The organism is Ensifer adhaerens (assembly GCF_002940685.1).
Taxonomy (GTDB): domain Bacteria; phylum Pseudomonadota; class Alphaproteobacteria; order Rhizobiales; family Rhizobiaceae; genus Ensifer; species Ensifer adhaerens_E.
Genome location: NZ_PNFP01000020.1, coordinates 57,672 through 115,342 on the forward strand (window position 1 = coordinate 57,672; position 57,671 = coordinate 115,342).

The 57,671-nt window shown below is 62.8% G+C and carries 49 protein-coding genes (2 of these 49 cut by a window edge); 23 read left to right on the forward strand and 26 right to left on the reverse strand.

Annotation, left to right across the window (positions count from 1 at the left end):
• The 4 genes from C1A35_RS30210 to C1A35_RS30225 all read right to left on the reverse strand — a co-directional run.
• Positions 1-481: the 5' end (the start) of a sugar ABC transporter ATP-binding protein gene (locus C1A35_RS30210; RefSeq protein WP_104667933.1), read on the reverse strand. It extends 1,073 nt beyond the left edge of the window; 481 of the gene's 1,554 nt are visible here — the first part of the coding sequence; it begins with the start codon at positions 479-481; the stop codon falls past the left edge of the window.
• Positions 482-577: 96 nt separating this feature from the next.
• The gene (locus tag C1A35_RS30215) at positions 578-1,567 is read right to left on the reverse strand and encodes an ABC transporter substrate-binding protein (RefSeq protein ID WP_104667934.1); all 990 of its coding nucleotides are present in this window, start codon (positions 1,565-1,567) and stop codon (positions 578-580) included.
• A 167-nt stretch (positions 1,568-1,734) separates the two neighbouring features.
• Complete coding sequence (locus C1A35_RS30220) at positions 1,735-2,754, reverse strand: aldo/keto reductase (RefSeq protein ID WP_104667935.1); 1,020 nt, start codon at positions 2,752-2,754, stop codon at positions 1,735-1,737.
• 39 nt (positions 2,755-2,793) lie between these two features.
• Positions 2,794-4,299: a UxaA family hydrolase gene (locus tag C1A35_RS30225; protein ID WP_104667936.1), complete on the reverse strand. Its 1,506-nt coding sequence runs from the start codon at positions 4,297-4,299 to the stop codon at positions 2,794-2,796.
• A gap of 227 nt (positions 4,300-4,526) precedes the next feature.
• Here C1A35_RS30225 and C1A35_RS30230 point away from each other — a divergent pair, with 227 nt between their 5' ends.
• Positions 4,527-5,405, forward strand: a complete 879-nt coding sequence (locus C1A35_RS30230; protein ID WP_104667937.1) for a GntR family transcriptional regulator — start codon at positions 4,527-4,529, stop codon at positions 5,403-5,405.
• Positions 5,406-5,425: 20 nt separating this feature from the next.
• Positions 5,426-6,514, forward strand: coding sequence for a D-mannonate oxidoreductase (locus C1A35_RS30235; RefSeq protein WP_104667938.1), 1,089 nt, complete (start codon positions 5,426-5,428; stop codon positions 6,512-6,514).
• On the opposite strand, the gene C1A35_RS30240 is transcribed toward C1A35_RS30235, so the two are convergent.
• Complete coding sequence (locus C1A35_RS30240; protein ID WP_104667939.1) at positions 6,508-7,314, reverse strand: aldolase/citrate lyase family protein; 807 nt, start codon at positions 7,312-7,314, stop codon at positions 6,508-6,510. The two genes, C1A35_RS30235 and C1A35_RS30240, sit on opposite strands and share 7 nt — an antisense overlap.
• Positions 7,315-7,444: 130 nt before the next feature.
• Positions 7,445-8,899 (reverse strand): NADP-dependent succinate-semialdehyde dehydrogenase, encoded by a 1,455-nt coding sequence (gene gabD / locus C1A35_RS30245; RefSeq protein ID WP_104667940.1) that lies wholly within the window; start codon positions 8,897-8,899, stop codon positions 7,445-7,447.
• A gap of 243 nt (positions 8,900-9,142) precedes the next feature.
• Here gabD and C1A35_RS30250 point away from each other — a divergent pair, with 243 nt between their 5' ends.
• Positions 9,143-9,739, forward strand: a complete 597-nt coding sequence (locus tag C1A35_RS30250; RefSeq protein WP_104667941.1) for a nitroreductase family protein — start codon at positions 9,143-9,145, stop codon at positions 9,737-9,739.
• Between the two features lie 78 nt (positions 9,740-9,817).
• Here C1A35_RS30250 and gyrB read toward each other — a convergent pair whose 3' ends face one another.
• The 5 genes from gyrB to C1A35_RS30275 form a co-directional block, all read right to left on the reverse strand.
• Positions 9,818-12,253, reverse strand: a complete 2,436-nt coding sequence (gyrB, locus tag C1A35_RS30255; protein WP_104667942.1) for a DNA topoisomerase (ATP-hydrolyzing) subunit B — start codon at positions 12,251-12,253, stop codon at positions 9,818-9,820.
• Between the two features lie 134 nt (positions 12,254-12,387).
• Positions 12,388-12,765, reverse strand: coding sequence for a helix-turn-helix domain-containing protein (locus C1A35_RS30260; protein WP_077968548.1), 378 nt, complete (start codon positions 12,763-12,765; stop codon positions 12,388-12,390).
• On the reverse strand, positions 12,762-13,331 hold the full coding sequence (locus tag C1A35_RS30265) for a Smr/MutS family protein (protein WP_104667943.1): 570 nt from the start codon (positions 13,329-13,331) through the stop codon (positions 12,762-12,764). The genes C1A35_RS30260 and C1A35_RS30265 overlap by 4 nt, the downstream gene beginning before the upstream one ends.
• Positions 13,324-14,430 (reverse strand): murein transglycosylase A, encoded by a 1,107-nt coding sequence (gene mltA / locus C1A35_RS30270; protein WP_104667944.1) that lies wholly within the window; start codon positions 14,428-14,430, stop codon positions 13,324-13,326. The genes C1A35_RS30265 and mltA overlap by 8 nt, the downstream gene beginning before the upstream one ends.
• A 15-nt stretch (positions 14,431-14,445) precedes the next feature.
• A complete protein-coding gene (locus C1A35_RS30275; protein WP_104667945.1) occupies positions 14,446-15,150 on the reverse strand; it encodes a Tim44/TimA family putative adaptor protein in 705 nt (234 codons plus the stop codon).
• Between the two features lie 130 nt (positions 15,151-15,280).
• Between C1A35_RS30275 and C1A35_RS30280 the strand changes: the two genes are divergently transcribed.
• Complete coding sequence (locus C1A35_RS30280) at positions 15,281-15,778, forward strand: FxsA family protein (RefSeq protein WP_104667946.1); 498 nt, start codon at positions 15,281-15,283, stop codon at positions 15,776-15,778.
• Positions 15,779-15,959: 181 nt separating this feature from the next.
• Complete coding sequence (secB, locus tag C1A35_RS30285; protein ID WP_060521526.1) at positions 15,960-16,457, forward strand: protein-export chaperone SecB; 498 nt, start codon at positions 15,960-15,962, stop codon at positions 16,455-16,457.
• Positions 16,458-16,519: 62 nt separating this feature from the next.
• On the opposite strand, the gene dnaQ is transcribed toward secB, so the two are convergent.
• The 5 genes from dnaQ to C1A35_RS30310 are packed head-to-tail and all read right to left on the reverse strand — an operon-like array spanning position 16,520 to position 20,120.
• The gene (gene dnaQ, locus C1A35_RS30290) at positions 16,520-17,224 is read right to left on the reverse strand and encodes a DNA polymerase III subunit epsilon (protein WP_104667947.1); all 705 of its coding nucleotides are present in this window, start codon (positions 17,222-17,224) and stop codon (positions 16,520-16,522) included.
• Positions 17,217-17,819: a dephospho-CoA kinase gene (coaE, locus tag C1A35_RS30295; protein WP_104667948.1), complete on the reverse strand. Its 603-nt coding sequence runs from the start codon at positions 17,817-17,819 to the stop codon at positions 17,217-17,219. Before coaE ends, dnaQ begins: the two co-directional genes overlap by 8 nt.
• The gene (locus C1A35_RS30300; protein ID WP_104667949.1) at positions 17,819-18,676 is read right to left on the reverse strand and encodes a shikimate dehydrogenase; all 858 of its coding nucleotides are present in this window, start codon (positions 18,674-18,676) and stop codon (positions 17,819-17,821) included. The genes coaE and C1A35_RS30300 overlap by 1 nt, the downstream gene beginning before the upstream one ends.
• Positions 18,669-19,268, reverse strand: a complete 600-nt coding sequence (locus tag C1A35_RS30305; RefSeq protein ID WP_104667950.1) for a Maf-like protein — start codon at positions 19,266-19,268, stop codon at positions 18,669-18,671. The genes C1A35_RS30300 and C1A35_RS30305 overlap by 8 nt, the downstream gene beginning before the upstream one ends.
• A 30-nt stretch (positions 19,269-19,298) precedes the next feature.
• On the reverse strand, positions 19,299-20,120 hold the full coding sequence (locus C1A35_RS30310; RefSeq protein ID WP_104667951.1) for a pyruvate, water dikinase regulatory protein: 822 nt from the start codon (positions 20,118-20,120) through the stop codon (positions 19,299-19,301).
• Between the two features lie 407 nt (positions 20,121-20,527).
• On the opposite strand from C1A35_RS30310, the gene hemE reads away from it, so the two are divergent.
• The 8 genes from hemE to C1A35_RS30350 all read left to right on the forward strand — a co-directional run bounded on the left by hemE (position 20,528) and on the right by C1A35_RS30350 (position 29,613).
• Positions 20,528-21,559 carry a uroporphyrinogen decarboxylase gene (gene hemE, locus C1A35_RS30315; RefSeq protein WP_104667952.1) on the forward strand — a complete coding sequence of 344 codons (1,032 nt, stop codon included), beginning with the start codon at positions 20,528-20,530 and terminating at the stop codon, positions 21,557-21,559.
• Positions 21,556-22,098, forward strand: a complete 543-nt coding sequence (hemJ, locus tag C1A35_RS30320; protein ID WP_199773072.1) for a protoporphyrinogen oxidase HemJ — start codon at positions 21,556-21,558, stop codon at positions 22,096-22,098. Before hemE ends, hemJ begins: the two co-directional genes overlap by 4 nt.
• Before the next feature lie 194 nt (positions 22,099-22,292).
• Positions 22,293-23,558 carry a transcription termination factor Rho gene (gene rho, locus C1A35_RS30325; protein ID WP_089044254.1) on the forward strand — a complete coding sequence of 422 codons (1,266 nt, stop codon included), beginning with the start codon at positions 22,293-22,295 and terminating at the stop codon, positions 23,556-23,558.
• Positions 23,559-23,934: 376 nt separating this feature from the next.
• Positions 23,935-25,263 carry a tRNA uridine-5-carboxymethylaminomethyl(34) synthesis GTPase MnmE gene (gene mnmE, locus C1A35_RS30330; RefSeq protein WP_104667954.1) on the forward strand — a complete coding sequence of 443 codons (1,329 nt, stop codon included), beginning with the start codon at positions 23,935-23,937 and terminating at the stop codon, positions 25,261-25,263.
• 92 nt (positions 25,264-25,355) lie between these two features.
• A complete protein-coding gene (gene mnmG, locus C1A35_RS30335) occupies positions 25,356-27,239 on the forward strand; it encodes a tRNA uridine-5-carboxymethylaminomethyl(34) synthesis enzyme MnmG (RefSeq protein WP_104667955.1) in 1,884 nt (627 codons plus the stop codon).
• Positions 27,236-27,874 carry a 16S rRNA (guanine(527)-N(7))-methyltransferase RsmG gene (gene rsmG, locus C1A35_RS30340; protein ID WP_104667956.1) on the forward strand — a complete coding sequence of 213 codons (639 nt, stop codon included), beginning with the start codon at positions 27,236-27,238 and terminating at the stop codon, positions 27,872-27,874. The genes mnmG and rsmG overlap by 4 nt, the downstream gene beginning before the upstream one ends.
• Positions 27,875-27,892: 18 nt before the next feature.
• Positions 27,893-28,687, forward strand: a complete 795-nt coding sequence (locus tag C1A35_RS30345) for a ParA family protein (RefSeq protein WP_104667957.1) — start codon at positions 27,893-27,895, stop codon at positions 28,685-28,687.
• 35 nt (positions 28,688-28,722) lie between these two features.
• The gene (locus tag C1A35_RS30350; RefSeq protein WP_104667958.1) at positions 28,723-29,613 is read left to right on the forward strand and encodes a ParB/RepB/Spo0J family partition protein; all 891 of its coding nucleotides are present in this window, start codon (positions 28,723-28,725) and stop codon (positions 29,611-29,613) included.
• Positions 29,614-29,829: 216 nt separating this feature from the next.
• Here C1A35_RS30350 and holA read toward each other — a convergent pair whose 3' ends face one another.
• Genes holA through leuS form a run of 3 tightly spaced genes read right to left on the reverse strand, consistent with a single transcriptional unit; the run spans position 29,830 to position 34,014 of the window.
• The gene (gene holA, locus C1A35_RS30355) at positions 29,830-30,864 is read right to left on the reverse strand and encodes a DNA polymerase III subunit delta (protein WP_104667959.1); all 1,035 of its coding nucleotides are present in this window, start codon (positions 30,862-30,864) and stop codon (positions 29,830-29,832) included.
• An 11-nt stretch (positions 30,865-30,875) separates the two neighbouring features.
• Positions 30,876-31,400 (reverse strand): LPS assembly lipoprotein LptE, encoded by a 525-nt coding sequence (locus tag C1A35_RS30360; RefSeq protein WP_104667960.1) that lies wholly within the window; start codon positions 31,398-31,400, stop codon positions 30,876-30,878.
• A complete protein-coding gene (gene leuS, locus C1A35_RS30365) occupies positions 31,387-34,014 on the reverse strand; it encodes a leucine--tRNA ligase (protein ID WP_104667961.1) in 2,628 nt (875 codons plus the stop codon). The genes C1A35_RS30360 and leuS overlap by 14 nt, the downstream gene beginning before the upstream one ends.
• A 225-nt stretch (positions 34,015-34,239) precedes the next feature.
• Here leuS and C1A35_RS30370 point away from each other — a divergent pair, with 225 nt between their 5' ends.
• Positions 34,240-34,899 carry a YggS family pyridoxal phosphate-dependent enzyme gene (locus C1A35_RS30370; protein ID WP_104667962.1) on the forward strand — a complete coding sequence of 220 codons (660 nt, stop codon included), beginning with the start codon at positions 34,240-34,242 and terminating at the stop codon, positions 34,897-34,899.
• A 112-nt stretch (positions 34,900-35,011) separates the two neighbouring features.
• On the forward strand, positions 35,012-36,919 hold the full coding sequence (locus C1A35_RS30375; RefSeq protein ID WP_104667963.1) for a propionyl-CoA synthetase: 1,908 nt from the start codon (positions 35,012-35,014) through the stop codon (positions 36,917-36,919).
• Positions 36,920-36,937: 18 nt separating this feature from the next.
• Here C1A35_RS30375 and C1A35_RS30380 read toward each other — a convergent pair whose 3' ends face one another.
• Positions 36,938-37,825 carry a LysR substrate-binding domain-containing protein gene (locus C1A35_RS30380; RefSeq protein ID WP_104667964.1) on the reverse strand — a complete coding sequence of 296 codons (888 nt, stop codon included), beginning with the start codon at positions 37,823-37,825 and terminating at the stop codon, positions 36,938-36,940.
• 138 nt (positions 37,826-37,963) lie between these two features.
• On the opposite strand from C1A35_RS30380, the gene C1A35_RS30385 reads away from it, so the two are divergent.
• On the forward strand, positions 37,964-38,350 hold the full coding sequence (locus tag C1A35_RS30385; protein WP_104667965.1) for an ectoine synthase: 387 nt from the start codon (positions 37,964-37,966) through the stop codon (positions 38,348-38,350).
• A 63-nt stretch (positions 38,351-38,413) separates the two neighbouring features.
• On the opposite strand, the gene C1A35_RS30390 is transcribed toward C1A35_RS30385, so the two are convergent.
• On the reverse strand, positions 38,414-39,115 hold the full coding sequence (locus C1A35_RS30390) for a DUF1013 domain-containing protein (protein WP_104667966.1): 702 nt from the start codon (positions 39,113-39,115) through the stop codon (positions 38,414-38,416).
• A gap of 227 nt (positions 39,116-39,342) precedes the next feature.
• Between C1A35_RS30390 and acs the strand changes: the two genes are divergently transcribed.
• Complete coding sequence (gene acs, locus C1A35_RS30395; RefSeq protein ID WP_104667967.1) at positions 39,343-41,292, forward strand: acetate--CoA ligase; 1,950 nt, start codon at positions 39,343-39,345, stop codon at positions 41,290-41,292.
• Between the two features lie 151 nt (positions 41,293-41,443).
• Here acs and C1A35_RS30400 read toward each other — a convergent pair whose 3' ends face one another.
• Complete coding sequence (locus C1A35_RS30400; protein ID WP_104667968.1) at positions 41,444-41,644, reverse strand: DUF1674 domain-containing protein; 201 nt, start codon at positions 41,642-41,644, stop codon at positions 41,444-41,446.
• Between the two features lie 126 nt (positions 41,645-41,770).
• On the opposite strand from C1A35_RS30400, the gene htpX reads away from it, so the two are divergent.
• From htpX to purH, 4 genes are all read left to right on the forward strand, one after another.
• Positions 41,771-42,730 (forward strand): zinc metalloprotease HtpX, encoded by a 960-nt coding sequence (gene htpX / locus C1A35_RS30405; RefSeq protein ID WP_104667969.1) that lies wholly within the window; start codon positions 41,771-41,773, stop codon positions 42,728-42,730.
• Entirely contained in the window at positions 42,730-44,142 is a 1,413-nt protein-coding gene (locus C1A35_RS30410) for an RsmB/NOP family class I SAM-dependent RNA methyltransferase (RefSeq protein WP_104667970.1), read from the forward strand. The genes htpX and C1A35_RS30410 overlap by 1 nt, the downstream gene beginning before the upstream one ends.
• 213 nt (positions 44,143-44,355) lie before the next feature.
• Positions 44,356-46,041 (forward strand): heparinase II/III family protein, encoded by a 1,686-nt coding sequence (locus tag C1A35_RS30415; RefSeq protein WP_104667971.1) that lies wholly within the window; start codon positions 44,356-44,358, stop codon positions 46,039-46,041.
• A gap of 203 nt (positions 46,042-46,244) precedes the next feature.
• Entirely contained in the window at positions 46,245-47,855 is a 1,611-nt protein-coding gene (gene purH / locus C1A35_RS30420) for a bifunctional phosphoribosylaminoimidazolecarboxamide formyltransferase/IMP cyclohydrolase (protein ID WP_104667972.1), read from the forward strand.
• A 39-nt stretch (positions 47,856-47,894) separates the two neighbouring features.
• Here the strand turns inward: purH and C1A35_RS30425 are convergent, their stop codons facing one another.
• Complete coding sequence (locus C1A35_RS30425) at positions 47,895-49,322, reverse strand: MFS transporter (RefSeq protein WP_104667973.1); 1,428 nt, start codon at positions 49,320-49,322, stop codon at positions 47,895-47,897.
• A 127-nt stretch (positions 49,323-49,449) separates the two neighbouring features.
• Entirely contained in the window at positions 49,450-54,243 is a 4,794-nt protein-coding gene (locus tag C1A35_RS30430; protein WP_104667974.1) for an NAD-glutamate dehydrogenase, read from the reverse strand.
• Positions 54,244-54,528: 285 nt separating this feature from the next.
• On the opposite strand from C1A35_RS30430, the gene pdxY reads away from it, so the two are divergent.
• Both pdxY and C1A35_RS30440 read left to right on the forward strand, forming a co-directional pair.
• Positions 54,529-55,410 (forward strand): pyridoxal kinase PdxY, encoded by an 882-nt coding sequence (pdxY, locus tag C1A35_RS30435; protein WP_104667980.1) that lies wholly within the window; start codon positions 54,529-54,531, stop codon positions 55,408-55,410.
• A 129-nt stretch (positions 55,411-55,539) separates the two neighbouring features.
• Complete coding sequence (locus C1A35_RS30440) at positions 55,540-56,193, forward strand: carbonic anhydrase (RefSeq protein WP_104667981.1); 654 nt, start codon at positions 55,540-55,542, stop codon at positions 56,191-56,193.
• Positions 56,194-56,278: 85 nt separating this feature from the next.
• Here C1A35_RS30440 and C1A35_RS30445 read toward each other — a convergent pair whose 3' ends face one another.
• Positions 56,279-57,100: a lytic murein transglycosylase gene (locus tag C1A35_RS30445; RefSeq protein ID WP_104667982.1), complete on the reverse strand. Its 822-nt coding sequence runs from the start codon at positions 57,098-57,100 to the stop codon at positions 56,279-56,281.
• Between the two features lie 194 nt (positions 57,101-57,294).
• Positions 57,295-57,671, reverse strand: the 3' end of a protein-coding gene (locus C1A35_RS30450) for an aspartate-semialdehyde dehydrogenase (protein ID WP_034800169.1). The gene runs 658 nt beyond the window's last position; the window shows 377 of its 1,035 coding nt (coding positions 659-1,035); its start codon lies beyond the right edge, outside the window; it ends in the stop codon at positions 57,295-57,297.

The following is a 57,671-nucleotide window of genomic DNA, read 5'->3' on the forward strand; positions in this document are numbered from 1 at the left end:
CGCCGGCCGGAAGATTGAAGCCGAGATCATCGAGCACGCGCTGCGCGGCATCGGTCATGGCCCGCTTGCGCATCAACCCGTTGCGATTGATCTCGTCGCCGAGGAACATGTTGGCTGCAACCGTCAGGTGGGCGCAGAGCACCACCTCCTGATGCACGGCGTTGATGCCGCGTTCGATGGCCTCCTGCGGCGTGCCGAGCTGGACAGGCTTGCCGCACCAGAAGATTTCGCCAGAGGTGCGCTTGATGACACCGGTCAAGAGCTTGATCAGCGTCGACTTGCCCGCGCCGTTCTCACCGACGATCGCGTGGATCTCACCGGAAAGAAAGGTCAGCGAAGCCGGTTTCAGGGCTTCCACCAGCCCGTACTTTTTCTGCAGGGCGCGCAGTTCCAGGATCGGCTCGCCCTTCGGCACCGGATGGCGCGTCGCCACCTGCAGCCCCTCGGTCCTCACGTCGCGATCCTCTTGCAACTCGGTCATCTGCGCATTCCTCCCATCGCAGAGATCGCCTGCGACCGGTCCTCGTTCCGGTCGCAGGCAGGCCGCGGCGAGCCGATGCGCCCGCCGCAGCCGTCGTTACTTGATCTTCGGGTTCAAGAGCGCGTCGATCTTCGGATCCGCCATATTGGCCTTGGTCACCAGATTGGCGCCGGTATCGACATTCGCCTCGACCTTCTCCCCCTTGGAGACGGCAAGCGCCGTCTTCACGCCATCATAGCCCATCCGGTAGGGATCCTGAACGACGAGAGCGGCCAGGACGCCTTCCTTGAGGAAGCCGACCGTCTTGTCGTCGCTGTCGAAGCCGATCACCTTGATCTTGTCGCCGAGCTTGTTTTCAGCGATCGCCTGGCCGACACCCTGCGCCATGATCAGATTGGATGCGAAGACGCCAACCAGATTGGGGTTGGCGGTGATCAGGTCGGTCATCATGTTGAGGCCGGTCGTTGCCTGGCCATCGGCGTACTTGTCGGCGACGACCTTGAAGCCCGGATACTTCGTCTTGATCTGATCGAGGAAGCCCTCGCGGCGCTGGTCGAGCGAGCCGACACCCGGGAGGTTGGTGATGATGGCGATTTCGCCCTCTTCCTTGCCGGTCATTTCCTTGACTGCGGCAGCAAGGCCATCGGCAGCGATGCGGCCGCCCTGGACGTTGTCGGTGGTCAGGAACGACGAGAATGCCTTGGAGTCGGCGGCGGAATCGATCCCGATGATCGGAACGGCCTTGGCGGCTTCATCGATCGGCTTGCCGAGCGCCTTAAACTCGGTCGGTGAAATGACGACGGCGGCCGGGGCACCGGCGACCGCATTTTCGAGAATGCTGATCTGGCCATTGATGTCGGATTCGGCCTGGGCGCCGAGTTCCGGCACGTTGACGCCGAGATCCTTGCCCGCGGCGCGCGCGCCGGCCAGCACGATCTGCCAATAGAAGGACGTGGTGTCCTTGACGATGATCGGGATCGTCACGTCCTGCGCGAAGGATGCGACCGGCGACAGGCCGGCGATCATCGCAGCGCCGGCCAAGGCGGTGAAGGTACGACGGGTAAGGCTGCTCTTCAGAATGCTCATCCCAGGTTTCTCCTCTCAGTGCACCCTGTTCCACTTCTTGGAGATCGATCGCAGGTGCTGGCTTACCGACCTTTTATCGATAAAAAACATATTGGAATGCTAATACGACAATTCCGGCTTGGCAAGCTGCCGGAAAGGCATTTCAAACGGCGCATCGATGCCGTCGGTCAAACCCGAACCGGCTCGTCCCCGAGCTCCGGCGCGACCAGCGTAAACGGCTCGAAGGCGGCAAAATCGGCGGCGGAAAACCGATGTTTCGTAAGGGCCATGTTGCGCGTCAGGCTCCCCGGCTTGGCCGTGCCGACGAGCACCGAGGCAACCAAAGGACTGGCCAATGGAAACTGCATGGCGGGTGCGGCAAGCGGCACGTTCATGCCGCGGGCGACCACGTCCATGGCACCGACCTTTTGCCGGATATCTTCCGTTGCCGGCATATAGTCGAAATGCGCGCCCTCGACCGGTCCGGTCGCCAGGATGCCCGAATTGAAAACACCGCCGACAACGAGGGATGTCTGCTTCTTCTCACAGAGTGGCAACAGCTCGGCCACGGCCGAGCGGTCGAGCAAGGTGTAGCGGCCGGCCAAAAGGATGCAGTCGATATCGGCCTCACGCATTACATCGAGGCAAACCGGAACCTCGTTCACGCCGAGGCCGAAAGCGGAAATCGCGCCTGATGACTTCAACTCATCCAGCGCCTTCAGACCGCCATCCAGCAATTGTCGGAGATAGACGGCATTGCGGGCGGCACCGTGGGTATAGACGCCGATATCGTGCACATAGAGGATGTCGATGCGGTTGAGCCCGAGCCGCGCGTAGCTGAACTCGACGGAGCGCATGATGCCATCGTAGCTGTAGTCGTAGGCAACGTCGAAATTGAGCGGCTTCACATAGGAATAGTCCGGCACCTTGCCTTCCGGCACCGGATAAAGGAGCCGTCCGACCTTGGTCGACAGCACGAACTGATCGCGCGGCTTGTCACGCAGGAAATCGCCGACCCGGCGCTCAGCAAGGCCCAGGCCATAGAACGGCGCCACGTCGAAGTAGCGCATGCCCGACTGCCAGGCGGCGTCCAGGGTCGCCATCGCCGCATCGCGGGTGCACTCGCGGTAGAGGCCGCCAAGCCCGGCGGCGCCGAAGCTGTACTCGGTCACCGACAGGTCGGTTCGACCGATCCGTCTCGTCTGCATTCCCCGTCTCCTCCTCCAAGGATGCCAGTCGCCGCGTATCTAGAGCGTTGCGCCCAGATGCCAGGGCACGAACTCGTTGTCGCCGTAGCCGAAAAGCTCGCTCTTGGTCTTGCGGCCTGAGGCAGTCTCGACGATCAGGTCGAAGATCTCGCGACCGAGCCCGGCAATCGTCGCGTCTCCCGAAGCGATCACGCCGCAATCGATGTCCATGTCCTCTTCCATCGCCCGATAGAGCGCCGTGTTGCTGGTGAGCTTGATCGACGGTGCCGGCCGACAGCCGAAACAGCTTCCGCGCCCGGTGGTAAAGGCAATCACGTTGGCGCCGCCGGCGACCTGCCCGGTGGCCGATACCGGATCGTAGCCGGGCGTATCCATGAAGACGAGCCCGTGTTCGGTTACGCGTTCGGCATAGCGATAGACAGCGTTCAGCGGCGAGCGCCCGCCCTTAGCGACGGCGCCGAGCGATTTTTCGAGAATGGTCGTCAGACCGCCGCGTTTGTTGCCCGGCGAAGGATTGTTGTCGAGCGAGGCGCCATGCATCGCCACGTATTCCTCCCACCAGGAGATCAGCCCGTCGAGTTTCACCGCCACCGCTTCATTCGCCGCGCGGCTGCGCAGCAGATGCTCGGCACCATAGATCTCCGAGGTCTCAGAGAGGATCGCGGTGCCGCCGGCGGCGGCAAGGATATCGACGGCAGCCCCCAGCGCCGGGTTGGCGGTGATGCCTGAAAGCCCGTCCGACCCGCCGCACTGCAGGCCGACGATGATCTCGCTGACCGGGATGGCGATACGGCGCGCCTTGCCGACCTCTGCCGCGATGTCCTCGAGAATGCCGAGCGCCCTTTCGACCGAACGGCGAGAACCGCCGGCCTCCTGAATGTTGAAATGGCGCTTCTCGGCGCCGGCGCCGCTCTGGCCGTAGAGCGTCAGCTGGTTGACCTCGCAGCCGAGGCCCACCATCAGCACGCCACCAAAATTGACGTGGCGGGCGTAGCCAGCGAGCGTGCGATGCAGATTGGCCATGCCGTCGCCGGTCGACGACATGCCGCAACCCTGATCGTGCACGATCGGCACGAAGCCATCGATGCCGTCGTACTTCGGCAGGATGCACCGGTTCGCCTCTTCGGCGATGGCACGACAGACCGTGGTGGAACAGTTCACGCTGGCGACGACACCGATGTAGTTTCGCGTCGCGGCACGACCATCGCCACGGCGATAGCCCATGAAGGTGCGCTCCCGGTCAGCGTCGCTTGCCGCCTGCGGCGTCCCTTGCGGGCCGATCGCCAGGCGATCACGGTCAAACGCAAGATTGTGGGAATGCACGTGGTCGCCCGGCGCGATATCGACGGTCGCGCGCCCGATCGCCTGGGCGTACTTGACCACCGGTTCGCCGGCGTGGATCGCGCGGATCGCGATCTTGTGTCCCGCATCCACCTTCACCGCCGCGCGGGCGCCGTTCGGCAAAGCCTCACCCGCGGCGATCGCCAAGGTCGCCACGACGACGTTGTCCTCCGGTGAAAGCAGGATGGTGGACGGCGCAGACACCGATCTTCTCCCTGTTTGTTAGGATCAGCCTTTCTGTCTTTTATCTACAATAGACAGATTTCCGTCAATGGGTATTATAGCGAAAACATCGGCGAGACCGACGGGCCGACGGCCGGGGCAAACGGGAGGAACAGATGTCGACGACAGACGCAGACAAAACCGGTTCGCCGCGATAGAGGAGCGTCGCTGATAAACGCACAGATTTCTCGACCGGTCGGACATCGCCCATGGCAAAACAGAACACCGTCTTCAAGGATGCCTATAACCGCTGCCTGAAGCTTCTGGCGGACACATCCTCCCTGCCCTCCGAGCCGGAGCTCGGGCAGGTTCTCGGCGTCAGCCGGACGACGGTGCGCGCCATCCTCAGCCGCTTCGAGGAACTGCAGCTGATCGCCTGGGACAAGCGCAAGAAGAACGTGCTGCGGCAGCCCCGGCCCGACGACTACTTTCCGACGGAAGAAACCGATTCGCTTGCCGAGATTATCGAGCGTAGCTTCATGCGCCGGATCTTAGCCGGTGGCGCCGAGCCCGGCATGCAGATCAACGAGCTCGAACTGGCGCGCGAGATCGGCACCGGCACCACCAGCGTGCGCGAATTCCTGATCCGCTTCAGTCGCTTCGGCCTGATCGAGAAACGGCCGAACAGCCACTGGATCCTCAAGGGCTTTACCCGGGAATTCGCACTCGAGCTGACGGAGGTGCGCGAAATGTTCGAGCTGCGCTCGGCCGCGCGCTTCGTCGCGTTGCCCGACGACCACCCGGCCTGGGCCGAGTTGACCCAGATCGAGGCGCTGCATCGGGGGATTCTGGCGGATATCGACAACCGCTACCGGGAATTCTCCGAACTCGACGAGAAGTTCCACCTGCTGGTGCACAAGGCGTCCAGCAACCGCTTCATCGTCGATTTCTACGACGTCATCGCGATCGTCTTCCACTATCACTACCAGTGGAACAAGACGAATGCCCGTGAGCGGAACGCCCGCGCGCTGGAGGAACATCTCGCCTATATCGAGGCACTGCGCTCCCACGACCCGGCAAGGGCCGAACAGGCCTGCCGGCGACATCTCCAGTCCGCGCGCGAAACTTTGCTTCAATCCATTCCATAGCCAGCTATCGGAGCCAATGCATGCCGACGCCGATCGTGCAATTCGGAACGAGCCGCTTTCTTCAGGCGCATGCCGACCTCTTCGTCAGCGAAGCGCTGAAAAGTGGAAAGGCTGCAGGGCCGATCACGATCGTGCAGACGACAGGGTCTCGCGAGCGATCCGGACGGCTTGCAGCGCTTGCCCGTCCCGAAGGCTTCCCGGTTATCGTCCGGGGCATCCAAGGTGGAGAGTGCATCGACACGATCCAGCAAGTGACCAGCGTGGCGCGGGCGCTTTCGACGGCCGGAAACTGGAACGAGGTCCGGGCGATCGTCGCCGAGGAGGTCGAGATCCTGATCTCCAACACCGGCGATACGGGCTACCAGGTCGGCGACGATGATCTCGTGTCGAACATACCCCTTTCCTTTCCCGGCAAACTGCTTCTGCTGCTGAAAGCGCGCTTCGACGCGGGTGGGCGTCCGCTGACGATCCTTCCCTGCGAGCTCGTGTCGCGCAATGGCGACGTGCTGAAAGCACTGGTGCTGCGGCTTGCGGCGGAACGGGTCGAAGACGGCGCCTTTACCGACTGGCTGAACACGTGTGTCATCTGGGGCAACACGCTTGTCGACCGCATCGTCTCCGAGCCGCTGGAGCCTGCCGGTGCGATCGCCGAACCCTATGCGCTGTGGGCGATCGAAAATCGGTCCGGATTGCGGCTGCCTTGCATCCATCCCTGCGTGAAACTGGTTGATGACCTGACGCCCTACGAGAAGCTGAAGCTTCACATCCTCAACCTCGGTCATACCGTTCTGGCCGAACTCTGGCTCAAGGGAGGGCGCGACCGGAACGAGACCGTTCGAGAGATCCTGGCAGATACCGACGTCGCGGCGCATCTCGACCGCATTTACGGAGCGGAGGTGATCCCGGCTTTCGCTGCGAGGGGCCTGGAAAGGGAAGCTGCAGACTATGTCGCCGCGACGCTCGAACGCTTCAGAAACCCGTTCCTCAACCATCGCCTCGGCGATATCGCCAATCATCATCGCGAGAAGATCGAGCGGCGGATCGCCGATTTCCAGCGTTGGAGCCCGGGCGTGTCAATGCCTGAGCTCGCGGCAATCTGCGATCAGTAGCCGGATTCGTGCTTCTTTGGCGCTGGCGCAGTCTCGCCGAGAAATGCCTGCTTCAGCGCCGTCGTTGCACGCACGAGCGACGTGACGTCGGTGCCGATCGCCATGAAGTCGGCGCCCATCTCGCGGTAGTCGCGCGCCTGATCGAGATCGAGCGTCATGATCCCTCTCGCCTTGCCGGCCTTCTTGATGCGGTCGAACGCATCAGCGATCGCCGCCCGTACCTCCGGGTGGCCCGGCTGGCCGAGATAGCCCATGTCGGCGGCAAGATCGGAAGGGCCGATGAACAGGCCGTCGACACCATCGAGTGCGGCAATTTCATCGATCGCGGCGAGACCCGCCCGGCTTTCGATCTGCAGGATCAGGCAGATTTCGTCGCTGGCGGTCTGCAGATAGTCGCCGATGCGACCGAACTCAGAGGCTCTGCCGAGCGCGGCGCCGACGCCGCGAACGCCATGCGGCGGGTAGCGTGTGGCGCGGACCAGTTGCTGTGCCTGCGCCAGGCTCTCGACCATCGGGATCAAGAGGGTCTGCACGCCGGTATCGAGGATCTGCTTGATCAGCACAGTGTCTCCGACCGGCAGGCGAACCATCGGATGGCTGGCCGATGCCGAGACCGCACGAAACTGCGCCGAAAGCAGCGGGATATCGTTTGGCGCATGCTCGCCATCGATGAGCAGCCAGTCATAGCCGCTGCCGGACACCACTTCGGCGGCATAGGGGCTAGCAAGCGCGACCCAGAGCCCGAGCTGGAAGCGATTTTCGCGGATAGCCGCCTTGAAAGGGTTCTTCGGTGCCGGCATGGGTCGTGTCCTCCTGCAATGCGACGGGACAAGCGACATGCCTCAGTCCCGCACCCACGAGGTTCTACCGGCAAAGAAAAAAAACCGGCCAGAACTTTCCGGCCGGTTTTGGTGATCGGGTTACCGCATCTTACGCAACGCCGCCCAAGCAGACGTATTTGATCTCGGTAAACTCCTCGATGCCGTAGCGCGAGCCCTCGCGTCCGAGGCCCGAAAGCTTGACGCCGCCGAACGGCGCTTCGGCCGTGGAGATGAGCCCGGTGTTGACGCCGACCATGCCGTATTCCAGCGCTTCGGCAACCCGGAACACGCGCGCCAGGTCCTTGGCATAGAAGTAAGAGGCAAGGCCGAACTCGGTGTCGTTCGCCTGCCCGACCACGTCCGCCTCATCAGTGAAGCGGAAGAGCGGTGCCACCGGGCCGAAGGTTTCTTCACGCGCGACCGCCATCGCCTGGGTGACGTCGGCCAGAACCGTCGCCTCGTAGAAGGTGCCACCGAGCGTATGACGCTTGCCGCCCTGGATGACGCGCGCACCCTTCGAGGTGGCATCGGCGATGTGCTCTTCCACCTTCTCCAGCGCCGCCTTGTCGATCAACGGCCCGAGGATCACGCCCTCTTCGAGGCCGTTGCCGATCTTCAGCTTGGCGACCGCCTTGGCGAGCTTGTCGGAGAAGGCGTCGTAGACCTTGTCCTGCACATAGATGCGGTTGGCGCACACGCAGGTCTGACCATTGTTGCGGAACTTGGCGATCAGCGCGCCTTCGACCGCTGCGTCGAGGTCGGCATCGTCGAAGACGATGAACGGCGCATTACCGCCGAGTTCCAGCCCGAGCTTCTTGATGGTGGCGGCACTCTGACGATAGAGTTCCGCACCCACCTCGGTCGAGCCGGTGAAGGTGAGCTTGCGCACGACGGGGTTCGAGGTCATTTCGGCGCCGATTTCGCGGGCGGAACCGGTGATGACACTGAAGAGACCCTTCGGCAGGCCGGCGCGCTCGGCGAGAATTGCGATGGCGATGGCCGAGAACGGCGTCTGGGCCGCGGGCTTCAGCACCATGGCGCAGCCGGCGGCAAAGGCCGGGCCGGCCTTGCGGGTGATCATCGCATTGGGGAAGTTCCAGGGCGTGATCGCCGCGACGACGCCGATCGGCTGCTTCATCACCAGGATGCGCTTGTCGGGCTGATGGCCGGGGATCAGGTCGCCGTAGATGCGGCGCGCCTCTTCGGCGAACCACTCGACGAAGCTTGCGCCATAGACGATTTCGCCGGTCGCTTCGGCAAGCGGCTTGCCCTGCTCGAGCGTCAGGATGCGGCCGAGATCCTCCTTGTTCTCGATCATCAGCTCGAACCACTTGCGCAGGATGCCGGCGCGCTCCTTGGCCGTGCGCGCCGCCCAGCCCTTCTGGGCCACGCGCGCGGCCTCGATCGCAGCCTTGGTTTCCTTGGCGCCGAGCTTCGGCACGCGGCCGATGATCTCGCCGGTCGCCGGGTTGTTCACCTCGATCGCATTTGCCGCGTCCGCCTCGATCCACTCGCCTCCGACGAGGGCTGCCTGGCGAAACAGTGATGGGTCTTTAAACGACATGATCCGTCCTCTCTCGAAATCTACAGAACTTATACAACTTTTTTCCTGGAAACAGCAATGACCCACGCGGCCGTTTCTGAACTTTCCTGATTGAGCTCCGGCAGAGGCGCTTGCGTTTCCGTGGCCCCACCCCCGTTTCATCGACACCGGTCCTCATGTAGCGTTCGAACCGAATCAGACCATGGGCCGCCAATCGGTCCAACGGATTTCCCAAGTTCACGCGACACCGAGAAGAGGCTTGTCATGACGGCGACCGACAACAGAAAAGCTGACCACCCGATCGATGCCATGTTCATCGAGCGCTGGTCGCCCCGCGCCTTCACCAACGAGGAAATCGACGAAAAGACGCTGCTTTCGTTTTTTGAAGCGGCCCGCTGGGCGCCTTCCGCCAGCAACCGGCAACCCTGGCGCTTCGTCTATGCGCGCCGCGGGACGGATCGCTTCCCGGCACTGCTCGACACGCTCGACGAGGGGAACCAGCGCTGGGCGAAGAACGCGGCAGCACTTCTGATCGTGATCTCAAGAACGCATAATGCAGCGCAGAACGGCGAGATGCGGCATGCCTATACCCACGCCTTCGACACCGGGGCGGCCTGGTACAGCCTCGCTTTGCAGGCCTCGCTTGCGGGATGGCACACCCATGGCATGGCGGGCATCGATCGCGACAAGGCGATGCACGCCCTCAGCGTTCCCGAGCACTACCGGGTCGAAGCCGCCATTGCGATCGGCCGGCTGGCTGATCCCTCGACGCTGCCGGAAGATCTGCGCGCACGCGAAATCCCGAGCCAGCGCAAGCCGGTCAGCGAATTCGCTTTCGAGGGCCAGTTCAAGGGCGAATGACGCACCAACAAAAATCTCGGCTCCCAACAAAAATCCCGGCTCAAGGCCGGGATTTTTCTTGTCTCTGCAGAGCCTCGATCAGATGTCGAGGTTGGCGACGCTCAGCGCATTTTCCTGGATGAAGTCGCGACGCGGCTCGACCTCGTCACCCATCAGGCGCGAGAACAGGCCGTCGGCATCGGTGGCGTCGGTAACCCGGACCTGCAGCAGCGAGCGGACGTTCGGGTCGAGCGTCGTTTCCCAGAGCTGCTCGGCGTTCATTTCGCCAAGACCCTTGTAGCGCTGCATCGACAGGCCCTTGCGGCCGGCGGCGAAGATCGCGTCGAGAAGCGCACGCGGGCCGCTGACCTCCTGCGTGCCGTCACGGCGACGCAATACCGGCGGTGCCGAATAGACCTCCTTCAGCTTTGACGCCAGCTGGTCGATGTAGCGGGCATCGGACGAACCGATCAGCGCCATGTCGAGCACTGCGACTTCCTTGACGCCGCGAACCATGCGTTCGAACCGCAACCCGCCTTCGGTGGTGACGGTACCGGTCCAGCCGCGCTCGGTTTCCTCGGCGATGACGTCGAGACGACGCGCGATCTCGGCGGCGGTCTTTTCGTACTCGTCGCGCTGGCCGTTGAGCTCGACGTTCAACGCGCCGGCAATGGCCGCCTGCTCGACGATCGCCCGGTTGTAGCGCGAGTGAAGCCCGTTCATGAGGTTGCGCAGGCGCAGCGCGTCGGTGATCACCTCACGCAGGTCCTGGCCGGCGCGGACTTCGCCCGATTCAAGCTGCAGCGTCGCTTCCTCGAGGCCCATCGTGATCAGGTAATCTTCGAGCGCCTGCTCGTTCTTGAGATACTGCGCCGACTTGCCGCGCGTCACCTTATAGAGTGGCGGCTGGGCGATATAGATGTGGCCGCGCTCGATCAGTTCCGGCATCTGCCGGAAGAAGAAGGTCAGCAGCAGGGTGCGGATGTGAGCGCCGTCGACGTCGGCGTCCGTCATGATGATGATCTTGTGATAGCGCAGCTTGTCGGCGTTGAACTCGTCCTTGCCGATCGACGTGCCGAGCGCGGTGATCAGAGTACCGATTTCCTGGCTCGACAGCATCTTGTCGAAGCGCGCACGCTCGACGTTGAGGATCTTGCCACGCAGCGGCAGGATTGCCTGGTTTTCGCGCGACCGGCCCTGCTTGGCGGAACCGCCTGCCGAGTCCCCTTCCACCAGGAAGACTTCGGACTTTGCCGGGTCCCGCTCGGAGCAGTCGGCCAGTTTCCCGGGCAGCGACGAGATGTCGAGCGCGCCCTTGCGGCGCGTCAGTTCGCGCGCCTTTCGGGCGGCTTCGCGGGCGGCAGCGGCTTCGACCACCTTGCCGACCAGGATCTTGGCTTCGCTCGGGTGCTCTTCGAACCAGGTGCTGAGCGCTTCGTTGACCAGGCTTTCGACGACCGGGCGCACTTCCGAGGAAACGAGCTTGTCCTTGGTCTGCGACGAGAACTTCGGATCCGGAACCTTGACCGAAAGAACCGCCGTCAGGCCTTCGCGGCAGTCTTCACCCTGCAGCGTGACCTTTTCCTTCTTTGTGATGCCGGAAGAGTCCGCGTAGGACGTGACCTGTCGGGTCAGCGCGGCGCGGAAGCCGGCCATGTGCGTACCGCCGTCGCGCTGCGGAATGTTGTTGGTGAAGCAGAGCACGTTTTCGTGGTAGCTGTCGTTCCACCACATCGCCACCTCGACGGTGATGCCGTCCTTCTCGCCACGAATGGCGACCGGCTTGTGCACCAGCGGCTTCTTCGCCCGGTCGAGATAGGCGACGAAGGCTTCGAGGCCACCCTCATACATCAGCTCGTCCTGGCGGATGTCGGAATGACGCTTGTCCGTCAGCATGATGCGGACGCCAGAGTTGAGGAAGGCGAGTTCGCGCAGCCGGTGTTCCAGCGTGCCGTAGTCGAATTCGGTCTTGGAGAAGGTCTCGGCACTCGGCAGGAACGTCACCTCGGTGCCGGTCTCGTCACCCGCATCGCCGGTGACGGCAAGCGGACGATCGGCAACGCCGTGGGTGAAGCTCATTTCGTGGATCTTGCCATCGCGGCGGATCTTCAGCTTCAAGGAAACCGAGAGCGCGTTCACCACGGACACGCCAACGCCATGCAGACCGCCCGAAACCTTATAGGAGTTCTGGTCGAACTTGCCGCCGGCGTGCAGCTGGGTCATGATGACCTCGGCGGCCGAGATACCCTCTTCCTTGTGGATGCCGGTCGGGATACCACGACCATTGTCGGTCACCGTCACCGAACCATCCGGATTGAGCGACACCGTGACGATGTCGGCATGGCCGGCCAGCGCCTCGTCGATCGCGTTGTCCACGACCTCGTACACCATGTGGTGCAGACCGGAACCGTCGTCGGTGTCGCCGATATACATGCCCGGCCGCTTGCGCACGGCATCCAGGCCCTTCAGCACCTTGATGGAATCGGCACCATATTCGGCGCTGGCGCCGGTTTCGGTCTCAAGATTGTCGGTCATTCAGCTACGGGTCTTTCCAGGTTCTTCGGACATGGTGATTCGTTGCGAATCACGTCTCGGACGCCTCGAGGACTATAGAAAATTTGTCCACGGTTCCAAATCCCGACCGCCAGGCAGCGGCCGGAAACAAGCATTCATCCCCTGTCATTATCAGGAAATGTGGCTTTTTCCAAAACATCTTGCAGCTTGCGGATCGTCTCGGGAGACAAAGCGCGAATTTGCTCGCTGAGCCGGTTGGCAAAGGCCGTGTGCTCCGGCGTCAGGCCCGACGTGTCGAGCACCGTTTTCGGCGAGGAAACATTGGCAATGCGGAACAGATCCTCCGCCTCGTCCCAGATCACATTGAAGTAGCCGGTGACGCGCTGGAGGAAATCGAAGCTCGGCGCGCCGCGCTTTCCGTGCTCGAGCGCGGACAGATAGGCAGCAGAAACGCCGATCGCCTTTGCCATCTCCTTCTGCGACACGCCCTTGCGGCGCCTGAGTTCGCGCAGAGCCTGGCCGAAAGGTGTCATAGCGCGCTGCCTCTCACCCGTGCCAGGCGAACATAGAGTGCGCCGTCGCCGCCATGATTGCGGGCGGCCGGCTCGTAGGACGAGATCAGCGGCCGGAATTCGGGCAGTGAGAACCAGAGCGGCACCGCCCGCTTCAAGGCGCCGTCGCTGCCGAACGAGGTGCCCTTGCCGGTGATGACGAGCACGTGCCGCAGCCCCCGCTCGTGCGCCCTCAGCAGAAACTGGAGCAAGAGGCCGTGCGCCTCGCTCTGGATCATGCCGTGGAGGTCGATCCTGCCCTCGAGCACCAGGTGTCCCTTGGCAAGCTTGCGTTTGACCGGGCGTTCCAGGGGATGATGCACCTTTTCGCCAGGCTTCTTCGTCAGGGCAATGCCCGGCTGCTCGGGAGCTGCCGCCGGCTGTTGCGGCTGCCGCTTCGCGCTCGCCTCTTCCGGCGCCTTCGGCTGCTCGTCCTCGGTCAGCATGTGCATCAGCTCGTCGAGCCGACCCGGCATCGGTCTCGTCGAGCGGGCAACCTTGCCCCAGAGAATGCGATCCTCGGCCGAGAGCTTCCTGTTCTTAGCCATGGCCGTAACGAGCCGCGGCCGCCTTGGGAACGAAGACGTAGAAATCGGCGGCGTTGCGAACGGCTCCGGCCCGCTCGCCGGCCTCGAAACCGGACCCGGTGAAGATGTCGCCGCGCGCTGGGCCGACGATCGCCGAGCCGGTATCGAGCGCCAGCATCAGGCGCTGGAAGGGTTTTCCGTCATCGAGGCGCGTCAGGCTCTCGCTCGCGACATAGAAGGGTACGCCGAAAGTATGGATCAGACGATCGACGGCCAGCGAGCGGCCCGGTTCGAGCGAAACCTTGGCGGCGGCGATCGGCCCCAGGTGCTCGTCCTCCACTTCCGCTTCGCGGAAGAAGATGAACGACCGGTTGTGCCAGAGGACCTCATCGACCTCGTCGGGATGCGCTTCCAGCCAGTCGCGGATGCTCATCATCGAGACGGTGGCGGCATCGATCTTGCCGCGCTCGATCAAGAGCTTGCCGACGGCTGAGAAATAGTGGCCGGTCTTGGCGGCATAGGTGACGCGCCGACGGGCGCCATCCGGGAACCGGAGCCGCGCCGCACCCTGCACATGCACGAAGAAGACCTCGACCTTGGACTTCGCATAGGCAATCTCCAGGCCACGGCCGGCAAGATAGCCCTGCTCGATCGCTTGCCTGTCCGGATGCTCGCGGATCCGGCCACCCTCGGAAAGTCCGAAGGCGAAATAGGGATCCATGCCTTCGGGCCGATTTGCATCGGTGATGTCGACGAGATCGTCGGGGCGGCGGTAGAGCGGGTAACGGTAGATCGCGTCCGGTTCGGCGCGCACGTCGATCTCGGGCTCGTAGAAGGCCGTGACAAATCCGGAACCCGTTTCGGTGACGATCCGGAACGGCACGAAATGCGCTTCGAAGAACGCCCGTGCACCTTCTTCTCCTTCACCGGCCTGCCCAAGCGACGCGGAAAAGGCCGGCAAAAGGTCGTCGACCGAAATTCCGAGAGAACCTGTGCGATAGGGTTTGACGGTCGAGACATGCTGGTGACAGCGACGCATCGCCTCGATCACTGTGATCGGATCATCATGCTGCCAGCCCGGAAGATCGGAGAAACGGGCTGGCTCAAGTCGATAGGACATCGGTACCGCGTCCGCTCAGTTTTCGGATTCGGTGGCGATCAGCTTCCAGTTCGGATCCCGCGAACGAATGTCGCGCGCGAAGGTCCAGAGATCGTTGACCTCCGCAACCGACTCGGCGTCGCCGTCGATCAGACCGCCCTGCTTGTCATAGGTCGCCGAAATCAGCTGGCTGACGATGCGAACGGTGATGTTCTCTTCGCTGTCCTTCACTTCGGCGTGAATGATGTCAGCCTTGTCGATGCCGACGAAGGTGGACTTCACCACCTCGCCCTTCCGCTCGCGATCGGTGATCGCGGCATCGAAGCCTTCATAGACCTCGCGGGACAAAAGGTTCTTCAGCGTCTTGCGGTCGCCGTCCGCAAAGGCCATGACGATCATCTCATAGGCCATCTTGGCGCCGTTGACGAACTCCTTGGGATCGAAACCCTGATCGGCATCGCTCAGCGCCCGCAGCTGGGTGTTGAGCGTCGTTCCGGTCTTGGCGAAGGCATCGATCGATTCGTAGCGGCTCGCTTCTTCGTCCGCAGTCTCGCGTCGCGGCAACTGCACGACCTTGCCCTTGTCGCCGTTTTCAGGCCCCTGGCTCATGTCTCGCGGCGAATACGGGTCAAACGGCGGCCGCTCGTTCCCGGTCCGGCGGCCCAAGACGCTGCGCAGTTGCAGGAAAATGACCACCGCGGCGATCAGGAAAAAAAACGTGATGAAGTCAAAAGAGCCCATTTCCACCCGGAACCGCTGTTAGAATTTCTCGTGGCTATTCCATATAGTCCGCAAGAATAGATCATTCAAATGGCGATGTCGCACCCTTAGACGGGGATGTGACACCAAGTTTCATTTTCGGGCAGCATCGATGCGTTCATTTCTTATCCTCCTTGTCATCTTCGGCCTCCCGCTCGCCGAGATCGCCGGTTTCGTCGTCGTCGGCCGGGAGATCGGGCTTCTGATGACGCTGCTTCTGGTGCTGCTAAGTGCATTTGTCGGTGTTATCCTGCTGAGAGTCCAGGGATTTACCGTCATTCGCCGGATGCAGGACGCCACCCGGAACGGCAGTGATCCGGGCCGGGAGGTGTTTGGAGGCGCCTTGCTGTTCGTTGCCGCAATCCTTTTGGTCGTGCCGGGCTTCGTCAGCGATGTCATCGGTCTCCTGCTGTTTCTGCCTTTCGTGCGCAATGCCGTTGCCGGTTTTCTGCGCAAGCGGATGACGATTGTGACCGCGGCCTCCGGGGCGGGCTGGACGCAACCGCGCGAACCGCGCCCCTCGCCGCGCGTCATCGATCTCGGCGAGGGTGAATTCTCCCGCACGGACGACGAGGATCCGCCGCAGGTCGGCGGCGGCCACCGGCCCTAACCCAAAACGCCTACGGCAGAATGCGCGAACGGCACTCTATCGCCCATATTCCGGAGCATGCTTGCGGTCTCCCGCCCTGGAGCGGAAGCCCGCGCATACGCCGAAAGCGCCGGGCCCGCAGGGTTGTAAGCCCTAGGCCGAAATGCTAGATGGCCTCACCTATTTTTGTCGAGGAACCCTTATGACGACTGATACCGCATCCAACGGCAACGGCAGCGCGCAGCAGAGCCCGACGCTGAACATCCTCGCCCAGTATATCAAGGACCTTTCCTTCGAAAACCCGGGCGCGCCGCGTTCGCTGCAGGCCCGTGACAAGGCGCCGTCGATCAACATCAACGTCAACGTCAATGCCAACCCGCTCGCAGAGAACGATTTCGACGTCGTCCTCTCGCTGAACGCAGAGGCCAAGGATGGCGACCGCGTTCTGTTCAACGTCGAGCTCGCCTATGGCGGCGTCTTCCGCGTTGCCGGCTTCCCGCAGGAGCACATGCTGCCGCTGCTCTTCATCGAGTGCCCGCGCCTGCTGTTCCCGTTCGCCCGTCAGATCGTTGCCGACGCGACCCGCAATGGCGGCTTCCCGCCGCTGATGATCGACCCGATCGATTTCGCGCAGATGTTCGCCCAGCGCATGGCCGAAGAAAAGGTCCGCGCCCAGGTTTCGAACGAAACCGCAAACTGATCGATTTTCAGATCGCTGAAACGAAAAGCCCGGCCAATGCGCCGGGCTTTTTCGTATCCGCCTTATTCCTGGGGTTCGTATTTCGCCCAGATCGCCTTGGCGCCGATCTTGGCGACCAACGCCGCATGGGCGGCGAGGTCCGCCTCCGAGAGCCGGTTCGGCAAGGGGCGCGGCCGCTGACCGATTAGGATCGGCGCGTCGTCGAGATCGATCGCCTGATCGGTCGATTTGCCGGACACGAGACCGAGCGCTGCCTGACGGCCGCCGATCATCTCGATGTAGACTTCCGCCAACAGCTCGGAGTCGAGAAGCGCGCCGTGCTTGGCGCGATGCGAATTGTCGATGCCATAGCGACGGCAAAGCGCGTCGAGCGAGTTCGGCCCCATCGGGTTCTTGCGGCGGGCAAGCGCCAGGGTGTCCGTTACCCGGTCGATGGCGATTGGCGGCATGCCCAGACGCGCGAACTCGGCGTTGATGAAGCCCATGTCGAAAGTGGCGTTGTGCGCGACCCAACGCGCATCGCCGAAGAATCCGAGGATCTCCTCGACCACATCGGCAAACGGCGGCTTGTCCTTCAGGAAGTCATCGGTAATCCCGTGGATGGCGAGCGCATCCGGGTGAACCTTGCGGCTGCCGGGATTGATGAAGATATGCAGCGTGCGGCCGGTCGGAAACTGGTTCTCGAGCTCGACACCGCCGATTTCGATCACCCGGTCCTCGCGATTGTCGAGGCCCGTCGTTTCCGTATCGAAGATGATCTCACGCATCCGTGTCTCCGCTGCTGGCTGTAAGTGTGTCGACGACGGCCTTCACTTGGGCCCGGGTGACGTCGAAACTGTCGCTGGTATCGATGATGTAGTCGGCGCGTTTACGCTTTTCGCTGTCCGGGACCTGCCGCGCAAGGATCATCGCAAGTTTTTCCTCGGTCATTCCCGGGCGCTTCAGCGCCCTTTCGCGTTGCAGTTCGGCCGAACAGGACACGACGACGACGCGATCGACCCGCTTTTCCGCGCCCGTCTCAAACAGCAGAGGAATGTCGAGGACGACGAAGGGCGCGTTGGCAGCATGGTTTTCCGCGAGGAACTCCCGCTCCTTCCCGCGCACCAGCGGATGGACGATGGCCTCGAGCTCGCGCAATCGCTCCGGCGCCTGCATCAGCTGGCGCGAGAGTTCGGCGCGATCGACCTGCCCATCTCTGGTGCTTCCGGGAAAAGCGGCCTCGACCGGCGCGACCGCCTCACCGCCATAGAGCTGGTGCACGACCTCGTCGGCATCGTTCACCGGCACGCCGAAATCGCGAAACATCTGCGCGGCCGTCGACTTGCCCATGGCGATCGATCCGGTGAGCCCGAGGATAATCATCAGTGCCTGTCCATGTCGTCGATGATGCGTTGTCGAAGGGCGGCATCCACCGTCGGCCGACAGCCGAACCAGAGCTCGAAGCCGGGCACGGCCTGATGCAGCAGCATGCCCAGACCGTCGACGATCGCAAAGCCCTGCACTTCCGCCTGCGCCAGGATCGGCGTCTTCAAGGGTACATAGACAATGTCCGTGACGACGGCGCCAGACGCCATGACGGAGAAGTCGATCACCGGTGCTTCGCTGCCGTCCATGCCGAGCGAGGTGGTGTTGATAAACAGGCCCGCGCCGGTCATCAGCTCCTTGAGTGCAGCCATCGGATGGGCTTCGACCGCCGGGCCGAACCGGTCGGCAAGTTCCCTCGCCCGCTCGAAGGTTCGATTGACGACATGGATCGTCCTGATGCCGCGGTCGCGAACCGCCTGGATGATGGCGCGGCTGGCGCCACCGGCGCCGAGAACGACCGCGGTCGACGTCCTGTCCCAACCGGCCGCCCGCTCGTCGAGATTGGCAACGAAGCCGCGGCCGTCAGTGTTGGTGGCGTGCACCTTTCCATCCCGAACCCACAGCGTATTTGCGGCGCCGAGTTCCAGGCTCAGTTCATCCGGCCGATCCGCCAACCGACAGGCCGCTTCCTTGTGAGGGATCGTGACATTGCCACCGCAGAAGCCGGACGTGCCATCCTTGAGACCGGCAATGAAGGCCGCGAAGTCTTCCGGCTTGACCTCATGGGCGCGATAGCTGCCGGGCAGACCAAGCTGTTTCAGCCAATAGCCGTGAATGAGCGGTGAGCGGGAATGCTTGATCGGATAGCCGGTGACGAAGGCGTGGTTAACAAATGTTTCACGTGAATCACGCATCGATCGTTCCCAGTTCACGAAGTTTGGAAAGCAGCGGCAGCATCGGAAGGCCGAGGATGGTGAAGTAGTCGCCCTCGATCTTTTCGAAGAGTTGAATGCCCTCGCCTTCCAGCTGGTAGGCGCCGACGCTCGAAAGCGCCTTGTCGCCCACACGCTCCAGGTGGCGCGCGACGAAATTGGCCGTCAGCGGTCGCACGGTCATATGGGCGGAAGAAACATGCCGCCAGACGACCTCGTCACCACGCAGGAGCACGATCGCACTGTTCAGACGGTGAGTCCGGCCTGAGAGCGACAGCAGGTGTTGAGCCGCCTCCGCCATATTCTTCGGCTTATGATAGACCCGCATGTCCAAGGACATGGTCTGATCCGATCCGATCACCAGCGCGTCGGCGAAATGCCTGGCGACATCGCGCGCCTTGGCTTCGGCCAGCGCCAGCGCCACGGTTTCAGGTGCAGCGCCTGCGTCTTCGAGCGGCTTTTCCAGCGCGCGTTCATCAATATTGGCCGTCTTCGCCTCGAAAGCGAGGCCGGCATTTTCCAGGAGCGCACGGCGAAACGGGCTTGCCGAGGCCAGGACGAGTGAAGCATTCATCACGCAGGTTCCCGTATTGTTCGAATCGGTCTAACGCAGACGCGGACGCAGGGCAACGATGGCCGCCGCGGTTTCCTCGATCGAACGGCGCGTGACGTCGATGACCGGCCAGTTGTTGCGCGCACACAGAGAGCGGGCATACTTCAGCTCCTCGGTGATCGAGGCCTTGTCCGTGTACTGATCGCCGTGAAACCCTTGCGTCGTTCCGAGCACCCGGTGCTGACGCACCTGCGAGATGCGGTCGGCCGTGGCGATCAGCCCGACGACGAGCGGCTTCGTCGCCTCCATCAATCTTTCTGGCAGCGGCACGCCGGGGACGATCGGGATGTTGGCGGTCTTGATGCCGCGGTTGGCGAGATAGATGCTCGTCGGGGTCTTCGACGTCCGGCTGATGCCGACGAGAACGACGTCCGCCTCGTCGAAATCGGCAGGCAGCTGACCGTCGTCATGGTCCATGGTGAAATTGAGCGCGTCGATGCGGGCGAAATACTCCGCATCCATCACATGCTGGGCGCCGGAGCGCCGCCGCGATGGCGATCCCAGATAGGACTGGAAGAGATCGATGATCGGATCGAGCACCGAGACGCAAGGCACGCCCATCTCCCGGCAGCGGCGATCGATGATATCGGCGAGCTCCCGGTCGACGATCGTGTAGAGCACGATGCCAGGCGCGCCGTCGATCGCGTCGAGAACCTGAAGCAGCTGTTTGCGGTTGCGGATCAGCGGATAGACGTGTTCCAGCGCATGCGAACTCTGAAATTGGGCGGCCGCGGCGCGTCCGGCGGCAATCAGAGTCTCGCCCGTTGAGTCCGAAATCAGGTGAAGGTGGAAGTAGTTTTTCTTGTTCTCCACGCAATTCTCCGGGTGCTGTTGATAAGCCGGGATGACGGACAGCTAACGACGCGGTGCCGATCCAGGCAAGTGGAAAACACCCGAGTTATTCACAATTGGCGCTGTCGCGGAAATCGTTCCGCGGCAAATGTGGAAAAGACTCGCGGCGACGACAAAGTGTCACGCGTATCAACTGCTTCTCCACAGGCCGGCCAAAAATCAGCTGCGACTTAGGGCGCTGATTCAAAAAGCTTATTCTGGATTGACCACGCAGTTTTTCCAGAGATCGATCTCGTTGTCCTCTCAGATGGACCGATGATCCGTGATCGTGGACAAGTCGCTGGGTTGTTTTAATCCTTGATACCCACCGACTCTAAGAAATAGAAACCTTCTAAATATCTTTGATTTTAAATTGGGAGAGATGATCCGTGACCGAAACGCGCAGAAAGGTTCTGGAGGTTTTGGCAGGGAAGACGGTGTCTCCGCCTCCGATCTGGCTCATGCGCCAGGCGGGCCGCTACCTGCCGGAGTACAGGGCAACGCGCGCTGAAGCGGGAAGCTTTCTCGATCTCTGTTACACACCCGATCTCGCAGTCGAGGTGACGCTGCAGCCGATCCGGCGCTACGCTTTCGATGCGGCCATTCTCTTCTCCGACATCCTGGTCATCCCCGATGCGCTGAAACGCAATGTGCGCTTCGAGGAAGGCCATGGGCCGCGAATGGATCCGATCGACGTCGAAGGTATCCGCAGCCTCAAGCCTGAAGGTATCGCTGAGCACCTCCAGCCCGTCTTTGAGACGGTCTCGCGGTTGCGGACGGAGCTTCCCTCGGAAACGACGCTGCTCGGCTTCTGTGGCGCGCCCTGGACGGTTGCGACCTATATGATCGCCGGACAGGGGACGCCGGACCAGGCCCCTGCCCGTCTCTTTGCCTATCGCAATCCCGAAGCCTTCGACCATCTGCTCTCGTTCCTGGCGGATGTCTCGGCCGACTATCTGGTACGGCAGATCGATGCCGGAGCCGACGCGGTGCAGATTTTCGATTCCTGGGCGGGCGTTCTCGGCGAGGAAGAATTCGCCCGCTACGCCATCAAGCCGGTGCAGCGGATCATTGCCTCCGTTCGGGCGCAGAGACCGCAGGCGAAGATCATCGCCTTTGCTAAAGGCGCGGGACAGCTCCTGAACGGATATCGGCAGGCGACCGGCGCCGACGCCATCGGCCTCGACTGGACCGTTCCGCTCTCCTTCGCCAAGGATCTGCAGAAGGAAGGCCCGGTCCAGGGCAATCTCGACCCGATGCGGGTTGTCGCCGGCGGGCTGGCGCTCGAGGAAGGAATCGACCGTATTCTCGACGCGCTCGGCCATGGCCCGCTGATCTTCAATCTCGGCCATGGCATCACGCCGCAGGCCGATCCGGATCATGTGTCGGCGCTCGTCGCCCGTGTTCGCGGAGCGCGCTGATGGCTGAAAGGCAGACGGATCAGGCGCCCGGCAACAGGGCGCGATTGAGAGCAGCAATCGCAATTGGCTGCTTCGCGGCACTTCTTGCCGGCCTGTTCGTCTGGCAGCCTGACGATCTCTATCTCTGGATCAAGGCGCTGCATGTCATCGCGGTGATGTCCTGGATGGCGGCGCTGCTCTACATGCCGCGGTTGTTCATCTACCACACGGATGCGGAAGCCGGCTCTGCCCAGTCGGAAACCTTCAAGATGATGGAGCTGCGGCTTTTGAAGGTCATCATGAACCCGGCGATGATGATCTCCTGGGTGCTGGGGCTTTATCTCGCCTGGAGCGCCTATGGTTTCCAGGGCGGCTGGCTGCATGCCAAGCTTCTTTTCGTGGTGCTTTTGACCGGCGTCCACATGCGCTTCAGTCGTGCCGTGCGCGCCTTCCAGCGTGACGAAAACAAGCACGACGCGCGTTACTGGCGGTTGATGAACGAGGCCCCTACCCTGTTGATGATCCTCATCGTCATCATGGTCGTGGTGAAGCCATTTTGAATTTAATCGATTTGCCGCTTGTCATAGTCGTTTCTAATTTGCGACAACCCCTTGCAGGGTTTCACGTGAATCGCTATTTTCTGCCATCTCCTCTTCATGGCTTGTGACAAAGACAAGAGCCTGCCCCTTCCAGCTGCAGCTCCCTAACGAATACTCGCCATCTCCCCACTACCCATACCAAACATGGATCCTTCATGGCTGAAATGAAGCTACAAGAACTCAAGAACAAGACGCCGACCGATCTTCTCGCCTTTGCCGAGGAGCTCGAGGTGGAGAACGCCAGCACGATGCGCAAGCAGGAGCTGATGTTCGCGATCCTCAAGATGCTCGCAGCTCAGGATATCGAGATTATCGGCGAAGGCGTCGTTGAAGTGCTGCAGGACGGCTTCGGCTTTCTTCGGTCCGCCAACGCAAACTACCTGCCCGGTCCCGACGACATCTACATCTCGCCTTCCCAGATCCGCCGCTTCTCGCTGAAGACCGGCGACACGGTCGAGGGCCCGATCCGCGGACCGAAGGAAGGCGAGCGCTACTTCGCCCTCCTCAAGGTCAACACCATCAATTTCGACGATCCGGAAAAGATCCGTCACAAGGTTCACTTCGACAACCTGACGCCGCTCTACCCGAACGAGCGCTTCAAGATGGAACTCGACGTCCCGACGTCGAAGGATCTTTCCGCCCGCGTCATCGATCTGGTGGCGCCGCTCGGCAAGGGCCAGCGCGGCCTGATCGTCGCACCGCCGCGCACCGGTAAGACCGTTCTCCTGCAGAACATCGCCCATTCGATCACCGCCAATCATCCGGAATGCTACCTGATCGTTCTCTTGATCGACGAACGTCCGGAAGAAGTGACGGACATGCAGCGTTCGGTGAAGGGCGAAGTCGTGTCCTCGACCTTCGACGAACCGGCGACGCGCCACGTTCAGGTTGCGGAAATGGTCATCGAGAAGGCCAAGCGCCTCGTGGAACACGGCCGCGACGTCGTCATTCTGCTCGACTCGATCACCCGCCTCGGCCGCGCCTACAACACCGTCGTTCCCTCATCGGGTAAGGTCTTGACCGGTGGTGTCGACGCCAACGCGCTGCAGCGGCCGAAGCGCTTCTTCGGTGCCGCCCGCAACATCGAGGAAGGCGGCTCGCTGACGATCATCGCAACGGCGCTCATCGATACCGGCAGCCGCATGGACGAAGTCATCTTCGAAGAGTTCAAGGGCACCGGCAACTCGGAAATTGTGCTCGACCGCAAGGTGGCCGACAAGCGCATCTTCCCGGCGATGGACATTCTCAAGTCCGGTACGCGTAAGGAAGACCTGCTCGTTCCGCGCCAGGATCTGCAGAAGATCTTCGTGCTGCGCCGCATCCTTGCGCCGATGGGCACGACCGACGCGATCGAGTTCCTGATCGATAAGCTGAAGCAGACGAAGAACAACGGCGACTTCTTCGACTCGATGAACACGTAAGACGCGTTCACCGGACGATTGCCGAAACCGGCCGACCTATGGTTGGCCGGTTTTTGCATTTCAGAAACTTAGCCGGATTCAATTTCCGAGATCGATTCGGTTTCGCAATGATCGCCAGTTTGCCTCGCCGTCAGATCGCATCGCGTCCGCTGATTCACGTGAAACACGCGGAGCCCATGAAAGAAGGCAATGCTGCGAGACCTTGAAATTTCAGCGTTCTTTCGGCATAAGCACGCCGACCCTTTGAGATGACCGTTTGGCTCCGCGTGAGCGCGCTTCGCGAAGCATAACGATCTGGTCCAGGATTTCGACGATCCCCATTGTTTCGGCCAGGGAGGCGCGCTGTGTTGCCTCCGCGGTCACTGCAGGTGAACCAATGACAGCGACGCACACGATCTATGCGCTTTCCAGCGGGGCTCTCCCCGCCGGTGTTGCGGTCGTGCGTCTCAGCGGAGACCGCACGGAAGCGGTGCTGCGGGCACTGTGTGGCGATGTGCCGCCGCCGCGGATGGCGACGCTGCGATCGATTCGGTCTCGTAACGGTCACACGATTGATAGCGGCCTCATCCTCTATTTTCGTGGGCCGGCGTCTTTTACCGGAGAAGACTGCGCGGAATTTCAGATCCATGGCGGCCGGGCGGCGGTCAACGCCCTGCTTGAGGAACTCTCCGCCTTCGACGGTCTGCGTCATGCGGAAGCAGGTGAGTTCTCGCGCCGCGCCTTCCAGAACGGCCAGCTTGACCTGGTCGAGGTCGAAGGGCTCGCCGACCTGATCGTCGCCGAAACCGAGATGCAGCGCCGTCTCGCGATCGAGCATTCCGGCGGTGGACAATCGAAGGTCTATGCGGCTTGGGCGAAACGGTTGACCCACGCGCGGGCGATGATCGAAGCCGAGCTCGACTTTGCCGACGAAGACGATGTGCCGGGTTCGGTGGGCGCACGCATCTGGCAGGACATGGCTCTGCTGTCGCAGGAGATCGCGGCCCATATTGCCGATGCGCCGATCGCCGAGATTATCCGGGACGGGCTGAGGATCGTGATCGCCGGCGAGCCGAATGCCGGCAAGTCGAGCTTGCTCAATGCACTGGCCCAACGCGACATTGCCATCGTCACCGAGATTGCTGGCACGACGCGGGATGTTCTCTCTGTCGATCTTTCCTTAGCCGGATTCTCCGTAAAGCTTTACGACACGGCGGGCTTGCGGGAAACCGACGAGAAAGTCGAGCAGGAAGGTATTCGTCGCGCGCGAGAAGTTATCGAGAGAGCAGATCTGATCCTGCTGCTCGCCGACACGGTGGGCGGATTTGACGTCATTTCCGACTTCGCGTCCGACACGACGCCGGTTCTGCGTGTGGGTACGAAGCTGGATCGCGGCAATGAAGACTGGCGCAGCGGTTCCGCCGATGTCCTGATCTCGACGAAGACCGGGGACGGCATGGACCATCTGCTGGATGCGATCGCGGCCCATTTGCCCGATCTCAGCGGGCGGACGTCCTTGTCTCTGCCGTCGCGGCAGCGTCATGTGGACAGCTTGCGGCAGGCGCAGCGGGCGATCGATGACAGCCTGGCGAGGCAGGACCTGGGCCTGGACATCCGTGCGGAACTGTTGCGCCTTGCTGGCGACGCAATTGGGCGGATAACCGGCCGTGTGGATGTCGAGAACCTGCTGGATGTGATATTTTCAGAGTTCTGTATCGGGAAGTAATCTGTAGGACACGGTGACCACAACGTGTGCGAGTCCTTCGTTGTGTTTCACGTGAAACGATTCGTGCCGGGTCAAGACCCGGAGAAGAGGCAATGATGCAATTTGACGTTATCGTCATTGGCGGTGGCCATGCCGGCTGTGAAGCCGCTGCCGCTGCCGCGCGTCTGGGCGCCAACACCGCGCTGATCACGCATAAGGCGTCCACGATCGGCGTTATGTCGTGCAACCCGGCGATCGGTGGTTTGGGCAAGGGACACCTGGTACGCGAAATCGATGCGATGGACGGGCTGATGGGCCGCGTCGCCGATGCGGGCGGCATCCAGTTTCGCCTGCTCAATCGCCGCAAGGGACCGGCAGTGCGCGGGCCGCGTACCCAGGCCGATCGTCGCCTTTATCGTGAAGCGATGCAGCGCGAGATAGCGACCATCGCCAACCTGACCGTTATCGAAGGAGATGCCTTCGATCTGCTGGAAGAACAGGGTCGCATTCAGGGCGTCGCCATGAAGGACGGCCGGAGCTTTCAAGCCAAGTCCGTCGTGCTGACGACCGGCACCTTCTTGAAGGGTCTAATTCACATCGGCGACCAGAAGATTCCGGCCGGGCGTGTGGGCGAAGAACCGTCCGTGGGCCTCTCGGGAACGCTGCTGCGATTTGGTTTGAAGCTGGGTCGTTTGAAGACCGGGACGCCGGCGCGTCTCAATGGACGCACGATTGATTGGGACCGTGTCGGCCGGCAGGGACCGGACGAGGATCCGGTGCCCTTCTCGTTCATGACCGACCGGATCGTGAATCGGCAGATCGATTGCGGCGTGACACGCACAACGGAAGCGACGCACAAGATCATTGCCGACAATATCGGCAAGTCGGCGATGTACTCCGGCCAGATCGAGGGTGTCGGGCCGCGCTATTGTCCGTCCATCGAAGACAAGATTGTCCGCTTCGGAGAAAGGGACGGCCACCAGATCTTCCTCGAGCCGGAGGGGCTTGATGACGACACGATCTACCCGAACGGTATCTCGACGTCGCTGCCGGCCGATATCCAGGAGGCCTTTATCAAGACGATCCCCGGTTTGGAGAGCGTCGCCATCCTGCAGCCGGGTTATGCCATCGAGTATGACCACGTCGATCCGCGCGAACTCAATGCGACCCTTGCGGTGCGCAAGATGCCGGGACTGTTCCTGGCCGGGCAAATCAACGGCACGACCGGTTATGAAGAAGCGGGAGCACAAGGTCTCGTCGCCGGTTTGAACGCGGCGCTGACGGCAACCGATCGCCCTGAGGTGGTGTTCAGCCGAACGCAGTCCTATATCGGCGTCATGATCGATGACCTGACGTCGCGGGGTATCACGGAGCCCTATCGCATGTTCACATCCCGCGCGGAGTATCGTCTGTCGCTCCGTGCCGACAATGCCGACGCACGGCTGACGCCGCTCGCGATGGAACTCGACTGCATCTCGGAAGCCCGTCGGGATCGCTTTGTCGATTGGCGTGCGCGTTTCGACGAAGGCCGCGCACTGTTGCAGAGCCTGTCGGTCACACCGGCCGAAGGCAACCGCCATGGCCTCAAGCTCAACCAGGATGGTCAACGGCGCACGGCCTTTGAGGTCCTGTCCTATCCGGATCAGACGATCGCGGGGCTCCAGCCGATCTGGCCCGAGCTGTCATCCATTGGTCCGTGGGTGAGCGAGGCACTTGAGATCGATGCGGCCTATGCGGTCTATATGGATCGCCAGGCGGCGGACATCGCCGGCATCCAGCGCGAGGAGAATCTCGTCATACCCGATGGCTTCGACTTTGACATGCTCTCGGGTCTTTCCAATGAGCTGAAGCAGAAGCTGAAGCAGCAGGCGCCGCGCAACCTGGCTCAGGCGATGAAGGTCGATGGGATGACACCGGCGGCAGCGTCATTGATTTTGGCATGGTTGAAGCGGCAGAACCGAACCGTAGAACGTGAAGAGAAGGCCGGCGTACAATGAAGGCGAGTCCAATCGATGTGTTGAACGGACTGCGTGTTTCACGTGAAACGAATGAACGCTTAGAGCATTTTGCCAGGCTGTTTCAGAAGTGGGCGAAGTCGATCAATCTTGTCGCGCCATCCACTGTGGAGGATCTTTGGCGCCGGCATATCGTCGACAGTTTGCAACTGGCGCAGTTGTCGCCGGGTCCGAAGACCTGGGTCGACCTCGGCAGCGGCGGCGGCTTTCCAGGCGTCATCACGGCGATCTATCTCGCCGAGTTTGGCGACGGTTGGGTTCATCTCGTCGAGAGCAACAACAAGAAGGCAGCCTTTCTGCGCGTCGCTCTGGCGGAAACCGGTGCACGCGGTTCGGTTCACCCGGTTCGAATCGAAGACGCAGGCGCGATGGTCCCCCGCGCGGACGCGGTTTCGGCGCGCGCCCTCGCCGATCTCACGCTGTTGCTCGATTATTCTGCGCCGTGGATGATGGCGAACGAGCAAAAAGCGGTGGCGTATTTCCATAAAGGGCGGGATTACCAGCGCGAAATCGACAAAGCCGTTGGCCGCTATCAATTTGATCTGGTAAAACATCCAAGCGTGGTCGAGCCGGATTCTGTCGTGCTCGAGATCGCAAATCTGTCACGCAAGGCTTAGTGATCGGCGAGCGGAAACATGTTTGGTGGCAAAAACCGGATCATCACAATCGCAAACCAGAAGGGCGGCGTCGGCAAGACTACGACCGCTATCAATCTGGCAACCGCACTGGCGGCTATCGGCGAGCGCGTTCTGATCATCGACCTCGACCCGCAGGGCAACGCCAGCACCGGGCTCGGCATCCAGCGCCGTGACCGTAACCTGTCGTCCTACGAGCTGATGATGGGGTCGCATGGAATCGGCGAGATCGCGCAGCAGACCGCGGTACCCAACCTTTCGATCATCCCGTCGACGATGGACCTTCTTGGTGTCGAGATGGAGATTTCGCAGGAAGCGGATCGCGTCTTTCGTTTGCGCAAGGCCTTGGTTAGCCCGGCTGCGATGGAGTATTCCTACGTGCTCGTCGACTGCCCGCCGTCGTTCAACTTGCTGACGATGAATGCGATGGCGGCTGCCCATTCTGTACTCGTGCCGCTGCAGTGCGAGTTCTTTGCGCTCGAGGGCTTGAGTCAGCTGCTGGAGACGGTGGATCAGATTCGCCGGACGGTGAACCCGAGCCTGGACATCCAGGGTATCGTTCTGACGATGTTCGATTCCCGCAACAACCTGGCGCAACAGGTCGTCAGTGATGTGCGGACGCATCTCGGCGACAAGGTTTACCACACGCTGATTCCGCGCAATGTTCGCGTTTCGGAAGCGCCATCCTATGGCAAGCCGGCGATCCTCTATGACCTGAAATGCGCCGGCAGCCAGGCTTATCTGCAACTGGCATCCGAAGTCATTCAACGTGAGCGCCAGCGCAAGGCGGCATAATCATTTCGGTAGCGAAATTTAACTCGGGTGACGATATGAACGACGATAGCTCGAAGAGACGGCTCGGTCGCGGATTGGCCGCGTTGATCGGCGAGATGGATCAGCCGTTGCAGACGGGTGCTGCTGCCCCCGCCCCGGTCAATCCGGATCGGCGTGTGCCGATCGAGTTCGTATCGCGCAACCCACGCAACCCGCGTCGGCAATTCGATGAGGCCGAACTGCAGGACCTTGCCAATTCGATCCGCCAGCATGGCATCGTTCAACCGGTCGTCGCCCGGACGATCGGCGCTGATCGCTACGAGATCATCGCCGGCGAGCGCCGCTGGCGGGCAGCACAGTTAGCCGGGTTCACTGAAATCCCTGTTATCATTCGTGACGTCGACGATCGCACGGCGCTCGAAATCGCCATCGTCGAAAACGTTCAGCGTTCGGATCTCAATCCGCTCGACGAAGCGCTTGGCTATGAACAGCTGATCGCAGAGCATGGCTATACGCAGAACGATCTCGGCGAAATCATCGGCAAAAGCCGAAGCCACGTCGCCAACAGCCTGCGTCTTCTCAAACTGCCGGAGCCGGTTCGCGACATGCTGTCGGAAGGTACGCTGTCGGCCGGACATGCGCGCGCGCTCATTCCAACATCGGATCCAGCCACCCTCGCCCGGACGATCATCGCCAAGGGCCTTTCGGTACGTGACGCCGAGCGGATCGCGCAGAACGATATCCGGGCGCAGAACGATCCCAACTACGGCAAGACCGCTCGTCGCGACGAGAAGGATGCGGATACGCTGGCGCTCGAGCGCACGTTGTCCGATAGCCTCGGGCTTGAGGTGAGTGTGAACCACAAGGCGTCCGGTGGCCATCTGCGCATCGCTTACAAGACGCTGGACCAGCTTGAAGAAATCTGCCGGCTGCTCGAGCGGCGCTAAGGCGTCCCTGTAAGATTTCTCGTTCGACTACCGATGGCGCGTCGCCCCCGTGGAGCGGCGCGCCTAATCATCTGATATAATGATGTCTTCTGGACGCCTCTGAATCTCGGCCGTTGATTTGGACGTATCCGTCCGTCTCCGGCGAACACGCCTTGAACCTGTCGGCGGAACTCGAACGCCAGGCGGCTAACACGGAGACGATCCTGGCAAAACAAGTCAGCGGCGGGCCGACTGCACCGCGATCGCCATCAGGTTCTGCAGCACCAGGCTTTCTTCCAGGCTCGCGCGGCTGCGGCTTTGAAAGATGGTCGTCTGCAGACGGTTGAGTTCGCGGCGGATGGCCGGGCTCGACCAATGTTTCAGGGCTGCCTCGACGATCGGCTTGCGGCGAAAATGCAGGCCACGCCCGAGCATCGCGATCACCTGCCCCGCCTGCTGGCGGCTCGAATCCATTTCGGCCCGCATCACGTCGAGCTGCTGAAACTGGCGCAGGCAGGCCTGAAGCACCAGAAAGGCCGGCGTCTTGGAGGTGGTGATCTTCTGCATGGCATGCAGCAAGCCGTCGAGATCGCCCTTCAGCACGGCATCGACAGCGTCGTCCACGGAGATCGCACTGGCATCACCAACGATATCGAGTACGTCCTCTTCATCGACCGTCGACTTGCCACGGCAGTAGAGTGCAAGTTTGCGCAGCTCATTTCGCGAGGCCAGGCGATCGCCGCCGAGTGCCTCCAGGAGCCGCTGCCGCGCCGGAGGGCTGATGCCGAGTTTCTCGTCACCAAGTTCCTTGTCTATCAGCGCCTGCAGGCTGCGCACATCATCGCTGTAGCAGGCGATGCAGGCGACCGACCGTGCGCTTTCGCCGAGCTTGCGAAGCGCTGCGCCCTTCTTCAGGTCGCCCGCCTCGACGATCACATAGCTTCCGCTCGGTGGCTCGGAGGAAAGGATCTGCAGCGCGTCGACCAAGGGCTTTTCGTTGGCCGCACCACGGACCCAGACGAGCTTTTCTCCGCCGAACAGACCGATCGAATTGACCTCGTCGAGCAGCCGGCCGGGCGACTGCGTCAGTTCGCTGACGTCGAGCTTCAGCAGGGAAAAGGGATCGTCGAGCGGCACGCCGCAACGGGCGGCGATGGAAGAGGCACGCTCGGAGACGAGCCCGCGGTCGGGCCCGTAGAGGATGAAAAGCCGGTAGACCCCGGCGGACTTCTGGAGGAAGGAGTCGAACTCGTGCGACTTGACCTCGCTCATGCCGACACCGGTTAGCGGCTGAGAGCCGCGGCGATGTCGGCCCGGATCAGTTCGGCCAGCTCCTTGGCCGCGCGGTTTTCGCCATCGCGGACAGCGCGCACCTTGGCAAATTCCTGGACCGGGAAGTCGACGAGCGCAACCGCGGTACGGTTGCCGGACTTGACGGTCTCGCCCGTACCGATCTTCGTCAGGTTATAGTCCGCCTTGACGACAATACGGCCGGCGCCGGCACGGTCCTTGGCCTGGTCGTAGAGCACGCCCATCGAGCGGTGCGTGACGTTGAGCGCCAGATGATACTGCGGGTTCACGGGCTCGCCCTGGCCACCTGCGGCCAGGAAGATCAGTGCATTGCGCACTTCCTGCTCGACACGGTCGTCGGCTTCGGAAATCTCGATCGCCGCCAGTGCGGTCGAGGTGCCGACGGCGTCGGAGTAGAGCGGCCTGACCTGGCAGCCGACGAGCGCGGTCAACAGGAGCACGCCAGCCAGCACCGGAATCGACCGGATACGGAAACCAGCTCTATCAGACAACGACATTGACGATCCTCTGGGGCACGACGATGATTTTCTTGGGGCTGCTGCCGTTGAGCGCGGACTTGACGGCATCGAGCGCCAGGACGGCGCTTTCGATCGCACTCTGATCCGCATCGCGGGCGATTGTCAAATCGGCGCGCTTCTTGCCGTTGATCTGCACCGGCAGGGTGATTTCGTTCTCGACGACCAACGCCGGATTGAAGGCCGGCCAGCCGCGTTCCGCGATCAGCCCTTCGCCGCCGATTTCGCGCCAGCATTCCTCGGCGAGGTGCGGCATCATCGGCGCGATCAGGTCGATCAGGATCGTCGTAGCGTCCTTCACCGCGCTTGCCAGCGCCGCGTCAGCCTTGCCGGCGGCAACCTGGGTCAGCGGTGCGGCAAGCGTGTTCACGAGCTCATAGATGCGCGCCACGGCCTTGTTGAAGGCGAGCTTGTCGTAGTCCGCCTCGACGGCGCGCAGCGTCTTGTGCGCCGCCTGAGACACCGCGAGGGCTTCGCCCTCGAGCGCCGGTGCGGCGTCGATCGCGCGCAGCTTTTCGGCCGCTTCACCGATCAGACGCCAGACGCGCTGCACGAAGCGATGGGATCCTTCGACGCCGGCTTCGGACCAGATGACGTCTCGATCCGGCGGCGAGTCGGAGAGCACGAAGAAGCGGGCGGTATCGGCGCCGTAGGACGCGATGATGTCATCGGGATCGACGACGTTCTTCTTCGACTTCGACATCTTCTCGATCGAGCCGATGGTGATGTCCTCGCCGGTCTCGATGAGCGTCGCGCGGCGGCGCCCGTCGATCTCCTCGATGCGGATCTCGGCTGGGGTCACCCATTCGCGCTGGGCGCCCTCGCCGCGGCTGTAGGTCTCATGCACGACCATGCCCTGGGTGAAGAGACCCTTGAACGGCTCGTCGATGGCGACATGGCCGGTCTCCTTCATCGCGCGGGTGAAGAAGCGCGAATAGAGCAGGTGCAGGATCGCATGCTCGATACCGCCGATATACTGGTCGACCGGCAGCCAGCGGTTGGCGACCTTGGGATCGGTCGGGTTGTCTTCCCAGGGCGCGGTGAAGCGCGTGAAATACCAGGACGAATCGACGAAGGTGTCCATCGTGTCCGTCTCGCGGCGCGCGTCCTTGCCGCAATGCGGGCAGGCAACGTGGCGCCAGGTCGGATGGCGGTCGAGCGGATTGCCCGGCTTGTCGAAGGTGACATCCGGCGGCAGCACGACCGGAAGGTCGGCCTTCGGAACCGGCACGACGCCGCAGTCATCGCAATGGATGACCGGGATCGGGCAGCCCCAGTAGCGCTGGCGCGAAATGCCCCAGTCGCGCAGGCGGAAGTTGACCTTGCGCTCGGCACGCGGCGCGCCGTCGAGCGTTTCCTTTTCGAGCTTCGAGGCGACTGTCTCGAAAGCCTCTTCGGTCGAAAGGCCGTCGAGGAAACGCGAATTGATCATCACGCCGTCGCCGATATAGGCCTCGTCGCCGATGGCAAAGGTCGCGGCATCGCCGTCCTTCGGCATGACGACCGGCACGACCGCCAGATCGTATTTGCGGGCGAAGTCGAGGTCGCGCTGGTCGCCGGAGGGGCAGCCGAAGATGGCGCCCGTGCCGTAGTCCATCAGCACGAAGTTTGCGACATAGACCGGCAGCTCCCAGCTCGGGTCGAGCGGGTGCTTGGCGCGGATGCCGGTGTCGATGCCCTTCTTCTCTGCGGTTTCCAGCGCGGCAAGCGACGTGCCGGCGCGCCGGCATTCGTCGCAGAAGGCGTCGACCTCAGGATTGGTTGCTGCCACCTGCCTTGCCAGCGGATGGTCCGCGGCAATCGCGAGGAACGAGGCGCCGAAGAGCGTGTCCGGACGGGTCGTGTAAACCGTGAGCTCGGTCGCGTCGCCGGCAGTGCCTTCAACCAGTTCCCACCGCAGCGACAGACCTTCCGAGCGGCCGATCCAGTTCTTCTGCATCAGGCGCACTTTTTCCGGCCACTGGTCGAGCGTGTCGAGCGCATCGAGCAGTTCCTGGCTGAAGTCGGTGATGCGGAAGAACCATTGCGTCAGTTCGCGCTGTTCGACCAGCGCGCCCGAGCGCCAGCCGCGGCCGTCGATCACCTGCTCGTTGGCAAGCACGGTGTTGTCGACCGGGTCCCAGTTGACCTTGGACTGCTTGCGATAGACGAGGCCCTTCTCCAGGAAGTCCAGGAACAGGTGCTGCTGGCGCTGGTAATAGGCGGGGTCGCAGGTCGCGAACTCGCGGTTCCAGTCGAGCGACAGGCCCATGACCTTCAGCTGTGCCTTCATCGAGGCGATGTTCTGATAGGTCCAGCTTGCCGGATGCACGCCGCGTTCCATGGCGGCGTTTTCGGCCGGCATGCCGAAGGCGTCCCAGCCCATCGGGTGCAGCACGTTGAAGCCGCGGGCGCGCTTGTAGCGCGCCACCACGTCGCCCATCGTGTAGTTGCGCACGTGGCCCATATGGATGCGGCCCGACGGATAGGGGAACATCTCGAGCACGTAGTACTTTTCGCGCGGATCATCGTTCTCGGTCTGGAAGACCTCGTTCTTTTCCCATTCCTGCTGCCAACGGGGCTCGGCATCCCGCGGATTGTATCGTTCGCTAGACATGTCTTTTCGATGTTCCGGAAGTTCTGCGGCGCATAGGGGCGCCCTCATGATAGTTGGGGTGACCTTCACCACGAAACCGCCTGACGGTCAAGTTTTTGAAGGGTTTGCCGCGACACTTTGGCGGATTTGAGCCGCTCCGTGTGGCGGCGGCCTTGGCAACCGGCTCAACTTTGCCTAAGCCGCTCGGTCAGTGGTTTGGAAATCCCCTTGTCGGAGAGCAGGTCCATGGAAGTTCAAGAGCGGTTGCAGGATGTCGTGAGCCGGATTCAGGCGGCGGAGAAGTCTGCCGATCGCGCCAAGAGCGCCGTCACACTGGTCGCGGTATCCAAGACCTTCGACGCCGATGCCGTCCGCCTGGTGATTGCGGCGGGCCAACGGGTCTTCGGCGAAAACCGTGTGCAGGAAGCCCAAGGCAAGTGGCCGGAGTTGAAGGCGGAGACATCCGGCCTCGAACTCCACCTGATCGGCCCGCTGCAGTCGAACAAGGCGGCGGAAGCCGTTGCCCTGTTCGACGTCATCGAAACCGTCGATCGCGAGAAGATTGCCCGCGCGCTTGCCGCGGAAATGCAGAAGCAGGGCCGCAACGTCAGGCTCTATGTGCAGGTGAATACCGGCCTTGAACCGCAGAAAGCCGGCATCCCGCCGGGGGAGACGGTCGCCTTCGTCGATCTCTGCCGCGACGAACTTGGCCTTTCGATCGAGGGGCTGATGTGCATCCCGCCGGTCGAAGAAAATCCCGGCCCGCATTTCGCCCTGCTCGCCAAGCTTGCGGCTGCCTGCAAGCTCGAGAAACTTTCGATGGGCATGTCCGGCGATTTCGAAACGGCCATCCAGTTCGGCGCCACCGGCGTTCGCGTCGGTTCGGCCATTTTCGGTACGCGATAACGTCGCTTCGTCACATACCGCTTTCGTCGGGGTTCCCCTCGTCTCCCATTAGCCTATCCTTGTGCACGAGGAGGCCGGACATGTCCGGCAACATGCGCAGGGAGGAACGGACATGGCGAGTCGCTATGCCGACGTGTACGCGGGCTGGAAAGCCGACCCGCAGAGTTTCTGGTCAAATGCAGCCAATGCGATCGACTGGTTCGAAGGACCGGCACGCGCCTTTGATGCGGACGCCGGCATTTACGGGCACTGGTTTGCCGGCGGCATGACCAATACCTGCTACAATTGCCTGGATCGCCATGTGGCGGCGGGCCGTGGCGAGCAGATTGCCTTCATCTATGACAGCCCCGTCACCGGGCGGATCGAGCGCATTTCCTATACGTCCCTGCTCTCCGATGTGGCCGCATTGGCCGCCGTCTATCGCAAGCTCGGTGTCGGCAGGGGTGACCGCATCATCATCTACATGCCGATGATCCCGCAGGCGGCCGTCGCCATGCTCGCAGCCGCGCGCATCGGCGCCGTGCATTCCGTTGTCTTCGGCGGTTTTGCCGCCAACGAACTGGCCGTGCGCATCGACGATTGCCAGGCCAAGCTCATCGTGTCCGCAAGCTGCGGCATCGAGCCAGGTCGCACCGTCGCCTACAAGCCGCTGCTCGATCAGGCGCTCGAAATCGCGACCCACAAGCCGAACCATTGCCTCGTCTTCCAACGCGAGATGGCGCATGCCGCCATGACCGAAGGACGCGACATCGATTTCGCTGCGGCGCTGGCGGCGGCCAAGCAGGCGGGAGAAACGGTCGGCTGTACGCCGGTCGCCTCAACCGATCCGCTCTATGTGCTCTACACATCAGGCACGACCGGCCAGCCCAAGGGCGTGGTGCGTGACAATGGCGGCCATATGGTCGCGCTCAAGTGGTCGATGGAGAATTTCTTCGGCGTGCAGCCGGGCGAGGTGTTCTGGGCGGCGTCGGACATCGGCTGGGTCGTCGGCCATTCCTACATCGTCTATGGCCCGCTTTTGAACGGCAGCACTTCGATCCTGTTTGAAGGCAAGCCGGTCGGCACGCCCGATCCCGGCACCTATTGGCGTATCATCGCCGAGCACGGCGTCGCGGTAATGTTCACCGCACCGACGGCCTTGAGAGCGATCCGCAAGGAGGATCCGGAAGCGTCGCATGTTCGCCGGTACGACCTGTCAAAATTCCGCGCCCTGTTCCTTGCCGGCGAACGGGCGGACCCCGATACGATCCAATGGGCCGAAAGGGCGCTCGGCGTGCCCGTCATCGATCACTGGTGGCAGACGGAAACCGGATGGCCCGTGGCGGGAAATCCGATGGGCCTTGGGCTCCTGCCGGTGAAATACGGCTCGCCGGCCGTTCCGCTTCCGGGCTACGACGTGCAGATTCTCGACGACGCCGGGCACCCGGTTGGTGCGGGCACGCTCGGCAATGTGGTGGTGAAACTGCCGCTGCCGCCGGGCTGCCTGCCGACGCTCTGGAACGCCGATCATCGGTTTCGCGCCGCCTATCTCGAGGAGTTTCCGGGCTACTACAAGACGGCGGACGCCGGCTATCTCGACGAGGACGGCTACATCTTCATCATGGCGCGGACGGACGACATCATCAACGTCGCCGGCCATCGGCTGTCGACCGGTGCGATGGAGGAGGTTTGCGCCAGCCATCCCGATGTCGCCGAATGTGCCGTGATCGGCATTGCCGACGATCTGAAGGGCCAGGTTCCGGCCGGCTTCCTCGTCATCAACTCCAATGTTTCCCGTGAAACGTCGGAGATCGAACGCGAGGTCATCAGTCTCGTGCGCGAGCGCATCGGACCGGTTGCAGCTTTCCGGCTGGCAATCTGCGTCAAGCGGCTGCCGAAGACGCGATCGGGCAAGATCCTGCGGGCGACGATCCAGAAGATCGCCGACCGCCAACCCTGGAAAATGCCGGCGACGATCGATGATCCGGTCATTCTCGATGAAATCACCGTGGCCCTGCATGGGCGTGGCATCGGGATCTAGCAGATTTTGTGAGCCGGCTTACGATAATGCGCCATCGCGGCTTTTGACGACGGACACGAACCAGTCGCTGAAAGCCGATACCGCCTTCGTGCGTGTGGACTTGGTTATGAGGAAGTAGCTTTCCTCTTCGAGGGTGGCGATATCGGACAGGATCAACAGGTCTCCGCTCTCGATTTCGCGGCGGAAGACCTCGACCGGGCAAAGGGCGACGCCGTGGCCGGCGATGACGGCCGTGGCGAGCAGATTGAAGTCCTGGAAGATGGGACCCCGCAGTGTTTGTCCGGCTGCCACCCCTGCCCTTGCGAACCAATCGCGCCAGCGTGACACCGTCTCGTCGTGCAGCAGATCGGCGGAGGCGATCGCCTGCGCACCGTTTAGTTCGCCTTTCCGTTCCAGGTAGCGCGGACTGGCAACGGGGCGATTGATGCGTGAGAACAACGGATCCGACCGGATCCCTCCGGTCGGGTCGGCGCCGAGCGTGATCAGGATATCGCAGCCGGTTTCGCGCAATCGCTGTTCGGCCATGGCGTAGACGACCTTGACGTCGACTTCGGGGTGGCTGCCGACAAAATCGCCGAGCGCCGGTATCAGCCAGCGGGTGGCGATCGAGGGAATACAGGCAACGCTGATCTGCGCCTTGGCATTCAGCCGCAGCAACTCCGTTTCCGCGGCGATGCGCTCGAAGGCCGATGTCAGCAGCGCGGCCAGGGTCTCCGCTTCCGGCGCCAGTCTCACGCCACGCTTCTCCCGCACGAACAATGGCCGGCCGAACCACTCCTCAAGCAGGCGGATCTGATGGCTGACGGCCGCATGCGTCACGTGCAGTTCGTCTGCGGCACGCGAGAAACTCGCCAGACGCGCCGCCGCTTCGAAGGCGCGAAGCATGCCGAGCGGTGGCAACGTCATGTGTAAGTTTTCCTCATCTATTCGCTGAGCAATCGTCGTTTGATCGGCCGTTGATGTCAACAAATACTGGACCCATTACAGGATAGGCCGAGAGGGCCCATCCGTTAACATTAGAATTTCTTACAGATGGAGACACCCATGTTCGTGCGCAGCCTGCAGGATATCGAAGCCACCGATCATTTCGTCGAATGGGGCAGCGGCACCAGCCACCGCCTGCTGACCGAGAGGGACGGCATGGGTTTCACCGTCTGCCACACGGTGGTGCGCGCCGGCACGGTGTCGCTGCTCGAGTATCGCAACCATCTCGAGGCCTGCTACTGCATCGCCGGCCATGGCGAGGTCGAGGACATGCAGGGCAAGGTCTTCCCGATCAACAAGGGTGACATCTACGTGCTCGACCAGCACGACAGGCATTTCTTGCGCGGCGGCAAGGACGAGGACCTGATCCTCGTCAGCATCTTCAATCCGCCGCTTAAAGGGACCGAGCGCCACAACCTCAATGATCCATCCGGTTCGGCCTACTAAGAACCGACCAACAAAAAAGCCCGGATCGGTGATCCGGGCTTTTTTCATCGGGTTGGACGGCGATCAGTACTGATCGTCTTCGTCCTCGTCCTTGCGGTCCGACTTCAGCGACTTGAGCTTGGCGAAGACGGCATCGGCGTCGATTTCCTTCTCTTCCTCGCGCTCGTAGCTGAAGCCCAGCTTTTCGGTTTCTTGGGCCGATTCCAGCGTCTGGCCGAGTTCGGCAGCCGTCGGCAGCGGGCGGCCCTTGGAGGCGCGTTCGACTTCGAGGTCGAGGTCGATCTGCGAGCAGAGGCCGAGGGTCACCGGATCCATCGGCGTCAGGTTGGCGGAGTTCCAGTGGGTGCGTTCGCGGATTTGCTCGATCGTCGACTTGGTGGTGCCGACGAGGCGCGAAATCTGCGCGTCCTTGAGTTCCGCATGGTTGCGCACCAGCCACAGAATGGCGTTGGGGCGATCCTGGCGCTTCGAAACCGGTGTGTAGCGCGGGCCCTTGCGCTTGCTATCGGGAACGCGAACCTTCGGCTCGGACAGCTTCAGCTTGTGGTTCGGGTTGCCTTCGGCGCGGGCGATTTCGTCGCGCGAAAGCTGGCCGGTCGCAATCGGGTCGAGGCCCTTGATGCCCTGTGCGGATTCACCGTCGGCGATCGCCTTCACTTCGAGCGGGTGCAGCTTGCAGAACTGCGCGATCTGGTCGAAGGACAGCGCGGTATTGTCAACCAGCCAGACGGCGGTCGCCTTGGGCATAAGCAGTTGCTGAGCCATGGATATAGTCCTTTTGTCCGCCGCGCCGGTGTCGCGGGCCGTGGAGTCTACCACTGATTTCCGGGAAATGTGGGCCTCTATACCGTCGTTGTCGCTAAATTGCAATTCTTCAGTTCCAAATGTCCTTTTGTCTAATTGCGGCGGGCATTTGACCTGCTATGAATGTCCGCGAAACGGGGTCGCCCTAGGAGGGGCGAACCGCACTAGGAATGCGTAGGGAGGAAAATATGTCCGCCAAGATCTATCCGGTGTTGAAGTCTGCCAAGAGCCGGACGCTGCTTGATAACGCCACTTACCTGAAGTGGTACGAGGAGAGCGTTTCGGACCCGGCGAAGTTCTGGGGCAAGCACGGCAAGCGGATCGACTGGTTCAAGCCCTACACCAAGGTCAAGAACACCTCCTTCAAGGGCAAGGTCTCGATCAAGTGGTACGAAGACGGCCTGACCAACGTCTCCTACAACTGTATCGACCGCCACCTGAAGACGCATGGCGAAAAGACCGCCATCATCTGGGAAGGCGACAATCCCTATATCGACAAGAAGATCACCTACAACCAGCTCTACGAGCAGGTTTGCCGCCTGGCCAACGTCCTGAAGAAGCACGGCGTCAAGAAGGGCGATCGCGTCACCATCTACATGCCGATGATCCCGGAAGCGGCCTATGCGATGCTCGCCTGCGCCCGCATCGGCGCCATTCACTCGGTCGTCTTCGGCGGCTTCTCGCCGGATGCGCTAGCTGGCCGTATCGTCGACTGCGAAAGCACCTTCGTCATCACCTGTGACGAGGGCGTGCGCGGCGGCAAGCCGGTACCGCTGAAGGAAAACACCGATACGGCGATCGATATCGCCGCCAAGCAGCATGTCATCGTCAACAAGGTTCTCGTCGTGCGCCGCACCGGCGGCAAGACCGCCTGGGCACCGGGCCGCGACCTCTGGTACCACCAGGAAATCGCCACCGTGAAGCCGCATTGCGAGCCGGCGAAGATGAAGGCGGAGGATCCGCTGTTCATCCTCTACACCTCGGGCTCGACCGGCAAGCCGAAGGGCGTGCTGCACACGACCGGCGGTTACCTCGTCTATGCGTCGATGACGCACGAATATGTCTTCGACTACCGCGACGGCGAGGTCTACTGGTGCACGGCGGACGTCGGCTGGGTCACCGGTCACTCCTACATCGTCTACGGTCCGCTCGCGAATGCGGCGACGACCGTCATGTTCGAGGGCGTTCCGAATTTCCCGGATGCCGGGCGTTTCTGGGAAGTCGTCGACAAGCACAAGGTCAACGTCTTCTACACGGCGCCGACGGCGATCCGTTCGCTGATGGGTGCCGGTGACGATTTCGTCAAGCGCTCGTCGCGTTCGTCGCTGCGCCTGCTCGGTTCGGTGGGGGAGCCGATCAACCCGGAAGCCTGGGAGTGGTATTACAACGTCGTCGGCGAGCAGAAATCGCCGATCGTCGATACCTGGTGGCAGACGGAGACCGGCGGCATCCTGATCACGCCGCTGCCGGGGGCGACCGATCTGAAACCCGGGTCGGCAACACGGCCGTTCTTCGGCGTTCAGCCGCAGCTCGTCGACAATGAAGGCAACGTGCTCGAGGGCGCTGCCGACGGCAATCTTTGCATCACCGATAGCTGGCCGGGCCAGATGCGCACGATCTACGGCGACCATGCGCGCTTCGGCCAGACCTACTTTGCCACCTACAAGGGCAAGTATTTCACCGGTGACGGCTGCCGCCGCGACGAGGACGGCTACTACTGGATCACCGGCCGCGTCGACGACGTCTTGAACGTTTCCGGCCACCGTCTCGGCACGGCCGAAGTCGAATCGGCACTCGTGTCCCATCACCTCGTCTCGGAAGCGGCCGTCGTCGGTTATCCGCATCCGATCAAGGGCCAGGGCATCTATTGCTATGTCTCGCTGATGGCCGGCGAAATCGGAAACGACGAACTGCGGGCGGCCCTGGTCAAACACGTCCGTTCGGAAATCGGACCGATCGCTACGCCCGACAAGATCCAGTTCGCTCCGGGCCTGCCGAAGACCCGTTCGGGCAAGATCATGCGCCGCATCCTGCGCAAGATTGCCGAGGACGATTTCGGTGCGCTCGGCGATACCTCGACGCTCGCCGATCCGGCTGTCGTCGACGACCTCATCGCCAACCGCCAGAACAAGGCCTGATCCTGAAAGCTGCCGCGCGTCCCTCGGGCGCGCGGCAATCCTTCGCTCCGCGCCGAGGGTGAACGCTGCGCGACAGCGGCTTCCGGCACCCGGCCACTTCGTGAGCCGGATTCAGATCGCGGAGTTAAGAGGTTGTCGCCAGACCTGGACCTTAGAAGTCGATCGCCCGGCCCTTGATCTCCCAGTCGCCGTAGCGGGCCGGATCTTCGCCGCCGCGCCCGCCGGTCTCCGGCGGCAGTTCCTTCTTGACCGCCGCCTGACGCCGCTCTTCCGCTTCCTTCAACGCCCGAAGGGCGGCGGGCGGCAGCGGCTTCCTGGGGCGGTCAATCGCGTTGTCATTGTCGTTCTGCATCTGAACGGTATCCGGATTCGAGCATCAAATATTGAAGAATTGGGTGTTTGCACCCATCATATAGGATGCCGTTCCCCGGACGGGAACCCTGATTCACGTGAAACGTCGACGACCCGGAGCCTTCTGATGAACCTTGTCCGCACTGCCATGCTGCTTGCAGTCATGACCGCCCTGTTCATGGCGGTCGGCTTTGCCATTGGCGGACGTGGCGGCATGATGATCGCCTTCGTCATGGCCGCGGGCATGAACTTCTTTTCGTACTGGAACTCCGACAAGATGGTGCTGCGCATGTATCGCGCGCAGGAGGTCGATGAGCGCAGCGCGCCGGAATACTATGGCATCGTGCGTGATCTCGCGCGCGATGCCGGCCTGCCGATGCCGCGCGTCTATGTGATCGACAGCCCGCAGCCGAACGCGTTTGCCACCGGCCGCAATCCGGAGAACGCCGCGGTTGCCGCCTCGACCGGCCTGCTTCACGCGCTCAACTATGACGAAGTCGCCGGCGTCATGGCGCATGAACTCGCCCACGTGCAGAACCGCGACACCTTGACGATGACGCTGACGGCGACGCTTGCCGGCGCGATCTCGATGCTCGGCAACTTTGCCTTCTTCTTCAGCGGCAACCGTGAAAACAACAATCCGCTCGGCTTCATCGGCACGCTGGTGGCGATGATCGTGGCGCCGATGGCGGCGATGCTGGTGCAGATGGCGATCAGCCGGACGCGCGAATACTCGGCCGACCGTCGCGGCGCAGAGATTTGCGGCAAGCCCCTGGCGCTCGCCTCGGCCCTGCAGAAGATCGCCGGTGCGGCGCATCAGATCCACAATGACGATGCGGAACGCAATCCGGCCACGGCGCACATGTTCATCATCAATCCGCTCTCCGGCGAGCGCATGGACAACCTGTTCTCGACCCATCCGAACACCGAAAACCGCATCGCGGCCCTGCAGCAGATGGCGCAGGAGATGTCTTCGGCCTCGACGCCGCCGGTTCGTGCTGATAATCCCGTGCGCAAATCGCGCTCTGTGCCCTCTACCGGTTGGGGTCGCGGTGGTTCCGAACCGCCCAAAGGTCCCTGGTCCTGATGTCTGCAGAAAACAACAACGATTCACGTCCGAAACGATCGCACCGCAACGGCGCCGCAGCAAAGTCGAAGAAGCCCGCCCCGGCGCCCCGCGGTCCGGAAAAGCCGGGCCTGAGGGCACGCCAGGCCGCCGCAAAGATCCTTGGCGCCGTCGTCGACCGCAAGACGTCCCTCGACGGCATGCTCGACAGCGAGCACGGCAACCCCGCCTATCGCGAGCTCAACGAGGCCGACCGCGCCCTGGTTCGGGCAATACTCAATTCCGCCCTCCGCCATCTTCCGCGCGTGCAGGCGGCGATTGGTTCGCTGCTGCAGACGCCCTTGCCGGAGGGCGCACGCGCGCTGGAACATGTTCTTGCCGTGGCGGCAGCACAGATCCTCTATCTCGACGTGCCGGATCATTCCGCCGTCGATCTCGCCGTCGAACAGGCGCAGAACGATCCGCGCAACCGTCGTTTTGCCAATCTCGTGAACGCCGTGCTTCGGCGCCTGTCCCGTGAGAAGGAAGCGATCCTCGAAAGCACGCGGCATATTCCGGCGATGCCGGAATGGTTCTTCGAGCGCCTCATTGCCCACTACGGCGCAGCGGCGGCTGAGAAGATCGCCGAGGCGCAGCTGACGCCGGCGGCCATCGATCTCTCCGTCAAGTCCGAGCCGGCGGCCTGGGCCGAGCGGCTCGGTGGCGTAGTCTTGCCGACGGGCTCCGTGCGGCTCGGCGCATTCTCCGGCTCCATCCCTTCCTTAGCCGGATTCGATGATGGCGCCTGGTGGGTCCAGGACGCGGCCGCATCGATCCCGGCGCGGCTGTTCGCCGACCTCAAGGGCAAGCGGACCGTCGATCTCTGCGCCGCACCGGGCGGCAAGACGGCCCAGCTCATCCTCGCCGGCGCCGAAGTCACGGCGCTCGATCAGTCCGGCAGCCGATTGCGCCGGCTGAAGGGCAATCTCAAGCGCCTGGGGCTCGAGGCCGAGACCAGGGAAGTCAACATGGCGGACTTCGAACCGGAGGCGCTGTTCGATGCCGCCCTGCTCGACGCCCCCTGCTCCTCGACCGGTACGACACGGCGTCACCCTGATGTATTGTGGACCAAGGGACCGGAGGACATTGAAAAGCTCGCCGACCTGCAGGAGCGGCTGCTCCGTCATGCGCTGACGGTGGTCAAGCCCGGCGGCACGGTCGTCTTTTCCAATTGCTCGCTTGACCCGCGCGAAGGCGAAGAGGTCGTTACCCGAGTCATCGGTTCCGGCGATACTTACGAGCGGGTGCCGATTTCGGCTGCGGATTGGCCGGGGCTCGAGGATGCGATCACGCCGCTTGGCGAAATGCGGACGACGCCGGCCATGCTACCGCTCGATGCACCCTTTTCGAGCGGTCTCGATGGTTTCTACGCGGCGGTGATTCGCCGCAAATAGCGGCGCCAACCCGGATTTCAGCGGTCGGGACCGGGCCTCAAGGCCCTGTTCTGCCGCGTCATTTGACGCTTTCGACCGGGAAGCCTATCAAAGATGGCAGGATTGATAAAAGTTTAATGGTCTTCGCGTCACCATGCGGACGCTGGCGCGAGGACCTGGCCCGCTCCGATGACGTGAGCGATCGTGCCAGAAATGAGGTAACCGGCGGCGTTGATGTTGTTTTCCGGCAGGCGAAGGCTTTCTTACCTGTATATGCGTGAAGGCTGGCGCCGCGTGTCGCGTCGCCTGTCGATCGGGCGCGTCTCCACCCTGCGCTTTACCGGCTCCACCCCCAATCGCCTGATCGTTGCGCCGACGGACCTCAGGGCCGTCGATCCCTTTGTCGCCGAAGAGATTCTCGCCGGGCGTTTTCCGCTTGCCGGCCGCGTGCTCGACACGGAAGGCGAGTCGCCGTTCGAGATCGATCTGCCGTCGCGCGAATTTGCGGCCCGGCTGCATTCGTTCGGCTGGCTGCGGCACCTCAGGGCGATCCGTGAGGATGCGGGCTTCGTCCGGCTGCGGCAGATCGTCGACGACTGGATCGGTACCCATGGGCGCGATCTCGGCGGCATCGCCTGGGACGCGGACATCATGGCGCAACGCATCATCGCCTGGCTGTCCCATTCTCCCGTCGTGCTGCGGAACGCCGAGCATGGTTTCTATCGCCGCTTCCTGAAGAGCCTCGCGCTGCAGGTGCGCTATCTCAGGCATATCGCCGATACGGTGCGCGACGGCGAGCAGAGGCTTCGGGTGCGGCTGGCGCTTGCCATGGCGTCGGTGTCCATGCCCGCATCGCCCAGCGCCATTCGCAAGGCATCGCGCCACCTCGACCTCGAGCTCGACCGGCAGATCCTGCCCGACGGCAGCCACTTCTCGCGCAGTCCGCGCGCCGGCCTCGAACTGCTGCTCGACCTGCTGCCGCTGCGTCAGACCTACGTCAATCTCGGCCACGACGTGCCGTCGCGCCTGATCCCGTGCATCGACCGGATGTACCCGGCCCTGCGCTTCTTCCGGCATCAGGGCGGGGAGCTGGCGCTGTTCAACGGCGCCACCTCGGTGCTGGCGCACGAGTTGGCCTCGGTGCTGCGCTATGACGAGACGGCCGGCGAGCCCTTCCGCTCTCTGCCGCACGCCCACTACGAACGCCTGGCGATGGAAAACACCGTCGTCATCATGGATACCGGCCGGCCGCTTTCCGTCGACCTGTCGCGCAGCGCCCACGCCGGCTGCCTGTCTTTCGAAATGTCCTCGGGCAAGACGCGCTTCGTCGTCAATTCGGGTGCGCCGAAGTTTGCCGGGGAGCGGTTCCGCCAGATGGCGCGGATGACGGCTGCGCATTCGACCGTGACGGTCAACGACACCTCGTCATCGCGTTTCTCCCATTCGCGCTTTCTCGGGCCGATCATGACGTCGGGCGTCAGGCAAGTGACGGCGAACCGCAAGGACGAGCCCGGTGGGCTCGAGTCGGTGACGGCCAGTCACGACGGCTATCTCGCCGCCTTCGGCCTGGTGCACGAGCGTGGCATCGGTGTCCTGAACGGCGGGCGGATGATCCGTGGTCGCGATCGGCTGTCACGTGCCGACGGCAGCGACCCGGAGGAAGGCGATACGGCGGTCGCCGTTGCGCGTTTCCACATCCACCCTGCGGTCGCCATTCGCCAGAACAGCGCGCGCGAGATCTTCCTGACGGCGCCGGACGGTGAGATCTGGCTGTTTGCCTGCCAGGACGGCGAACTCGCCGTCGAGGAGGATATCTTTTTTGCCGATCCCTCCGGTATCAGAGCCTCGTCGCAGGTGACCGTGACCTTTGCGATCGCGCGCCAGCCGGAGATCCAGTGGACGTTTTCGCGCGCCAACTGAGCTGCTTGTAAAGGTGCCTGGAGATTTCCGCCCGCGTTTCCGGAACGCGCGCATCGATGAATTTGGATCGATCCGATCCAAATTCATCGCGATCTTCGGGCCCGGCGAGGTTCCTTCGCCCGGCAAGCTATGCTAACGGGCAGCCATCTCAACCGCCGGAGCTTCCTCCCCGTGGCGTCCGGCGCCGCCAAAGGAGCATGGTTGTGGCTGTCGCCTCCAAGAAAATCCCCGCCCCGAACGAGGTTCCGGTCCGCACCGCCCTCCTCTCCGTCTCCGACAAGACGGGTGTCGTCGAGCTTGCGCGCGCCCTTCACGAAAAGGGCATCCGGCTCGTTTCCACGGGTGGCACGCACAAGGCACTCTCTGAGGCCGGCCTGCCCGTGAGCGACGTTTCCGAGCTGACCGGCTTTCCCGAGGTCATGGACGGCCGCGTGAAGACACTGCATCCGGGCGTTCACGGCGGCCTCTTGGCGATCCGCGACGATGCCGAGCACGTCGCGGCCATGTCGACCCACGGCATCACAGCGATCGATCTCGCGATCATCAATCTCTATCCCTTCGAGGAAGTCCGCGCCCAGGGCGGCGACTACCCGACGACGGTCGAAAACATCGACATCGGTGGCCCTGCGATGATCCGCGCCTCGGCCAAGAACCACGCCTATGTGACGATCGTCACCGATCCGGCCGACTATCCGGTGCTTCTGGAAGAGCTTGCCTCCGGCAAGACCACCTATGCCTTCCGCCAGAAGATGGCCGCCAAGGCCTATGCCCGCACCGCCGCCTACGACGCTGCCATCTCCAATTGGTTTGCCGAGGCGCTCGACACCCCGATGCCGCGCCACCGGGTCATCGGCGGCGTCTTGAAGGAAGAGATGCGCTATGGTGAGAACCCGCACCAGAAGGCCGGTTTCTACCTGACCGGCGAGAACCGCCCGGGTGTTGCCACGGCGACGCTGCTTCAGGGCAAGCAGCTCTCCTACAACAACATCAACGACACGGATGCCGCCTTCGAACTCGTCGGCGAGTTCCTGCCGGAGAAGGCACCGGCGGTCGCCATCATCAAGCATGCCAACCCCTGCGGCGTTGCCACTGCACCGACGCTTGCCGAAGCCTATCGCCGGGCGCTCGCCTGCGATTCCACTTCGGCCTTCGGCGGCATCATCGCCCTCAACCAGGAACTCGACGCGGAAACGGCCGAAGAAATCGTCAAGCTCTTCACCGAAGTGATCATCGCTCCTGCTGTCAGCGACGCGGCAAAGGCGGTGATTGCCCGCAAGCCGAACCTGCGCCTGCTTGCGACCGGCGGCCTGCCGGATCCGCGCATCCCCGGCCTTGCCGCCAAGACCGTCTCGGGCGGCCTGCTGGTGCAGACGCGCGACAACGGCATGGTCGAGGATCTCGAACTGAAGGTCGTCACCAAGCGCGCACCGACGGCCCAGGAACTGGAAGACATGAAGTTCGCCTTCAAGGTGGCCAAGCATGTGAAGTCGAACGCCATCGTCTACGCCAAGGACGGCCAGACGGCAGGTATCGGCGCCGGCCAGATGAGCCGCGTCGATTCCGCTCGCATCGCGGCGATCAAGGCCGAGGAAGCGGCAAAGGCGCTTGGTCTCGCCACGCCGCTCACCAAGGGTTCCGCAGTTGCCTCCGAAGCCTTCCTGCCCTTTGCCGACGGTCTGCTTTCGGCGATTGCCGCCGGTGCCACCGCCGTCATCCAGCCGGGCGGCTCGATGCGCGACGAAGAGGTGATTGCCGCGGCCGACGAGCATGGCGTTGCCATGGTCTTCACCGGCATGCGTCATTTCCGCCACTAAATCACCGATAGCCCGCGCGGCCGTCTTTTGGAAATCTGATCAGAAGCCGTCGCGTCCGAAGGATGCGGCGGCTTTTTTGCGGCCATCATCCGCCGGATAGGGCGTGCGCAGCAGGATGATGAGGCCGACGACCAGGAAAGCGATGAGCGCCATCATGCCGATACGAGCCGAGCCGGTGGCAAGGGTGATCGTGGCGACCGACGCGGGGGCAAGGAACGACGTCGCGCGGCCGGACAGCGCATAGAGACCGAAGTAGCGGCCGGCCTCGTCGAGGCTGACGCTGCGGGCGAGATAGGAGCGCGAGGAGGCCTGCACCGGGCCGAAGGCGACGCCGACCAAAAGGCCGTAGAGGATATAGGCCTTCTCGGCCGCCGTGCCGAACAGGCCGCCGCTGTCCGCTGTCGACAGCGGCATCAGCCCGAACAGCGTGAAGCCCGGACCGGTGGAGACGATACCGATCGTGGCGATCGTCAGGCAGATCAGGCTGGCGGTGACGATCGTCTTGGAGCCGAGATGGGCATCGAGCCAACTGGCGCAGAGGCAGCCGCCGATCGCGACAACGTTGAGAATGATGCCGTAGACGCCAAGCTCCAGCGTCTGCCACGCGAACATCGCCGCCGCGAACGTGCCGCCCAGCGCCAGGAGGCCGTTGACGCCATCCTGGAAGATCATGCGCGCGATCAGGAAGCGCAGGATGCCGCGCCTTTCGCGGAGTTCGCCGAGCGTGCCTTTCAGTTCCCTGAGACCCGTGACCGTCGCCTTCCCGAGGGACATCGCCGCCTTGCTGGCATCGGGGGTGAAGACAAACATCGGCAGGATGAAGACGAGGTACCAGACGGCCGAGATCGGGCCGGTGATGCGCGCATCCTCTCCTTGTGCCGGATCGAGCCCGAACAGCGGGGCGATGCCGGCCGCCGTCTCGCCGTCTGCCGGACTGCCGGCCAGCAAGGCGACGACGGCGATCAGCACGATCATGCCGCCGAGGTAGCCGAGCCCCCAGGCGATGTTGGAAATGCGCCCCACGTCCTTCTCCGGCACGAGACGGGGCATCATCGAATCGTTGAAAACGATCGAGAACTCGGCGGCGACCGTCGCGAGGATCATGAAGATCGCAGGATAGAGGATCGGCGAGCCAGGGGCCGCGAACCAGAGCATGGCCAGCGATACGATCTTGATGACCGCGAAGAAGGCAATCCAGGGTTTGCGTGGCCCGGTGGCATCGGCGATCGAACCGAGCACCGGCGAAAGTACGGCGATGATGACGCCGGAAACGGTGAGCGTATAACCCCACATCGCCTGGCCGAGCGCGTGATCCTCGGTCAGCCTGGAGACGAAATAGGGACCGAAGATGAACGTGGTGATGACCGTGAAGAAGGGTTGCGCCGCCCAGTCGAACAGCATCCAGCCGGCAATGCCCGCACGGGACGTGCGTGGTTGGTGTTCAGTCCTCTCGGCCGAAATCTGCAAGGTCCCCTCCCGAAACGACTGCGCCGCGCGTCCCCTCGAACGCGCGGCGCAGCCTATCTTCAATTGAACCGATTCCAAAAGGTCTGGAAACGGATGCGGGCGAAAAAACTGCCCGCACCTTTGTCCGTTACTTCGCCCTGCCGCGTGCCAGGTCGTTGAGGAGACCGGCAGCGACGGTGATCTTCGCGAGCGTCGTTTCGCCCTTTTCGGTCAGGAGGCGCAGCTGGCCGGTCGCCTGGGCGACGCGGACCCGTTCGCTCTCTTCCCAGGCGGCAACCGGATTGCGCTCCTTCTTCTGCTCGCGCAGCGCTGCCGCGGTGATATCCCGGCGTGCGGCCGCGATATCGGATACGGCGCGCGAGAGCGCCATCGCCTCGAACTGCTCGGTTGCCGGGACGCGATCGGAAGCGGCCAGCAGGCGGTTGATGCGAAGCGTGTCGGTGACGGCGAAGTAGCCCTGTGCCGTGCGGCTCAGGGTCTCGCCGGTCTCCGTGGCGATCTGCATGATCTCGGGCACCAGCGTCATCAACGCCAGTTCCGAAATCTCTTCGGCAAGCTTGGCGGGAACGCCGCCCTCGACGAAGGCTGCCGTCTTCAGCCGGGCTTCTTCGGCGCTCTCGCCGGAGACCGCGGTCCGCATGGTCGCTCGCAGCTTCTGCAGGCCGTCGCCCAGGCGCGATACGGCCTCGGAAACCGAGCCGGTTGCTGCATGGGTGCGCAGCGCCCGCTCGGTGACGAGCGTGAAGATGCGGCCGACTTCCTGGTAGAGGATGTTCTGCAGGCCGCCGCCGATTCTGTTGTCGAGCGCGTCGATCTCGTCATAGATCCGCGGCAGGTCGAAGCCGTCGAGCGCCAGCACGGCCGCCTTGACGACGTCGGCCGAGAGGAAGCCTGTGGCATCCGTCAGGGTCGAGACGAAGGCCGGACCGCCGCGGTTGATGACCTCGTTGGCGAGGATCGTCGCGATGATTTCGCGGCGCAGGCGATGGCCGTGGATGTCGCCGGCATAGGACTTGCGCATCTTTGCCGGGAAGTAACGCTCAAGCGTTGCCGTGAAGTACGGATCGTCGGGCAGCTCGCTCGCAATCAGCTCATCGAAGAGGACGAGCTTGGAGTAGGAGAGCAGCACGCCGATTTCCGCGCGAGTCAGGGGCTTGCCCGCCTGGTAGCGCTCGGTCATCGCCTGGTCGGTTGGCAGCGTCTCGACCTTGCGGTTGAGATGGCCGTCGGCCTCGAGCCGGGTCATGAGCCGGCCAAGCGTCGTGCGGTTGCCGAGCCCTTGCATCGCGGTCAGCGAGATCGCCAGCGACTGCTCGTAGTTGTTGCGCAGCACCAGGTGGCCCACTTCCTCGGTCATCGAGGCGAGCAGCGTGTTGCGCTTCGGACGGGTCAGACGACCATCGCGCATGGCGGACGCAAGCGCGATCTTGATGTTGACCTCGACGTCGGAGGAATTGACGCCCGCCGAGTTGTCGATAGCGTCCGAGTTGCAGCGGCCGCCATTGAGGCCGAAGCCGATGCGGCCCTTCTGGGTAACGCCGAGGTTGGCGCCCTCGCCGATGACGCGGGCACGGACCTCTTCTGCCGTGACGCGGATCGCATCGTTGGCGCGGTCACCGACTTCGGCGTCCGTTTCGGAGCTGCCGCGCACATAGGTGCCGATGCCGCCGAACCAGAGCAGATCGACCTGGCTCTTCAGGATCGCGTTCATGATCTCGAAGGGTGTCGCTTTCGGCTTGTCGAGGCCGATGGCGGTCATCGCCTCAAGTGTCAAGGTCACCGACTTTTCGGCACGCGAGATGATCATCGCGCCGTCCGACAGCGTCTTGCGGTCGTAGTCCTGCCAGCTCGAACGCGGCAGCGCGAACATGCGCTTGCGCTCGGCAAAGGAGGCTTCGATATCCGGATTCGGATCGATGAAGATGTCGCGATGGTCGAAGGCGGCGATCAGGCGGATCTTCTCGGAGAGAAGCATGCCGTTGCCGAAGACGTCACCCGACATGTCGCCGACGCCGGCGACGGTGAAGGGCGTCGTCTGGATGTCGGTGTCCATCTCGCGGAAGTGGCGCTTGACGGTTTCCCAGGCGCCGCGGGCGGTAATGCCCATCTTCTTGTGGTCGTAACCGGCCGAACCACCCGATGCGAAGGCGTCGTCGAGCCAGAAGCCCGCTTCCTGCGCTAGGCCGTTGGCGGTGTCGGAGAAGGTCGCGGTGCCCTTGTCGGCAGCAACGACGAAGTAGGGGTCGTCGCCGTCATGGCGCTGCGTGTCGGCCGGCGGCACGACGTCCTGGCCGACGATGTTGTCGGTGACCGACAGAAGCGTGCGGATGAAGGTCTTGTAGGCTTCGGTGCCGGCCTTGAACACTTCGTCGCGGGTGCCGCCCACCGGAAGCAGCTTCGGATAGAAGCCGCCCTTGGCGCCGACCGGCACGATGACGGCGTTCTTGACCTGCTGGGCCTTGACGAGGCCGAGCACTTCCGTGCGGTAGTCCTGGGCACGGTCCGACCAGCGAAGGCCGCCGCGGGCGACCTTGCCGAAGCGCAGGTGCACGCCCTCGACTTCGGTGCCATAGACGAAGATTTCGCGGAACGGGTGCGGTTCCGGCAGGCCGTCGAGTGCCTTCGGGTCCAGCTTGAAGGCGAGAACCGCGCGCGGCTTGCCGTCGGCGTCGTGCTGGAAGTAGTTGGTCCGGAGCGTCGCTTCGATGGCGTTGACGTAGCGGCGCAGAATCCGGTCCTCGTCGAGGCTCGGAACGGCCGACAGCGCGTCCTCGATCGCCGACAGCAGCACGTTGCACTTCTTGGCGCGCGGCTTGTCCTCAAGCTTCGGATCCATGCGGGTCACGAACAGCTTGAAGATATCGGCAGCAATCGCCGGATACTTGTTCAGCGTGTCGGCGATATAGCCTTGCGAATAGGTGATGCCGGCCTGGCGCAGATAGCGGGCATAGGCGCGCAGCACCGTCACTTCGCGGGCATTGAGGCCCGCAAGCAGGATCAGCCGATTGAAGTTGTCGTCCTCGATCGTGCCGTTCCAGGCAGCGAGGAACGCCTCTTCCAGCGCCGGGCCGGATTTTTCGAGGTTCAGTGCAAGGCCATCGCGATGGATCAGCTCCATGTCGTGCAGCACGACCTTGCGCTTCTCTTCGCCATGAGCGTTGACGCCGATGTCGTAGGTCTGTTCGCTGATGACCCGGAAGCCGAGGTTTTCGAGCAGCGGTACGCGGCGCGACAGCGACACGGGTTCGCTGGCGTGGAAGATCTTGAGTTCGGCGGTGTCCGGCCGCGAGACGGCGCGCGGATAGTTGTAGAACTCGATGCGGATCGGATCCGGGCCCTTGCAGGCGGCGATGTCGGCGAGGTCCGCATAGGCTTCCGCCGGCGTGAAGAACGACTGGTAGGCGTTGTCGACGTCGAGTTCGATGCCGTCCTTGCGGGCGAGCAGGTCGAACCGGTCGATCCAGCGGGTGACGATGCCACGAACCGCTTCCTCGAGCTTGGCCTGCGGAATGCGCGGCGTCTTGCCGGCAGAGCGGCCGATGATGAAGTGGACGCGGGCGAGGCCCCCTTCGGGGAAGGCCGGGTAGTAGGCGGAGACGCGACCGTCGTAGACCGTCCTCAGGTAGTCGCCGATCTTCTCGCGCACATCCGAATCATACTGCTCGCGCGGCACGAAGACGATGACCGAGACGAAGCGGTCGAAATGGTCGATGCGCGGCAGCACGCGGATGCGCGGCCGGTCGCCGAGCTCGTTGATCTGCTCGCAGAAGGCGGCAAGCAGGCCGACATCGATCTGGAACAGGTCGTCGCGCGGATAGGATTCGAGCGTGTTGTCCAGCATCTTGCCGGAATGGCTCTGCGGGTCGTAGCCGAAATGGTCGACGATCTTCTCGATCTTGTGGCGCAACAGCGGAATTTCAGCCGCCTGGCGGGTATAGGCCGAAGAGGTGAACAGGCCGACGATGCGCAGTTCGCCGGCGACATTGCCGTCGGCATCGAAGCGCTTGACGCCGATATAGTCCATGTAGGCGCGGCGGTGCACGACCGACTTCACATTGGCCTTGGTGACGATCAGGAAATCCGGGCCGTCAAGGAAGGCGAGGATTTCGGGCGTGGTCAGCACCGCGTCCTTGCCCTGGCGCAGGACGCGCACATCAGGATTGGAGAGGATGCCGAGGCCCCTGCCCTTGCCGCGCTCAACCGTCGCCTTCCCGCCCTTGCCGGAATAGGTGTACTCGCGCATGCCGAGGAAGGTGAAGTTGTTGTCGCGCAGCCAGCGAAGGAAAGCGAGTGCCTCGTCGCGGTCGCTCTTCTTGCGCGACGCATTGTAGGCTTCGAGATCCTGCATGGCATGGTCAAGCAGCGCCGTCATCGCCGGCCAGTCGTGCACGGCCTGGTGCACCTGCTCGAGCACGTCGCGAATGCGGTTGCTGAGCTGTTCGGCCTCCAGGGGGGCGAGCTTCGTCAGGTGGATCTGGATATGGCTGACGCGGTGCGCCGGGTCGCTTTCCTCTTCCGGATCGAAGAGCTTGGCGGCCTTGCCCGGTTCCTGCACCAGGATCGGATGGATCGCGAGGTGAATGTCACGATGGGTGCTGGTGATTTCGCCCATGACCGAATCGTAGAGGAACGGCATGTTGTGTTCGGTGACCGCAATGATCGACACGTCGGTTCCGCCTGGCGCCACACCGGCGACGGTTTCGACCGAAACCTGCGGCTTGCCGCCATCCCAGCGGGCGAGTTCACGAGCCGCATGGGCTGCGGTCAGCGCCAGCATGTCCGCCGAATAGAGATCGAGGTCGTCGTTGCTGGCCCCACCGAAGAGGATCTCCGGCGCCAGCGCCTCGACGCCCAGTTTGATGGCGGCCGCCTTCGCTGCGTCGATGTGTCTGTCCCGCTTCGGATTGTATTTCACGCCCATGAAGTCTCTCCCATTCATGATAGGCCAAACCCTATCAGAACCATGGCTAATGGCGACCGCTTTTTACGCCGATTTCGGCAAAATCGAGCCCAAAATCGGAGAATTTCACGTGAAAACAGCTTAAATCCATTTAAATCGAAGGTAATTTCGCGAAAATTGCTCGAAAATCGAAGAAAAAGCACGAAAACGCCAGAGGCTTCCACGGAGCCTCTCTGCCATCGCCTGTTGACAGGGCGGTGACAGTCGGGTGAACAGAGTTTCGAGATCGTAGGATTGGACTGGTCGATGCCCGAAATGCCTTCCCTGCCCGGCGCCGTCATCGTCATCTCGAGCCATGTCGTGCGCGGCAAGGTGGGCAACCGGGCCGTGGTCTTCGCGCTGGAGACACTGGGGCATCCGGTCTGGGCGCTGCCGACCGTCATCCTCCCCTGGCACCCCGGCCATGGACGCTCGACGCGGGTGACCATTTCCGATCAGGATTTCGGGTCGGTGATCGATGACCTCATTGCAGCACCCTGGGTCGGCGAGGTGCGTGCCGTGCTTTCGGGCTACCTCGGCTCGACTGGCCAGGCCGAGGGCGTGGCGCGACTGGTGACGGCGCTGAAGGAGCGCAATCCCAAGCTGATCTACGCCTGCGATCCCGTGATCGGCGATGCCGGCGGTCTCTATGTTCCGGAAGCCACGGCCGTTGCCATCCGCGACCGATTGCTGCCGCTTGCCAATCTGGCGACGCCGAACCGCTACGAGCTTGCCTGGCTTGCTGGAGCGACGCTGGAAACGAATACGGCGATCCTCGACGCGGCCCTCGGCCTTGGCCCGGCCCGCATGCTGGTGACCTCTGCCGTGCCGATGATGAGTGGCGGGACCGGCAATCTCTTCCTCTCGGGCAACCACGCGCTGCTTGCCGAACACAGGCTGGTGCAAAACCCGCCGAATGGCACCGGCGATCTGCTGACCGCCGTGTTCCTGGCGCGGCTGCTCGAAGGACTTTCGGAGGAACGCGCCTTGCAGATGGCGACCGCGAGCGTGTTCGAGATCATCGCGCGCAGTGTCAAGCGCGGCGCGGATGAGCTGACCATCGAGCAGGACGCGTCGAGCCTTTCGACGCCGATGGCGATGGTGCAGATGCGCCGGCTGGTGCATCCCAGTCAGATACGGCGAAAATAGAAGAAGCTGTTCATCAACGATGCCTGGAAGACATCGTGGATTGAACTTTAGATCATGATGACTTTCATGACTTCAGGCATGATGCGGGCGAAAGCCTGTGTCTGGCTCGAAGCAGCAGCGGAGCAACCGATGGACAAGCAGCAGCAGCGTTTTCCTGACTACCTTCTGAACGGCTACCATAATTTCATGAGCGGCCGCTTCAGCGAACAGCAGAAGCGCTACAAGGCGCTGGCGGAAACGGGCCAGAAGCCGAGGACGATGGTGATTGCCTGTTGCGACTCGCGCGCCGCACCCGAAACTGTCTTCGACAGCGGCCCGGGCGAACTCTTCGTCGTGCGCAACGTTGCCAATCTCATGCCGCCCTACGAGCCGGACGGTCACTACCACTCGACCTCGGCGGCGCTCGAGTTCGCCGTGCAGTCGCTGCGCGTCAGCGACATCGTCGTCATGGGCCATGGCCGCTGTGGTGGTATCAAAGCGGCACTCGATCCGGACGCCGAGCCGCTATCACCCGGTGATTTCATCGGTCGCTGGATGCATCTGCTGAGGCCCGCGGCCGAGCAGATCCAGAGCAACGACGTGATGACCCAGGCGGAGCGCCAGCGCGCGCTCGAGCGGGTTTCGATCCGCAACTCGCTTGCCAATCTGCGCACTTTCCCCTGCGTCCAGATCCTTGAGGCCAAAGGCAAGCTGCAGCTGCACGGCGCCTGGTTCGACATCTCGACTGGCGAGCTCTGGGTCATGGATCCGACGACCGGCGACTTCTCCCGGCCGGGCATGTAGTCAGCAAAAAGCCCGGTTCCTGAGAGCCGGGCTTTTCGTTTTGCGAAGTTTCGCGCATCCGAGAGACGCGCGGATCGTATTGGGATCAGAGACCGTCGATCTCGGCGCCGATGATGGCGATCGCCTGCTGGTAGACGGTTGCCGCGTTCCAGCCCTGGATCGCGCCGAAGTTCGCCTGTCCCTGCTGATAGCCGGCGCCCGGCTGCCAGCCATGGCCGCGCAGGAAGTTGGCGGTGGAGGCCAGCGCGTCGGCCTTGGAGCGAACCATGTCGACATGGCCGTTGCCGTCGCCGTCGACGCCGTACTTCAGGACGTTGGCCGGCAGGAACTGGGTCTGGCCGATCTCGCCGTGTGCGGCGCCGCGCGCATCCGGGCTCAGGTCGCCGCGCTGCACGAGCTGCAGGGCCGCATAGAGCTGGTTGGTGAAGTAGTCCGAGCGACGGCAGTCATAGGCGAGCGTCGAAACGGCCGAAAGCGTGTGCTCCTTGCCCATGAAGCCGCCGAAACCGGTCTCCATGCCCCAGATGGCGATCAGCGGGCCGGCCGGCACGCCGAAGCGGCGCTCGATGCTGGCGAAGAGCGCGGCGTTCTGCTGCTTCATCTTCTTGCCGCGTGAAATGATCACCTGGCCGCCGCGCTTCTGCATGAACTGGTCGAGCGACAGCTTGAAGCTCTTCTGGCCGCGGTCGGCGCGGATCGTCGCCTTGTTGTAGGAAACGTTCGACAAAGCGCGGTCGAGTACCTGAGGGCTGATGCCGTTGCCGGAGGCTTCCTGCTTGAAGTTCTGCACCCAGGCAGCAAAGCCGCTTCCGTCATTGCCGCATTGGGCGGCAGATGCCACCGCCGGAAAAACTGCAGTTGAAATCAGGGCGGCAAGCCCCACTGCTACGCACTTCGCCCTGTGCATGAAATACCCCGTCATAGCCCGAATCTCGTTGCTCTCAAAAATGCCAGCCTTCGCCGGCCGTGTCACCTCCCGCAAGCGGCAGGTAACTTTATCGTGGTTTCACGTGAATCCGGGAAAGGATCGGCCCCTCGCGAAACAGGAAACCCGCCAGGCCCGGAAGAGCCTGGCGGGAGTGACTTGTCCTATTGCCGTTTTCAGGCGGCCTGCTTGCGCGGCTTGATGAGGCCGCGGTTGACCAGCAGCTCGGCAATCTGGATCGCGTTCAGCGCAGCACCCTTGCGCAGGTTGTCGGAGACGACCCACAGGTTGAGGCCGTTCTCGACGGTTGCGTCCTCGCGGATACGCGAGATGTAGGTTGCGTCTTCGCCGGCGCATTCGTAAGGGGTGACGTAGCCGCCGTTCTCGTGCTTGTCGACGACGAGGCAACCCGGCGCCTCGCGCAGGATGTCGCGCGCTTCGTCAGCGGTGATCTCGTTCTCGAACTCGATGTTGACCGATTCCGAGTGGCCGATGAAGACAGGTACGCGCACGGCCGTGCAGGTCACCTTGATCTTCGGGTCGAGCATCTTCT

Excerpts from the sequence above, each read along its gene's own strand:
- C1A35_RS30215 (WP_104667934.1), bottom strand. The coding sequence starts at position 1,567 with ATGAGCATTCTGAAGAGCAGCCTTACCCGTCGTACCTTCACCGCCTTG.
- gyrB (WP_104667942.1), bottom strand. The coding sequence starts at position 12,253 with ATGACCGACAATCTTGAGACCGAAACCGGCGCCAGCGCCGAATATGGT.
- C1A35_RS30260 (WP_077968548.1), bottom strand. The coding sequence starts at position 12,765 with ATGACACCTTTCGGCCAGGCTCTGCGCGAACTCAGGCGCCGCAAGGGC.
- secB (WP_060521526.1), top strand. The coding sequence starts at position 15,960 with ATGACGACTGATACCGCATCCAACGGCAACGGCAGCGCGCAGCAGAGC.
- C1A35_RS30385 (WP_104667965.1), top strand. The coding sequence starts at position 37,964 with ATGTTCGTGCGCAGCCTGCAGGATATCGAAGCCACCGATCATTTCGTC.
- C1A35_RS30250 (WP_104667941.1), top strand. The coding sequence starts at position 9,143 with ATGACGGCGACCGACAACAGAAAAGCTGACCACCCGATCGATGCCATG.
- C1A35_RS30265 (WP_104667943.1), bottom strand. The coding sequence starts at position 13,331 with ATGGCTAAGAACAGGAAGCTCTCGGCCGAGGATCGCATTCTCTGGGGC.
- C1A35_RS30410 (WP_104667970.1), top strand. The coding sequence starts at position 42,730 with ATGTCTGCAGAAAACAACAACGATTCACGTCCGAAACGATCGCACCGC.
- htpX (WP_104667969.1), top strand. The coding sequence starts at position 41,771 with ATGAACCTTGTCCGCACTGCCATGCTGCTTGCAGTCATGACCGCCCTG.
- C1A35_RS30240 (WP_104667939.1), bottom strand. The coding sequence starts at position 7,314 with ATGCCGGCACCGAAGAACCCTTTCAAGGCGGCTATCCGCGAAAATCGC.
- C1A35_RS30380 (WP_104667964.1), bottom strand. The coding sequence starts at position 37,825 with ATGACGTTGCCACCGCTCGGCATGCTTCGCGCCTTCGAAGCGGCGGCG.
- C1A35_RS30235 (WP_104667938.1), top strand. The coding sequence starts at position 5,426 with ATGCCGACGCCGATCGTGCAATTCGGAACGAGCCGCTTTCTTCAGGCG.
- C1A35_RS30390 (WP_104667966.1), bottom strand. The coding sequence starts at position 39,115 with ATGGCTCAGCAACTGCTTATGCCCAAGGCGACCGCCGTCTGGCTGGTT.
- C1A35_RS30280 (WP_104667946.1), top strand. The coding sequence starts at position 15,281 with ATGCGTTCATTTCTTATCCTCCTTGTCATCTTCGGCCTCCCGCTCGCC.
- leuS (WP_104667961.1), bottom strand. The coding sequence starts at position 34,014 with ATGTCTAGCGAACGATACAATCCGCGGGATGCCGAGCCCCGTTGGCAG.
- C1A35_RS30375 (WP_104667963.1), top strand. The coding sequence starts at position 35,012 with ATGGCGAGTCGCTATGCCGACGTGTACGCGGGCTGGAAAGCCGACCCG.
- rsmG (WP_104667956.1), top strand. The coding sequence starts at position 27,236 with ATGAAGGCGAGTCCAATCGATGTGTTGAACGGACTGCGTGTTTCACGT.
- C1A35_RS30430 (WP_104667974.1), bottom strand. The coding sequence starts at position 54,243 with ATGGGCGTGAAATACAATCCGAAGCGGGACAGACACATCGACGCAGCG.
- C1A35_RS30400 (WP_104667968.1), bottom strand. The coding sequence starts at position 41,644 with ATGCAGAACGACAATGACAACGCGATTGACCGCCCCAGGAAGCCGCTG.
- C1A35_RS30415 (WP_104667971.1), top strand. The coding sequence starts at position 44,356 with ATGTTGTTTTCCGGCAGGCGAAGGCTTTCTTACCTGTATATGCGTGAA.
- acs (WP_104667967.1), top strand. The coding sequence starts at position 39,343 with ATGTCCGCCAAGATCTATCCGGTGTTGAAGTCTGCCAAGAGCCGGACG.
- C1A35_RS30360 (WP_104667960.1), bottom strand. The coding sequence starts at position 31,400 with ATGTCGTTGTCTGATAGAGCTGGTTTCCGTATCCGGTCGATTCCGGTG.
- pdxY (WP_104667980.1), top strand. The coding sequence starts at position 54,529 with ATGCCCGAAATGCCTTCCCTGCCCGGCGCCGTCATCGTCATCTCGAGC.
- C1A35_RS30305 (WP_104667950.1), bottom strand. The coding sequence starts at position 19,268 with ATGAATGCTTCACTCGTCCTGGCCTCGGCAAGCCCGTTTCGCCGTGCG.
- C1A35_RS30220 (WP_104667935.1), bottom strand. The coding sequence starts at position 2,754 with ATGCAGACGAGACGGATCGGTCGAACCGACCTGTCGGTGACCGAGTAC.
- C1A35_RS30445 (WP_104667982.1), bottom strand. The coding sequence starts at position 57,100 with ATGCACAGGGCGAAGTGCGTAGCAGTGGGGCTTGCCGCCCTGATTTCA.
- dnaQ (WP_104667947.1), bottom strand. The coding sequence starts at position 17,224 with ATGCGTGAGATCATCTTCGATACGGAAACGACGGGCCTCGACAATCGC.
- mnmE (WP_104667954.1), top strand. The coding sequence starts at position 23,935 with ATGACAGCGACGCACACGATCTATGCGCTTTCCAGCGGGGCTCTCCCC.
- C1A35_RS30230 (WP_104667937.1), top strand. The coding sequence starts at position 4,527 with ATGGCAAAACAGAACACCGTCTTCAAGGATGCCTATAACCGCTGCCTG.
- rho (WP_089044254.1), top strand. The coding sequence starts at position 22,293 with ATGGCTGAAATGAAGCTACAAGAACTCAAGAACAAGACGCCGACCGAT.
- C1A35_RS30275 (WP_104667945.1), bottom strand. The coding sequence starts at position 15,150 with ATGGGCTCTTTTGACTTCATCACGTTTTTTTTCCTGATCGCCGCGGTG.
- mltA (WP_104667944.1), bottom strand. The coding sequence starts at position 14,430 with ATGTCCTATCGACTTGAGCCAGCCCGTTTCTCCGATCTTCCGGGCTGG.
- gabD (WP_104667940.1), bottom strand. The coding sequence starts at position 8,899 with ATGTCGTTTAAAGACCCATCACTGTTTCGCCAGGCAGCCCTCGTCGGA.
- C1A35_RS30440 (WP_104667981.1), top strand. The coding sequence starts at position 55,540 with ATGGACAAGCAGCAGCAGCGTTTTCCTGACTACCTTCTGAACGGCTAC.
- C1A35_RS30345 (WP_104667957.1), top strand. The coding sequence starts at position 27,893 with ATGTTTGGTGGCAAAAACCGGATCATCACAATCGCAAACCAGAAGGGC.
- holA (WP_104667959.1), bottom strand. The coding sequence starts at position 30,864 with ATGAGCGAGGTCAAGTCGCACGAGTTCGACTCCTTCCTCCAGAAGTCC.
- C1A35_RS30370 (WP_104667962.1), top strand. The coding sequence starts at position 34,240 with ATGGAAGTTCAAGAGCGGTTGCAGGATGTCGTGAGCCGGATTCAGGCG.
- coaE (WP_104667948.1), bottom strand. The coding sequence starts at position 17,819 with ATGATTATCCTCGGGCTCACCGGATCGATCGCCATGGGCAAGTCGACG.
- C1A35_RS30350 (WP_104667958.1), top strand. The coding sequence starts at position 28,723 with ATGAACGACGATAGCTCGAAGAGACGGCTCGGTCGCGGATTGGCCGCG.
- C1A35_RS30300 (WP_104667949.1), bottom strand. The coding sequence starts at position 18,676 with ATGCGTGATTCACGTGAAACATTTGTTAACCACGCCTTCGTCACCGGC.
- mnmG (WP_104667955.1), top strand. The coding sequence starts at position 25,356 with ATGATGCAATTTGACGTTATCGTCATTGGCGGTGGCCATGCCGGCTGT.